The 55,494-nt window shown below is 71.5% G+C and carries 57 protein-coding genes and 4 pseudogenes (2 of these 61 only partly in view); 31 read left to right on the top strand and 30 right to left on the bottom strand.

What is annotated here, in order from left to right:
- Positions 1-1,040: the 5' portion of an erythromycin esterase family protein gene (locus tag EDC02_RS09035; RefSeq protein ID WP_123601552.1), read on the bottom strand. 127 nt of this gene lie to the left of the window's left edge; the window shows 1,040 of its 1,167 coding nt (coding positions 1-1,040); it begins with the start codon at positions 1,038-1,040; the stop codon falls past the left edge of the window.
- A 91-nt stretch (positions 1,041-1,131) separates the two neighbouring features.
- On the opposite strand from EDC02_RS09035, the gene EDC02_RS09040 reads away from it, so the two are divergent.
- The 4 genes from EDC02_RS09040 to EDC02_RS09055 all read left to right on the top strand — a co-directional run bounded on the left by EDC02_RS09040 (position 1,132) and on the right by EDC02_RS09055 (position 3,939).
- Positions 1,132-1,848, top strand: a complete 717-nt coding sequence (locus EDC02_RS09040) for a TioE family transcriptional regulator (protein ID WP_233605816.1) — start codon at positions 1,132-1,134, stop codon at positions 1,846-1,848.
- 49 nt (positions 1,849-1,897) lie between these two features.
- A complete protein-coding gene (locus EDC02_RS09045; RefSeq protein ID WP_123604642.1) occupies positions 1,898-2,641 on the top strand; it encodes a methyltransferase domain-containing protein in 744 nt (247 codons plus the stop codon).
- Between the two features lie 133 nt (positions 2,642-2,774).
- Complete coding sequence (locus EDC02_RS09050; protein WP_123601553.1) at positions 2,775-3,554, top strand: Clp protease N-terminal domain-containing protein; 780 nt, start codon at positions 2,775-2,777, stop codon at positions 3,552-3,554.
- Positions 3,555-3,705: 151 nt separating this feature from the next.
- Positions 3,706-3,939: a tautomerase family protein gene (locus tag EDC02_RS09055; RefSeq protein WP_123601554.1), complete on the top strand. Its 234-nt coding sequence runs from the start codon at positions 3,706-3,708 to the stop codon at positions 3,937-3,939.
- Here EDC02_RS09055 and EDC02_RS40120 read toward each other — a convergent pair.
- The 8 genes and pseudogenes from EDC02_RS40120 to EDC02_RS09100 all read right to left on the bottom strand — a co-directional run bounded on the left by EDC02_RS40120 (position 3,876) and on the right by EDC02_RS09100 (position 11,260).
- Positions 3,876-4,706: a tetratricopeptide repeat protein gene (locus EDC02_RS40120; protein WP_158632103.1), complete on the bottom strand. Its 831-nt coding sequence runs from the start codon at positions 4,704-4,706 to the stop codon at positions 3,876-3,878. The two genes, EDC02_RS09055 and EDC02_RS40120, sit on opposite strands and share 64 nt — an antisense overlap.
- Positions 4,707-4,900: 194 nt before the next feature.
- Positions 4,901-6,187, bottom strand: a pseudogene (locus EDC02_RS09070) (M20/M25/M40 family metallo-hydrolase); the annotation flags it as partial.
- On the bottom strand, positions 6,184-7,224 hold the full coding sequence (argC, locus tag EDC02_RS09075) for an N-acetyl-gamma-glutamyl-phosphate reductase (RefSeq protein WP_123601556.1): 1,041 nt from the start codon (positions 7,222-7,224) through the stop codon (positions 6,184-6,186). The gene argC and the pseudogene EDC02_RS09070, both read right to left, overlap by 4 nt.
- Positions 7,217-8,536: a DegT/DnrJ/EryC1/StrS family aminotransferase gene (locus tag EDC02_RS09080; RefSeq protein ID WP_123601557.1), complete on the bottom strand. Its 1,320-nt coding sequence runs from the start codon at positions 8,534-8,536 to the stop codon at positions 7,217-7,219. The genes argC and EDC02_RS09080 overlap by 8 nt, the downstream gene beginning before the upstream one ends.
- Positions 8,533-9,168, bottom strand: a complete 636-nt coding sequence (locus tag EDC02_RS09085; RefSeq protein ID WP_123601558.1) for a DegT/DnrJ/EryC1/StrS family aminotransferase — start codon at positions 9,166-9,168, stop codon at positions 8,533-8,535. The genes EDC02_RS09080 and EDC02_RS09085 overlap by 4 nt, the downstream gene beginning before the upstream one ends.
- A 69-nt stretch (positions 9,169-9,237) precedes the next feature.
- On the bottom strand, positions 9,238-10,119 hold the full coding sequence (locus EDC02_RS09090) for a RimK family alpha-L-glutamate ligase (RefSeq protein ID WP_123601559.1): 882 nt from the start codon (positions 10,117-10,119) through the stop codon (positions 9,238-9,240).
- Positions 10,116-10,307 (bottom strand): lysine biosynthesis protein LysW, encoded by a 192-nt coding sequence (locus tag EDC02_RS09095; RefSeq protein ID WP_123601560.1) that lies wholly within the window; start codon positions 10,305-10,307, stop codon positions 10,116-10,118. The genes EDC02_RS09090 and EDC02_RS09095 overlap by 4 nt, the downstream gene beginning before the upstream one ends.
- A gap of 167 nt (positions 10,308-10,474) precedes the next feature.
- Complete coding sequence (locus EDC02_RS09100; protein WP_199757557.1) at positions 10,475-11,260, bottom strand: aminoglycoside phosphotransferase family protein; 786 nt, start codon at positions 11,258-11,260, stop codon at positions 10,475-10,477.
- Positions 11,261-11,423: 163 nt separating this feature from the next.
- Here EDC02_RS09100 and EDC02_RS09105 point away from each other — a divergent pair, with 163 nt between their 5' ends.
- The 3 genes from EDC02_RS09105 to EDC02_RS09115 all read left to right on the top strand — a co-directional run bounded on the left by EDC02_RS09105 (position 11,424) and on the right by EDC02_RS09115 (position 13,923).
- Entirely contained in the window at positions 11,424-11,849 is a 426-nt protein-coding gene (locus EDC02_RS09105) for an Hsp20/alpha crystallin family protein (protein WP_123601561.1), read from the top strand.
- Between the two features lie 121 nt (positions 11,850-11,970).
- Positions 11,971-12,795 (top strand): SDR family NAD(P)-dependent oxidoreductase, encoded by an 825-nt coding sequence (locus EDC02_RS09110; protein WP_123601562.1) that lies wholly within the window; start codon positions 11,971-11,973, stop codon positions 12,793-12,795.
- 114 nt (positions 12,796-12,909) lie between these two features.
- The gene (locus EDC02_RS09115; protein WP_123601563.1) at positions 12,910-13,923 is read left to right on the top strand and encodes a tyrosine-type recombinase/integrase; all 1,014 of its coding nucleotides are present in this window, start codon (positions 12,910-12,912) and stop codon (positions 13,921-13,923) included.
- A 22-nt stretch (positions 13,924-13,945) separates the two neighbouring features.
- Here the strand turns inward: EDC02_RS09115 and EDC02_RS09120 are convergent, their stop codons facing one another.
- Both EDC02_RS09120 and EDC02_RS09125 read right to left on the bottom strand, forming a co-directional pair.
- Positions 13,946-14,950 (bottom strand): TerC/Alx family metal homeostasis membrane protein, encoded by a 1,005-nt coding sequence (locus EDC02_RS09120; protein WP_123601564.1) that lies wholly within the window; start codon positions 14,948-14,950, stop codon positions 13,946-13,948.
- A 156-nt stretch (positions 14,951-15,106) separates the two neighbouring features.
- Positions 15,107-16,903, bottom strand: a complete 1,797-nt coding sequence (locus EDC02_RS09125) for an acyl-CoA dehydrogenase family protein (protein ID WP_123601565.1) — start codon at positions 16,901-16,903, stop codon at positions 15,107-15,109.
- A 116-nt stretch (positions 16,904-17,019) separates the two neighbouring features.
- Here EDC02_RS09125 and EDC02_RS09130 point away from each other — a divergent pair, with 116 nt between their 5' ends.
- Positions 17,020-18,027, top strand: a complete 1,008-nt coding sequence (locus tag EDC02_RS09130; RefSeq protein ID WP_123601566.1) for an NAD-dependent epimerase/dehydratase family protein — start codon at positions 17,020-17,022, stop codon at positions 18,025-18,027.
- Positions 18,028-18,036: 9 nt separating this feature from the next.
- Here the strand turns inward: EDC02_RS09130 and EDC02_RS09135 are convergent, their stop codons facing one another.
- Entirely contained in the window at positions 18,037-18,714 is a 678-nt protein-coding gene (locus EDC02_RS09135; RefSeq protein ID WP_123601567.1) for a thymidine kinase, read from the bottom strand.
- A 153-nt stretch (positions 18,715-18,867) separates the two neighbouring features.
- Between EDC02_RS09135 and EDC02_RS09140 the strand changes: the two genes are divergently transcribed.
- Together EDC02_RS09140 and EDC02_RS09145 are read left to right on the top strand one after the other, a co-directional pair.
- On the top strand, positions 18,868-19,278 hold the full coding sequence (locus tag EDC02_RS09140; RefSeq protein WP_123601568.1) for a hypothetical protein: 411 nt from the start codon (positions 18,868-18,870) through the stop codon (positions 19,276-19,278).
- 60 nt (positions 19,279-19,338) lie between these two features.
- Positions 19,339-22,095 carry an Hsp70 family protein gene (locus EDC02_RS09145; RefSeq protein ID WP_123601569.1) on the top strand — a complete coding sequence of 919 codons (2,757 nt, stop codon included), beginning with the start codon at positions 19,339-19,341 and terminating at the stop codon, positions 22,093-22,095.
- A 36-nt stretch (positions 22,096-22,131) separates the two neighbouring features.
- Here the strand turns inward: EDC02_RS09145 and EDC02_RS09150 are convergent, their stop codons facing one another.
- Positions 22,132-23,169 (bottom strand): S1 family peptidase, encoded by a 1,038-nt coding sequence (locus EDC02_RS09150; RefSeq protein WP_123604644.1) that lies wholly within the window; start codon positions 23,167-23,169, stop codon positions 22,132-22,134.
- Positions 23,170-23,360: 191 nt separating this feature from the next.
- Between EDC02_RS09150 and EDC02_RS09155 the strand changes: the two genes are divergently transcribed.
- Entirely contained in the window at positions 23,361-24,146 is a 786-nt protein-coding gene (locus EDC02_RS09155) for a hypothetical protein (protein ID WP_148083378.1), read from the top strand.
- Positions 24,147-24,218: 72 nt separating this feature from the next.
- Positions 24,219-25,199, top strand: coding sequence for a threonine/serine dehydratase (locus EDC02_RS09160; protein ID WP_233605817.1), 981 nt, complete (start codon positions 24,219-24,221; stop codon positions 25,197-25,199).
- A 44-nt stretch (positions 25,200-25,243) separates the two neighbouring features.
- Here EDC02_RS09160 and EDC02_RS09165 read toward each other — a convergent pair whose 3' ends face one another.
- Positions 25,244-26,290, bottom strand: a complete 1,047-nt coding sequence (locus EDC02_RS09165) for a S1 family peptidase (RefSeq protein WP_123601571.1) — start codon at positions 26,288-26,290, stop codon at positions 25,244-25,246.
- Positions 26,291-26,375: 85 nt separating this feature from the next.
- The gene (locus EDC02_RS09170; protein ID WP_123601572.1) at positions 26,376-26,963 is read right to left on the bottom strand and encodes a TetR/AcrR family transcriptional regulator; all 588 of its coding nucleotides are present in this window, start codon (positions 26,961-26,963) and stop codon (positions 26,376-26,378) included.
- A gap of 78 nt (positions 26,964-27,041) precedes the next feature.
- On the opposite strand from EDC02_RS09170, the gene EDC02_RS09175 reads away from it, so the two are divergent.
- Positions 27,042-27,533 (top strand): FBP domain-containing protein, encoded by a 492-nt coding sequence (locus tag EDC02_RS09175; RefSeq protein ID WP_123601573.1) that lies wholly within the window; start codon positions 27,042-27,044, stop codon positions 27,531-27,533.
- A gap of 6 nt (positions 27,534-27,539) precedes the next feature.
- On the opposite strand, the gene EDC02_RS09180 is transcribed toward EDC02_RS09175, so the two are convergent.
- Positions 27,540-28,619 carry a cation diffusion facilitator family transporter gene (locus EDC02_RS09180; RefSeq protein WP_199757558.1) on the bottom strand — a complete coding sequence of 360 codons (1,080 nt, stop codon included), beginning with the start codon at positions 28,617-28,619 and terminating at the stop codon, positions 27,540-27,542.
- Between EDC02_RS09180 and EDC02_RS09185 the strand changes: the two genes are divergently transcribed.
- The 5 genes from EDC02_RS09185 to EDC02_RS09210 all read left to right on the top strand — a co-directional run bounded on the left by EDC02_RS09185 (position 28,618) and on the right by EDC02_RS09210 (position 32,987).
- Complete coding sequence (locus EDC02_RS09185) at positions 28,618-28,974, top strand: metalloregulator ArsR/SmtB family transcription factor (RefSeq protein WP_123604646.1); 357 nt, start codon at positions 28,618-28,620, stop codon at positions 28,972-28,974. The genes EDC02_RS09180 and EDC02_RS09185 overlap by 2 nt on opposite strands.
- Before the next feature lie 75 nt (positions 28,975-29,049).
- Positions 29,050-29,664, top strand: coding sequence for a hypothetical protein (locus EDC02_RS09190; protein WP_123601575.1), 615 nt, complete (start codon positions 29,050-29,052; stop codon positions 29,662-29,664).
- A gap of 171 nt (positions 29,665-29,835) precedes the next feature.
- Positions 29,836-31,170, top strand: coding sequence for a hypothetical protein (locus EDC02_RS09195; RefSeq protein WP_233605818.1), 1,335 nt, complete (start codon positions 29,836-29,838; stop codon positions 31,168-31,170).
- Between the two features lie 99 nt (positions 31,171-31,269).
- The gene (locus EDC02_RS09200) at positions 31,270-31,947 is read left to right on the top strand and encodes an adenylate cyclase (protein ID WP_123604647.1); all 678 of its coding nucleotides are present in this window, start codon (positions 31,270-31,272) and stop codon (positions 31,945-31,947) included.
- A gap of 224 nt (positions 31,948-32,171) precedes the next feature.
- Positions 32,172-32,987: an ATP-binding protein gene (locus EDC02_RS09210; RefSeq protein WP_199757559.1), complete on the top strand. Its 816-nt coding sequence runs from the start codon at positions 32,172-32,174 to the stop codon at positions 32,985-32,987.
- A 1-nt stretch (position 32,988) separates the two neighbouring features.
- Here EDC02_RS09210 and EDC02_RS09215 read toward each other — a convergent pair.
- Positions 32,989-34,696, bottom strand: a pseudogene (locus EDC02_RS09215) (IS1182 family transposase).
- A gap of 154 nt (positions 34,697-34,850) precedes the next feature.
- On the opposite strand from EDC02_RS09215, the gene EDC02_RS09220 reads away from it, so the two are divergent.
- From EDC02_RS09220 to EDC02_RS09245, 6 genes and pseudogenes are all read left to right on the top strand, one after another.
- Complete coding sequence (locus tag EDC02_RS09220) at positions 34,851-35,360, top strand: hypothetical protein (RefSeq protein WP_199757560.1); 510 nt, start codon at positions 34,851-34,853, stop codon at positions 35,358-35,360.
- Positions 35,361-35,415: 55 nt separating this feature from the next.
- A complete protein-coding gene (locus EDC02_RS09225) occupies positions 35,416-36,333 on the top strand; it encodes an aminoglycoside phosphotransferase family protein (protein WP_123601577.1) in 918 nt (305 codons plus the stop codon).
- 217 nt (positions 36,334-36,550) lie between these two features.
- A pseudogene (gene rox / locus EDC02_RS09230) lies at positions 36,551-38,031 on the top strand (rifampin monooxygenase).
- Positions 38,032-38,070: 39 nt separating this feature from the next.
- Complete coding sequence (locus EDC02_RS09235; protein ID WP_233605819.1) at positions 38,071-38,430, top strand: hypothetical protein; 360 nt, start codon at positions 38,071-38,073, stop codon at positions 38,428-38,430.
- Complete coding sequence (locus EDC02_RS09240; RefSeq protein ID WP_158632104.1) at positions 38,427-38,984, top strand: nucleotidyl transferase AbiEii/AbiGii toxin family protein; 558 nt, start codon at positions 38,427-38,429, stop codon at positions 38,982-38,984. Before EDC02_RS09235 ends, EDC02_RS09240 begins: the two co-directional genes overlap by 4 nt.
- Before the next feature lie 112 nt (positions 38,985-39,096).
- Positions 39,097-39,756, top strand: coding sequence for a flavodoxin family protein (locus EDC02_RS09245; RefSeq protein WP_158632105.1), 660 nt, complete (start codon positions 39,097-39,099; stop codon positions 39,754-39,756).
- Here EDC02_RS09245 and EDC02_RS09250 read toward each other — a convergent pair.
- The 3 genes from EDC02_RS09250 to EDC02_RS09260 are packed head-to-tail and all read right to left on the bottom strand — an operon-like array spanning position 39,696 to position 41,319.
- Positions 39,696-40,235 carry a hypothetical protein gene (locus EDC02_RS09250; RefSeq protein ID WP_123601580.1) on the bottom strand — a complete coding sequence of 180 codons (540 nt, stop codon included), beginning with the start codon at positions 40,233-40,235 and terminating at the stop codon, positions 39,696-39,698. The genes EDC02_RS09245 and EDC02_RS09250 overlap by 61 nt on opposite strands.
- Positions 40,225-40,617 (bottom strand): carboxymuconolactone decarboxylase family protein, encoded by a 393-nt coding sequence (locus EDC02_RS09255; protein ID WP_123601581.1) that lies wholly within the window; start codon positions 40,615-40,617, stop codon positions 40,225-40,227. The genes EDC02_RS09250 and EDC02_RS09255 overlap by 11 nt, the downstream gene beginning before the upstream one ends.
- Before the next feature lie 3 nt (positions 40,618-40,620).
- On the bottom strand, positions 40,621-41,319 hold the full coding sequence (locus EDC02_RS09260; protein ID WP_123601582.1) for an MFS transporter: 699 nt from the start codon (positions 41,317-41,319) through the stop codon (positions 40,621-40,623).
- A 147-nt stretch (positions 41,320-41,466) separates the two neighbouring features.
- Here EDC02_RS09260 and lepB point away from each other — a divergent pair, with 147 nt between their 5' ends.
- Positions 41,467-41,751, top strand: a complete 285-nt coding sequence (gene lepB, locus EDC02_RS40125) for a signal peptidase I (RefSeq protein WP_158632106.1) — start codon at positions 41,467-41,469, stop codon at positions 41,749-41,751.
- Here lepB and pip read toward each other — a convergent pair.
- Positions 41,717-42,709: a prolyl aminopeptidase gene (gene pip, locus EDC02_RS40780; protein WP_233605820.1), complete on the bottom strand. Its 993-nt coding sequence runs from the start codon at positions 42,707-42,709 to the stop codon at positions 41,717-41,719. The genes lepB and pip overlap by 35 nt on opposite strands.
- Positions 42,710-42,757: 48 nt before the next feature.
- On the opposite strand from pip, the gene EDC02_RS40785 reads away from it, so the two are divergent.
- Positions 42,758-43,426 carry a helix-turn-helix domain-containing protein gene (locus EDC02_RS40785; protein ID WP_233605821.1) on the top strand — a complete coding sequence of 223 codons (669 nt, stop codon included), beginning with the start codon at positions 42,758-42,760 and terminating at the stop codon, positions 43,424-43,426.
- 83 nt (positions 43,427-43,509) lie between these two features.
- Positions 43,510-44,071 (top strand): annotated as a pseudogene (locus EDC02_RS09275) (dihydrofolate reductase family protein).
- Positions 44,072-44,084: 13 nt separating this feature from the next.
- Here the strand turns inward: EDC02_RS09275 and EDC02_RS09280 are convergent.
- The 3 genes from EDC02_RS09280 to EDC02_RS09290 form a co-directional block, all read right to left on the bottom strand.
- Positions 44,085-44,783, bottom strand: a complete 699-nt coding sequence (locus EDC02_RS09280; RefSeq protein ID WP_123601583.1) for a histidine phosphatase family protein — start codon at positions 44,781-44,783, stop codon at positions 44,085-44,087.
- A gap of 146 nt (positions 44,784-44,929) precedes the next feature.
- On the bottom strand, positions 44,930-45,673 hold the full coding sequence (locus EDC02_RS09285) for a D-Ala-D-Ala carboxypeptidase family metallohydrolase (RefSeq protein ID WP_123601584.1): 744 nt from the start codon (positions 45,671-45,673) through the stop codon (positions 44,930-44,932).
- Positions 45,674-45,900: 227 nt separating this feature from the next.
- The gene (locus EDC02_RS09290; protein ID WP_123601585.1) at positions 45,901-46,083 is read right to left on the bottom strand and encodes a DUF397 domain-containing protein; all 183 of its coding nucleotides are present in this window, start codon (positions 46,081-46,083) and stop codon (positions 45,901-45,903) included.
- Positions 46,084-46,238: 155 nt separating this feature from the next.
- On the opposite strand from EDC02_RS09290, the gene EDC02_RS09295 reads away from it, so the two are divergent.
- On the top strand, positions 46,239-47,426 hold the full coding sequence (locus EDC02_RS09295; RefSeq protein WP_199757561.1) for an RNA-guided endonuclease TnpB family protein: 1,188 nt from the start codon (positions 46,239-46,241) through the stop codon (positions 47,424-47,426).
- 19 nt (positions 47,427-47,445) lie between these two features.
- On the opposite strand, the gene EDC02_RS09300 is transcribed toward EDC02_RS09295, so the two are convergent.
- Complete coding sequence (locus EDC02_RS09300) at positions 47,446-48,342, bottom strand: helix-turn-helix transcriptional regulator (protein ID WP_123601586.1); 897 nt, start codon at positions 48,340-48,342, stop codon at positions 47,446-47,448.
- A 456-nt stretch (positions 48,343-48,798) separates the two neighbouring features.
- Between EDC02_RS09300 and EDC02_RS09305 the strand changes: the two genes are divergently transcribed.
- The gene (locus EDC02_RS09305) at positions 48,799-49,080 is read left to right on the top strand and encodes a flavin reductase (RefSeq protein ID WP_123601587.1); all 282 of its coding nucleotides are present in this window, start codon (positions 48,799-48,801) and stop codon (positions 49,078-49,080) included.
- A gap of 337 nt (positions 49,081-49,417) precedes the next feature.
- Here the strand turns inward: EDC02_RS09305 and EDC02_RS09310 are convergent, their stop codons facing one another.
- The 5 genes from EDC02_RS09310 to EDC02_RS09330 form a co-directional block, all read right to left on the bottom strand.
- Entirely contained in the window at positions 49,418-50,941 is a 1,524-nt protein-coding gene (locus EDC02_RS09310; RefSeq protein WP_123601588.1) for a tetratricopeptide repeat protein, read from the bottom strand.
- An 84-nt stretch (positions 50,942-51,025) separates the two neighbouring features.
- Positions 51,026-51,385 carry a hypothetical protein gene (locus EDC02_RS09315; RefSeq protein WP_123601589.1) on the bottom strand — a complete coding sequence of 120 codons (360 nt, stop codon included), beginning with the start codon at positions 51,383-51,385 and terminating at the stop codon, positions 51,026-51,028.
- Positions 51,382-51,807 (bottom strand): hypothetical protein, encoded by a 426-nt coding sequence (locus EDC02_RS09320; protein WP_123604652.1) that lies wholly within the window; start codon positions 51,805-51,807, stop codon positions 51,382-51,384. The genes EDC02_RS09315 and EDC02_RS09320 overlap by 4 nt, the downstream gene beginning before the upstream one ends.
- Before the next feature lie 128 nt (positions 51,808-51,935).
- Complete coding sequence (locus EDC02_RS09325) at positions 51,936-53,657, bottom strand: pentapeptide repeat-containing protein (protein WP_233605823.1); 1,722 nt, start codon at positions 53,655-53,657, stop codon at positions 51,936-51,938.
- A 105-nt stretch (positions 53,658-53,762) separates the two neighbouring features.
- A complete protein-coding gene (locus EDC02_RS09330) occupies positions 53,763-54,977 on the bottom strand; it encodes a PP2C family protein-serine/threonine phosphatase (protein WP_148083380.1) in 1,215 nt (404 codons plus the stop codon).
- On the opposite strand from EDC02_RS09330, the gene EDC02_RS09335 reads away from it, so the two are divergent.
- Positions 54,976-55,233, top strand: coding sequence for a DUF1304 domain-containing protein (locus tag EDC02_RS09335; RefSeq protein WP_123601591.1), 258 nt, complete (start codon positions 54,976-54,978; stop codon positions 55,231-55,233). The genes EDC02_RS09330 and EDC02_RS09335 overlap by 2 nt on opposite strands.
- 254 nt (positions 55,234-55,487) lie before the next feature.
- Positions 55,488-55,494 carry the 5' end (the start) of a poly-gamma-glutamate hydrolase family protein gene (locus EDC02_RS09340; RefSeq protein WP_199757562.1) on the top strand. The gene runs 818 nt beyond the window's last position, so only the first 7 of its 825 coding nucleotides appear in the window; its start codon is at positions 55,488-55,490; the stop codon falls past the right edge of the window.

Here is a 55,494-nt window from a genome sequence, read left to right on the forward strand (position 1 = left end):
GTCCGGGTCAGTCGGCGGGTCTCGACGAGGCAGGTGTCCCACGGCAGGGCGGCCAGGACACCTTCGACGGTGTCCGGCGGTGGGGTGTCGTCGCCGAGGGTGCCGAGGGCGGAGGCCAGGTAGGCGTACCGGTCGCCGAGGCGGGCCGCGGTGATCGCGCCCGCACTCCACATTCGCAGCTGCTGGTCGCCGAACGACATGACGCTGCGGTTGCGCTGCAGGTGCAGGTTGTGGGCGAAGACTAGGGCGGGGCCGTGGTCGGCGACGGCCCGTAGGTTGGCGGCCATCATCGCGTCCCGCAGCGCCGACAGCCGGGCGATCCGGGTCGGGGACGGGTCGGCCATCGCGTGGTGGTAGCGGAGCAGACCGACGGCGGTACGCCCGTACAGTTCCGCCCGTTCGCGGTCGGTGGCGTCCAGCTGCGGTGCCTGGGTGTCGAGCAGCGCCAGCAGGTCGTCGGTGATCAGCCGGAGCTGTTGGGCGTCGGTGGACCGGCCGATCGACCGGGACGGGTCGGTGACGGTGGCCGGGTCGGACCAGCGGTCGTCCGGGCCGAGCAGTGTGTCGAGAGTGTCCCGGGTGCCCGGTGGCGGGCCGTCGAGCAGGTCGTGCAGGCCGGTGAGTGCCTGGCGTGGGCTGGCCGCCCAGTACTCCAGGGGGCCGTCGAAGCCGTGGAACCGTAGTTTGTCGTCGTGGTCGTCGTTGTAGGCCCGCATCCAGCTGACGAGGTCGCGGTTGGCCGGTGAGGTGCCGAACTGGTGGCTGAAGCCGTGACGCATGACGTCGTCGAGGGTGCCGGTGCCCGTCGTGACGTACTCGTCGACGACGAGGCCCATCAGGCAGTCGCTTTCGACGGCGATCGACCGGTAGCCCTCGTGGGTGACGAGGTGCCGGAAGATCTCGTTGCGCAGCTGGCCGAGTTCCGCCACGAAGTGCCGGGCCTCGCCGAGGCCGAGCAGCAGGGGTCGGGCGGGCAGCGACCGCAGGAATGCCGAGATGCCCGCGCCGTCGGCGGGTCGGGCGGTGTCCGTGATATCCATTCCTTCAACGGTATCGTTGAAACAACGGTGTAAGGTTTGTATGCGTTCGGTGCTGTGGACGCCTCGTCAACTTTCAAACCGTGGGGTAGCTGTGCGGCCGGTGGACCTGGCGCGGGAACATGGCCTGTCCCCTCAGGCGGTGCGCAACTACGAGCAGGCCGGTGTCCTGCCGGCGGCCACGCGGACCGCCGCGGGTTACCGGGTCTACACGCCGGTGCATGCGCAGGCGCTGCGGGCGTTCGTCGCGCTGGTGGCCGGGCACGGTCACGCCACGGCGACGTCGATCATGCGGGCGGTGAACCGGGGTGCGGTCGACGACGCGCTGCGGCTCGTCGACGACAGTCACTGCCAGTTGGTCGAGGACCGGCGTACCGTGCAGGCGGTCGAGGTCGCGCTGCGTGATCTGGCGCCGGTCGCGCCCGAGCGTGGCGGGATGTTCATCGGCCCGTTGGCGGCGCGGCTCGGTCTGCGCCCGGCCACCCTGCGCGCGTGGGAGGCCGCCGGTCTGGTCCGGCCAGGCCGGGACCGACGGACCGGCTACCGGGTCTACGACGCGGCCGACGTGCGGGACGTGATGCTGGTCCACCAGTTGCGCCGGGGTGGCCATCTGCTGGCGCAGATCGCGCCGTTGATCACGCAGGTCCGTTCGGCCGGTGGCGTCGCCCCGCTGGAGTCGACGCTGCGTGTCTGGCGGGACCGGCTGTCCGCGCGGGGCCGGGCGATGCTCGCCGGTGCCGCCGAACTGGACGCCTATCTGCGTGTCCGGGCGGCGGCGTCAGCCGGGTCGGCGGCGGGTGGGCCGGACTGATTCTCGGTGGCCGGGGTCGCCCGGTGCGGGTCAGACTCGTCGCGTGTCGATGTTCGACGATCTGATCGCCGAGGCTTCGGCGGTGCCGGTGGCGGGCTGGGATTTCTCCTGGTTCGCTGGCCGGGCCACCGAGCAGCGGCCGTCCTGGGGGTACGCGCGGCTGCTGGGCCGTCAGATGGCCGGTGCCCGGCGGGCGGTGGATTTGCAGACCGGTGGCGGCGAGGTGCTGGCTGGCGTCGCGTCGGTGCCGCCGCTGCTGGTGGCGACGGAGGGCTGGCCGCCGAACGTGGCCGTTGCGCGGCGGCGGCTGGCGCCGCTGGGTGTGCATGTCGTGCGCGCCGCGCAGGACGGCGGGCTGCCGTTGCGGTCCGCCTGTTTCGACCTGGTGGTGAGCCGGCATCCGACGGTGGTGGGCTGGTCCGAGGTGGCGCGGGTGCTGGCGTCGGGCGGTTCGTACCTGTCTCAGCAGATCGGCCCGGACTCGGTCGGTGAGCTGCGGGCGGCGTTGGGGGTGTCGGTGCCGCCGCGTGCCGATCAGCGTCCGGACCGGGTGCGGGAGGCGGCGACGGCGGCCGGTCTGGACGTGGTGGACCTGCGGATGGAGTCGCTGCGGGTGGAGTTCTTCGACATCGCCGCGGTGGTCGTGTTCCTGCGGAAGGTGGTGTGGACGGTGCCGGGTTTCACCGTGGACCGCTACCGGGACCGGTTGGCGGCGCTGCACCGCAGGATCCGCGCCGAGGGGGTGTTCGTGGCGTACTCGCGTCGGGTGCTGGTGCGGGCGTACCGGCGGTGACGCTGGTACGCCCGGGAGCGGGCATTCCGCATCTCGCCAGCCAGACCGACCTCACCTAACCCCTATATACCCCCATGGGGGTTAGGTGAGGTACGCTCGTCGGGTCCGACCCTGCACCGAGGAGGCGAAAGCCGTGCCGAAGATCAACGTTTATCTGCCGGACGACCTCGCGGATGCGGTCCGCGACACCGGCATCGCGGTGTCGGCGGTGTGTCAGCGGGCACTGGAACAGGCCGTCCGACGGGTCACCGCGATCCGGGCGACGAACCTGGCCGATCTGGACGCCGACCAGTTGGCGGCGCAGCTGCCCCACCTGACCGCCCGTACCCGTGACGTACTGCTTCGGGCCCGGACACAGGCGCGCTCCGCCCACGCCGCCGAGGTCGGCACCCGGCACCTGCTGGCCGCGCTGCTCGACGAGGGTGACAACCTCGGTGTCCGGGTGCTGCAGACGATCGAGGTGCTGTCGGCCCAGGTCACGGCCCGGTTGGCCGCCGTGGTCACGATGAGCGAGTCGGCCCCGACGAGTGCCCCGGTGCCGACCCTGCGGTTCACCGGCACCGGGGCGAGCGCGCTCGAGTTGGCCGTCACCGAGGCCACTGCGCTCGGGCACAACTACGTCGGCTGTGAGCATCTGCTGCTCGGGCTGGTCGCCGAGCCGGACGGCACCGCCGGGCGGGTGCTGCGTGAATCCGGTGTCGAGCTGCGGGCGACCCGGCGCGCGGTGGTGGCGGCCCTCGCCGGGTACGCGCACCTGCGTGCCCAGGCGGCGACCACGTCCGACGGCGGCGTGACCGCGCCGGCCGGGACGGATCCGCTCGCTGCGGTCGCGGCCCTGGTCCGCCGTGAGCTGGCGCCGGTCACCCGGCGACTGGAGCAGTTGGAGCGCCGGGTCGGGGCCTCGGCCGAGTAGGACCGGGTCCATCGACGTTCGCGGGCCTGGATGTGCGCGTCGTCGGTGCTAGAACACGGTGACCGGCGTCGGTGCGGGAACGCAACGGAACCGGTTCGGGAAGGCGGTCCGGGACGATGACTGTCCCCGAACAGGTCAAAGGAGGTCTTCCATGCCTGTGCTCACCCTCGACTGCCGGCAGGGCAACGACCGCCGGATCCGGGCGACCCTTCGGGCCGAGCTGACCGCTGTGGTCGCCCGGATCATCGGCTGCCCGCCGGAGGCGGTGACGGTGGTGATCCGCGACTGTGAACCCGGGTACCGCCGCGTGCCGGCCGCGAGTCACACGCCGTTGCCCGACGGGATGCCCAGTTGGTCGAACTCTGCGGCGGCCCGGCCCCGGTAGTCGTCGGCGGCTTCGGTGTCTCCGCCTGCCCGCAGCGTCGCCGACAGGCCTGCGAGAGCCCGGGCCGCCTCGATCCGGTAGCCGACCCCGGTGGCTATGTCGTGGGCCGCGGTGTGCAGATCGGTTGCCGCCGCGTACTTTCCCTGGCCGCGGTACACCCTGCCGAGGATGTTGCGCACCGTGGCCTGCCGCAGGGGGGCGCGGCTGCTGCCGTCGAGTTCCAGGGCCCGTTGCGCGTGCCGCATCGCTGCGGCGTTCTCGCCCAGTCGGTGCCGGACCTGGGCGTACAGGGCGTGCACGCGTGACATCTCCGCGGCCGGCGCGGACTCCGCGTTGAGTTCGAGCACCCGGTCGAGGCAGCTGCCGGCCTGTTCGTCCTGGTCCATCGCGAGGTGGGCGACGGCCAGATCGGTCAGTGCGAGGGCTTCCATGTCCCAGGCACCGATCCGGTGGTTCAGCTCGATGGCGTGGCGGGCCGCCTCGGCCGCCTCCTGGTAGCGGCCGCAGTGTTCGTGCAGGCTGCTGAGGTCGGTCAGCGACTGGGCTTCCGCTCGGTACGCGCCCAGTTCGTGCTTGAGTCCGATGGAACGCCGCAGGTGTGCCCGCGCCTCGTCGTAACGGCCCAGTGTGGCGAGTAGCAGGCCGAGCATTCCGGTGCTCTGCGCTTGCCCTGTTCTGTCGTGGAGGGCCACGGCGAGGTCCAGGCTTTCCTCGGTCGCCGTGAGGCCGTCGTGGAGCCGACCCAGCCGCCAGGCTGCGGCCGCCACATCGGACAGACCGCGCGCCAGCAGTGACTGGTCGTGCAGGGCGCGGGCACACTCGACGCCCAGGGTCGCGATGCGGTGGAACTCCTCGAACCGGCCGCGGTACGGATCCGGTCCAGCGCCCCGGTGAGCCGGTCGGGGGCGGACACCGCCTGGAATCCCGCCGAGTGGCCACTGGGCACGGCCGCGGTCACCCGCAGTTTGAACAGGCCGAAGTAGCCCAGCGTCAGGGCGCCGGAGCCGCTCGGCTCGCCCACCACGACCGCGTCCGCCGGGTAGTGGTCGCGGACGTGGAACGCGCCCCGCGACGAGGACACCTCCTCCTCGACGGCGCCGACGACGCGCAGGCGCCAGCCGTCGGGGACGTCGGTGCTCGCCAGCACGTCCAGGAACGCGGTCAGCGAGGCCTTCGCGTCCACCGTGCCGCGTCCGTGCAGGACCGCCGGGTCGTCGCCGGTCCAGCGCACCGGCCAGGTGAACGGCACGGTGTCGAGATGGCCGAGCAGCAGCAGCGTCCGGGGTCCGTCGCCGCGCTCGGCGACCAGGTTGCCCACCTCGTCGACCCGGGCGGTCAGGCCCCGGTCGCGGCACCAGCCGGCGAGGTAGGCGGCCAGTTCGTGCTCGTCGTGGGAGACCGACGGGATCTGCGCGGCGCGGCTGAGCAGGCGCAGGTCCGCGGCGGGTTCCTCGGTGGCCCAGAAACGGGTCCAGCCGCGGTCGTCGGCCATCGTGTGCGGTCCGGTGATGGCCACGTGGGCGGTTCCGCGCAGCGCCAGTTCCGCGGCGCGCACCTTCTGCCGCATCCGGCCGGTGGCGTACCGGCCGCAGTCGCCGGCGACCGCGTCCCGGACGGTCGAGGTCGGCTCGGCCGGGTCGCTCAACACCCCCGGCGTGCCGGTGACCAGCCGCAGGTGGTCGGCGTCGAGCGCGTTGGCGAGGGTCGCGGCCAGCACGTCGGCGTCGACGTTGAGTTCGGCGCCACCGGCCGCGTCACGGACCGGAGGGCTCAGGCAGACCACGTCGTACGCGTCGAGCAGGGCGGTGAGCCGCGCCGCGTCGACTCCGGACACGGTGCCCGCCCGGTGGTCGTGGACGATCTTGGGTCGGCCGTCGCGAACCACCCGCAGCGGCCGGTTGGCGGTGCCGGTCACCAGCGCGGCGTCGGCGGCTACGCAGGCGTGCGCCGCGAGGCCGTGCGCCGCCAGCCCCGCCTCCACCGCCGGCAGGGTGATCTGCCGGTAGGCGGCGACGATGTGCGGCATCTCCGTCGGCGGGCAGTACCGGACGGTGTCGCCGTTGCCGAGGGTGAGCTGCGGCATGTCCCGGCCCGCCGAACGGTAGTACCGCTCGATGCCTTCGGCCCCGCCGGCCACCATGAGTACCCGGGCGCCGCGCGCCCGGATCGCCGCGATCTCGGCGAAGACGCCGGGGTGCAGCAGGGTGCTGCTGCCGATCTTGATGACGTACAGCGACCGGCGGCTCATGGCGTCACCGCCGTGAACGGCAGGGCCAGGGACTGTTCGAATCCGTACAGCAGGTTCAGCGTCTGCACCGCCTGGCCGGACGCGCCCTTGAGCAGGTTGTCCAGCGCGGCGACCGCGACGTACTCGTCGTCACGGACGCTCACCGCGACCTCCGCGACGTTGCTACCCACCACACTCTTGAGCATCGGGAAGTCTCCCGGGCTCTTCGGCGCGGTGCGTGCCCGCACGAACGGTGTCCGGGCGTACGCCGTGCCGTAGGCCCGTTTGACCTGCAGCGCGGACACGCCGGGACGCAGCCGCCCGTACGCGGTGACCACGATGCCCCGGGCCACGTCGAGGCTGTAGGTGGAGAACCGCAGCCGCGGTGGCTCGCCGGTGACCGCGCCGAGTGCCTGGGCGATCTCCGGTGCGTGCCGATGGCCGTACGGCTTGTGGACCCGGAAGTTGCCGATCCGGTCGGCGGGGTGCTCGCTGGACCGGCTGCCGCTGCCGCTGGCGCCGGTCTTCGCGTCGACGACGACGTCGCCTGCGGTCAGCCCTGCGGCGACCAGCGGCCGCAGTGCGTACAAGGTGGTGACGGCCATGCAGCCGGGCAGGTTGATGAACCGGTCCTCGACCGGCGGTTCGTCGAACTCCGGGACGACGTACCGGAACGGTTCGGTCCACGCCTGCGACTCGGGGTAGTGCGCGGCGGCCTGCCCGGGGTCGGTGAGGCGGAAGTCCCCGGCCAGGTTGATCACCCGCTGGGCCCGTTCGGCGAGCTTGGGCATCTGGGCGGGCAGGGCGCCGCCCGGCAGGCAGCCGAACGCCACGTCGACCTCGTCGACCGCGTCGACGGGCTGGAACCGCAGCCCGGCCGCGCGGGGATGGTTGCGCACCCCGGCCAGCACCGATGTGATCGGTCGGCCGGTGTGCCGTTCGCTGGACAGGTAGGTCAGTTCCACGTGCGGGTGGTCCAGCAGCAGCCGGACCAGTTCGGCGCCGGTGTAACCGCTGGCGCCCAGGACCGCGACCCGCACCGCGCTGCGCTCAGCCAAGACGGGCCGCCTTCTCGTAGGGCCGCCGGTACTCACGCTCGGCGACGAGCTTGCGGATGGCGTCGGGGCGGGCCGCGACCTTGCGGAACGCGTCGGCGTACCGGATCACCCGCTCGTACTCCACCGGCGAGCGCAGCTCCCGGCAGAGCACGACGGTGCTCTCCAGCATCGACACGACGTTCGGGAAGTCGGTCGGTTGGTGGTCGCGGACCGCGTCCGGGTTCAGCGTGAACGGATACCCGTTGCCGAACCCGTCGCGGTGGCGGAACGGCAGGTGGCACGGGATCGGCGTGTTCTGCCACTCGCGGGCCGGGACACCCTCGGCGGTGAGCAGCTCGTGCACCGCCTCCTTGACCGCCCACACGGGCAGGTCGTCGAGGCCGACCACGGCCGGGGCGAGCCCGACGCGGTACATGTTGTAGGCGTGGGTGTGCCCGTCGGGCACGTAGGGGGCGGTGAACAGGCCGGTCTCGCCGAGCGCACCGGCCAGCAGCGCGGCGTTGCGGGCCCGGACCGCGTCGTAGTACGGCAGCCGCTTGAGCTGGCTCGCCCCGAACGCCGCCGCCACCCAGGACATCCGGTAGTCGATGCCGGTGCGCTCCAGGAACTCCGTCGCCCGGGCGTACGCGGCGTCGGAGCCGAAGAACGCGATGCCGCCCTCGCCGCCCAGCGGGAAGTTCTTGTCCGCCATCAGGCTCTGTCCGGCGGCGTCACCGAGCGAACCGCACATCCGCTCGCCGATCCGCGCGGAGTGCGCGTGTGACGCGTCCTCCACCAGGGCCAGGCCGTGCCGCTGGCACACCTGGCGCAGCGCCGCCACGTCGGCGGGCAGCCCGTGCACGTGCACGGGCATGATCGCCCTGGTCCGCCCGGTGACCGCCGCCTCGGCGGCCTGCGGCGACATGCAGTACGTGCGCGGGTCGATGTCGACGAACACGGGTACGGCCTTCGCGGCGACGACGGCCTGCGCGGTGGCGATGAACGTGAACGCCGGCACGATGACCTCGTCGCCGGGCTGCACCCCGGCACCGATCAGCGCCAGGTGCAGGCTGGAGGTACCGCTCGCGGTCGGCAGCGCGTGCCGGGCACCGACGTAGTCGCGGTAGTCGCCGGCGAAGTCCGCGACGACCTTGTCCGGGTCGTTGCGCTGCGCCAGCAGCATGGTGAACACGTCCTCCTTGGTGATCACCGGGAAGACGGTGCGGCGCTGCCCGGACGCGATCATCGCCGGGCCGCCGAACTGGGCGAGTTCAACGTCGACGTCCCGCTCGTCGGGCAGCGGCAGCGGGGCCGACGGGAAGTCAGTGATCATCGCTGGGTACCTCCGGTCACTGCGGGCGTACGGGTGCCGGCCTGCATCAGCGCCATCCGGACACAGGCGGCGACCAGCGGGCTCAGCCGGTAGTTGAACTGGACACCCGGCGCCAGGCCGGGTTCGGCCTCCTGCTGCGTCCACATGGTGCGCAGGTCGAAGGCACCGAAGATCTTCAGCCGCTCGGCGCGGGCCCAGATCCGTTCGTCGTCGGTGAGCATCGCCGCCGCCGGGCCGAAGCCGAGGCCGGTCAGGTCCACGGCCAGCGCCGGCGCGGTGCGGTTGCGCGCGACCGCGGCGAACTCGTCGACGTTGTCCGGGGTCAGGCTGATCAGGTCGAACGCCGGGATCGGACCGTCGCTGGCCCGTACCCCGAGCCAGTCGACGAACGAGGCGGCGGCCGGGTCGAGCCCGGGCAGTACGGCCGCGTCGCCGTGTCCGATGCCCTGCCCGCACAGCGCCGCGTGGACCGCGGCGGTGCGGCTGTTGACCAGGACCGCCCGGGACCGGCCGCTGCGTCTGGTCAGCAGCCGTTCCAGTGCCGGTAGTTCCTTGTCGTTCTTCTCGATGCTCATCACCACGCCGGAGGTCAGCACCCGGGTGAGGACGAGCGCGGTGTCGAACCGTTCCATCGGGTCTTCCTTTCTGCGGCCGCCCGCGTCGGCCCGGCGCGGGCGGCCGCCGCAGTAACGAGATTGAGATCAGGCGGCGAGGGTGAGCCCGGAGCGCGCCACCTGGGTCGCGTACGCCACGCAGTGGCCGGCCACGTCCACGCCGTGGGTGTCGGAGGATCGGGCGAACTCGGGGTTCGCGTTGACCTCCAGCACCACCATCGCGCCGGTGGCACGGTCCTCGATCAGGTCCACGCCGTAGAAGCCGGGGCCCAGCGCGGCGACGACGTCGGCACAGAGCCGGCCGATCTCCGCGCAGATCTCCACGCGTTCCACCTGGGCTCCCAGGTGGGTGTTGGTACGCCAGTGTTCGCTGCGCCGCCGGAACGCGACGACCGGACGCTCACCCACGACGATGACGCGCAGGTCGTGGCCGGGCTTGTCGACGTACCGCTGTACCAGCACGGGGAACAGCTTGCCGGCCGCGTCGGCGGACTCCCGGCCGCCGGTCCACGCCTCCAGCTCGCCCTGGTCGCACAGCCGGACGACGCCCCGGCCCCAGGACCCGGACGGTGGTTTCACCACCACCGGCCAGCCGAGTTCCGCCACGGCCTGGCGCACCTGGTCGTGGGTGAACGCGTGCCGGGTCGTCGGATGCCCGATGCCGTGCCGATCGAACAGCAGCGCCTGCAGGCCCTTGTCGCCGCAGACCTCGATCGCCGAGGCGCTGTTGACGGTGGTGATCCCGGCCCGCTCCAGACGCCGGGCGATGCTCAGCGCCTCGCGGTGCGACAGGTTCCTGATCAGCGCGACCCGGGGCGGCTCCTCGCAGCCGGAAAGCACCTCGCCGATGTCGGGTGGCAGTGCCGGGCGGGCGGACAGGCCCTGCGCGCGCAGGGCGCCCAGGAGCCGCCGTTCCTCCGGGCGCAGCACCGTCACCGACAGCAGGACGTCGGTAGGCGCGCCGCTCATTCGCCCCAGTCCTCCTCCACCTCCGGTGCGATGCAGACCTCGTACACGCCGTCGGCCGCCGCCGTCAGTTCGTGCTCCTGGCCGCATGCCGAGCACTCGATGATTTCGCCCTTCTCGGCGTCGCCGTCGATGGTGAGCGGGCTGTCGCAGACGAGGCAGACCACAGCTTTGTCGGCGATAACCGGCATGACCTTCTTCCTTTCTGTCCTCGGTCGATGGCTGCTTCCGGGGCGGGCCGTTTCCCGGCTCCCGGGCATCTCCAAGGTAAGAAGGCCGGGTCCGACGGCGCACTACGGAACCACGAAGCGACTCAATTGACGGGTGGGTTCCGCCGGCTCCCGCCCGGGGGCGCCGGTCAGTCCAGCAGCGCGGCCGTCCAGTCCGCTGCCCGGTCGCCGATGTGCTCGGCGTCGCGGCGCCAGGTCTCGCCGTGGCCGTCGTCCCACAGCCGGGTCCATGGCAGCACGCCGGCGGCCGACTGCTCGGCGAGGAAGTCGTGCATCGACCGGGCCCGGCGGGCCAGCAGCGGGACGAGGTCACGGCGCTGGCGTTCGTCGAGGCGGTACGCGTCGACGAGGGTCCGTAGCCGGCGGGCGGCGTCGGGGCGCTGCCAGGCGGGGTCGGCGGTCAGCGGCACGAACGCCTTGGCCGCGTAGGCGAGGTCCCACAGCCGGGTGCCCGGCGCGGCGGTGTCCCAGTCGATGAAGGCCCAGCGGTCACCGACGACCAGGTTCCAGGGCGCGAGGTCGTGGTGGACGACCAGATCGGTGCCGTCGGGTGGGATGAGCCGCCGCCAGACGGCACCCGGTGGTGGGGTGAAGCTGGCGGCCGCGTCGTGCAGGTCGCGTACGAGCCGGCCGACCCGGCGCAGGGCCGCGTCCGGGCCGAGCAGGTCGAACCGGTCCGGCCAGGGGACCGTTCCGGGCAGGTAGGTCAGCACCTCGCGGCCGGCGGCGTCGACGCCGAGCGGTCGGGGTGCGCCGCCGAACCCGACGTCGTGCAGGTGGGCGAGGAAGGCGTACACAGCGGGGGTCCACGCGCCGGCGGGTCGGCGGACCGTGTCGCCGACCCGGACGACGGCGTCGGCGACGTTGCCGCCGGTTAGCGGCTGTTCCGGTGGGCTGTCGGCGGGGGTGGGCACGGCGGTGATCCTGCCGGACGCCAGCGGGTCCGGACGACCGGTTTGTCCCGCGTACGGGACGACTTGACGCCCTCAAGGTTGCGCGCTATAGCTATAAGTAAGTTGAGTCTGCGGGGCTCAACTTGAGGTAGCGAGAAGCCCGCACCCGTGAGGAGGTCCGACAATGTTGATGCGCACCGACCCGTTCCGGGAGATCGACCGGATCGCCGAGCAGTTCTTCGGCACCACCACCCGTCCGGCCGTCATGCACCTGGACGCCTACCGCGACGGCGACTGGTTCTACGCCGCGTTCGACCTGCCCGGCGTCGACCCGGACAGCATCGAGTGCACCGTGGAACGCAACGTCCTGACGGTGCGCGCCCAGCGCCACCGCCCCACCGGCGACAAGGTCGAACTCGTCGCCGCCGAGCGGCCGATGGGCACGTTCACCCGGCAGCTGTTCCTCGGTGACACCCTCGACACCGACAAGCTGGAGGCCGGCTACGAGGCCGGCGTGCTGACCCTGCGGATCCCGGTGGCGGAGCGCGCCAAGCCGCGCCGGGTCTCGATCAGCGTCGGCGACGACGGCCGCCGGCAGCTCAGCAGCTGAAACCCACACCGCCTGTCCCCGTCCGGAGCCGGAGCGCACCGGGCGGGGACTCGTCGTGTCCGGCGGGGGACAAGCCGGCAAACGCCTCGCGCGGGTGTCGCCGGCCGGGCATCCTGGGCAGATGATCGACCCCCGGTTGACCGGGCACGTCGCGATCGTGACCGGCGCGAACCAGGGCATCGGCGCGGCGATCGCGCTCGCCCTGGCCACCCAGGGCGCCGCGGTGCTCGCCGCGTACCTGCGGATGGACCCGTCCCCCTACGCCGACGATCCGTCGTTCCCCGCCCAGTACGGGCGGGTCCGCGCCCAGGACGCCCGCAGCGTCGTCGACCGGATCGTCGCTGCCGGCGGCAAGGCGGTGGCCGTGGAGGCGGACCTGGCGGACCCGGCTACCCCGGCCCGGCTGTTCGACGAGGCGGCGGCCTCGTTCGGTCCGGTCGACATCCTGGTCAACAACGCCAGCGGCTGGCTCAGCGACACGTTCCGGCCGGACAGCCGGGACCGGTTCGGCCGGCCGTTGACCCACGTCGACGCCGGCACCTTCGACCGCCAGTTCGCCGTCGACGCCCGCGCCCCGGCGCTGCTGATCGCCGAGTTCGCCCGCCGGCACCTGGCCCGCAAGGCCAGCTGGGGGCGGATCGTCGGGTTGACCTCCGGCGGCCCGCACGGCTTCCCCGAGGAGGTGTCGTACGGGGCGGCCAAGGCCGCGCAGGAGAACTACACCATGTCGGCCGCCGCCGAGCTCGCCCCGTACGGGGTCACCGCCAACGTGGTGCAGCCGCCGGTCACCGACACCGGCTGGGTGACGCCGGAGGTGGAGAAGCAGCTCACCGGTTCGAGTCCGCTGAGTCGCATCGCCCGCCCGGAGGACGTCGCCGAGGTCGTCACCCTGCTCGCCTCGCACCAGGCCCGTTACGTGACCGGCCAGATCGTCCGGATGTCCTGACCGGGTGGTACCCGCGCGGCGCGGCCGCCGCCGTCCGGGGTCACGTACAGCGCGGAAAGATCACGTACGGCGTTTCGGCGTCGTCGGCGGCACCGGCTTTGGCATCCTGCTGCGATGCGTCACCCCACCACCCCCGGTCTCGTCCCCCGGCCGGTCGACCGCGGCCTGACCGCCGCCACCGCCCCGGTCGACTTCACCGAGGCGTGGCTGCGTAACCGGCGGCTCTCCGAGCACACCCGGGCCGCCTACCGTCGGGACGTGACCGGCTGGCTGTCGTGGTGCGCCGCCACCGGGCTCGACCCGCTGCAGGCGTCGTTCCTGGACGTCAACGCGTACGCCCGGGCGTTGGAGGCCACCGTCGACCAGCGCAGCGGACGGCTGCTGACCCCGGCGACGGTGGCCCGGAAACTGTCCGCCATGTCCAGCTGGTACGCGTTCCTGGTGCGGCTGCGGGCGGTGCCGGCCAACCCGGTGACCGACGCGGACCGGCCGCGGATCGACCGGGACCATTCGGCGACTGTCGGGTTGAGCCCCGACCAGGTCGACGCGTTGTTCGCGGCCGCCCGCGCCGACACCGGGGCGAGCGGTGCGCGCAACCTCGCCGTGCTGGCGCTGCTGGCCGATCTGGGGCTGCGCGTCGGTGAACTGGTCAGCCTCGACGTCGCCGACGTCGGCGACGAGCGGGGGCACCGCAGTGTCCGGTTCGTCGGCAAGGGCGGCCGGTCCCGCCGCCGGGCGCTCGCGCCGGACACGGCTGCGGCGCTCGACGCGTACCTGGCTGTCCGGGCCCGGGCCGCCGGTGTCGCGGCCGACGCGCTCGACGGCCCGCTGCTGGCCACCGCCAGCGGCGCCCGGCTGGACCGGCACGCGGTGTTCCGGCTGGTCCGGCGGCTGGCCCGGGCCGCCGGTCTGCCGGCGTGGGACCGGCTGTCGCCGCACTCGCTGCGGCACGCGTTCGCCACCACCGCCCGCGCCGAAGGGGTGCCGCTGGAGGACGTGCAGGACGCGATGGGGCACGCCGATCCGCGGACCACCCGCCGGTACGACCGGGACCGGTACAACCTGGACCGGGATCCGGCGTACCGGATCGCGGCCGCGCGGGCCGCCCGCGCCGCCGCGTCCAGTTGAGCGTCTCACCGGATCCGGCAGGTCACCGTTGTCGCTGCTGGTCGTCGTGGCCGCGCAGCGAACCGGCGTGGGCGCGGGCGGTCGGGTCGCGGTGGACCTTGACCAGGCTGGCGACGACGGTGACGGTGAGGATCACCAGGATCAGCCCCAGCGACACCGGGGTCTGCACCTCGGGGACCCGGTCGTCGAGGGTGTGGCCCCAGTGCAGCACCAGTTTGACGCCGATCAGCGCCAGCACCAGCGCCAGCCCGGTGGACAGGTAGACCAGCCGGTCCAGCAGGCCTTTCACCAGGAAAAACAGTGCCCGCAGCCCGATCAGGGCGAAGGCGTTGGCGACGAAGACGATGTACGGCTGCTGGGTGACACCGAACACGGCGGGGATCGAGTCGAGGGCGAACAGCAGGTCGGTGCTGCCGATCGCGATCAGCACGATGAACAGTGGGGTGACGACACGGCGACCGTCGAGGCGGGTGACGAGCCGCCCGTCGACGTAGTCCGGTGTCACCGGCAGCACCCGCCGGGTGGCGCGGACCAGCACGTTGTCGTCGACCTGCGGGTCCTCGTTGCGGTGCCGGAACAGCTGCACGGCGGTGAAGATCAGCAGCAGGCCGAAGACCAGGAACATGAAGGAGAACAGGTTCAGCAGGGTGGCGCCGGCGGCGATGAAGATCGCCCGCAGGACCAGCGCGGCGATGATGCCGAAGGTGAGCACCTTGTGCTGATGTTCCTCGGGAACGGCGAAGGTGCTGATGATGATGACGAAGACGAACAGGTTGTCGACGGACAGGCTCTTCTCCACCAGGTAGCCGGCGAAGTACTCGGTGCCGTAGTCGCCGCCGGCCCAGGCCATGAACACCAGGCCGAACACGACGGCGACCGCGACGTAGAACACCGACCAGGCGACCGCCTCATTGAACCCGACGGCGTGCGGTCGGATCGCCGCGACCGCCAGGTCGAGGGCGAGCAGCGCGATGATGACGACGAGCGTGACGGCCCACACGCCCGGGCCGATCTCCAGCGAACCCATGTCAGAGATCGTGCACCTGTCGGCGGCGTCGCGCGCGCCGACACACGGCATTGGTGGACGATCCGGGACGTTGCGCTACGATGCCCGGCCGCCGGGTGATGCCCGGCCGCGCAGGCTCGGTTGCTCATGGCCGCCGGCCCGCCCGGGCGACGGGACTCAGGTCCGGCTGAGCAGTTCCAGGTGCCGGTGGGCGTCGGCGGCGATGTCGGCGCCGACCAGCCAGCGTCGGGTCCACAGCCGGGCCGCCACCTGGGCGGCGTCGGTGTCGTCGGAACCCGCCGCGTCGCCGTCGCGGCCGGATCCCCCGACACCGGGCCCGTCGGCCAGGTCGACGAGCAGCGCGGCGGCCAACGTGTACGCCGTCCGCAGCGCCAGCGGGCGCGCGCCGGCCGCCGTGTCGGCCCCACCCGGGTCGGCCGCGACCCGGGCCAGGTCCGTACGCAGCCGCCCGGCGGCGTCGGTGAGCGCCGCGGCCACCTCGGGGTCGGCGGCGGTGGCGGCCGCCCGGTCGACCCGGGCCAGCAGCGGCCCGGCGGCCTTTTCGCGGGTCACCGCCCGCAGCGCGTCCAACGCCAACACCGTGGTGGTGCCCTCCCAGATCGGCAGCACCTGGGCGTCACGCAGCAGCCGGGGCACGCCGGTGTCCTCGACGTAACCAGCGCCGCCGAAACATTCGACGTACTCGCTGGCGGCGGCGACCGCGAGCCGGCCGGTGGCGAGCTTCGCCAGCGGTGCGGCCAGCCGCAGTTCGGCCGCCGGGTCCACCTCGGCGGTGGCGTCCGCTCCGCCGGGTGTCGACCGGCCGGCGACGCCGGCCTCGACCTGTCCGAGCAGGTCGAACACGTGGCCGGCGAGGACGAACGCGCCGGCGGCGTCGACGGCGAGGGTGCCGAGCAGGCCACGGTGCGCCGGGGAGTCGACCAGCCGGCCGCCGGCCACCCGCCGGGCCGTGGCGTAGGCGTGCGCGTACGCCAGACCGCGGCGCATCCCGCTGGCCGCGGCGGAGGCGTTGTGCAGCCGGGTCACCACCACCAGAGTCATCGCCCGGGCCAGGCCGGGCCGGGCGGGGTCGCCCAGCGGCAGCGCGTACGCGTCGCGCAGGCCGACCTCGGCGGTGGGCAACGCCCGGGTGCCGAGCTTGTCCTTGAGCCGGTGCACCCACACGCCGGGGGCGGGCGCGTACGGGTCGGTGCCGGTGCCGGCAAGCGGCGAGTCGGCGGCGTAGCGGGGCACCAGGAACGGCACGAGCGTGCGGCTGCCGTCGGCGGCGCCGACCGGGCGGGCCAGGGCGACCGCGACCGCCGAGTCGACCGCGGAGCAGAACCACTTCTCGCCGGTGAGCCGCCAACCGTCGCCGTCGACGGCGGGGTGCGCCACGGTGGTCGACCCGGACAGGTCGGAGCCGCCCTGGGCTTCGGTCATCCACTGCCCGCTGGTGATCGCGGCGGCGGGGTCGGTGGCGGTGAGCCGGGGCAGCCAGGTGTCGCGGACCGCCGAATCGACGTCGGGGTGTCGCAGCAGCGCGGCGGCCCCGTCGGCCATCGCCACCGGGCAGGAGAACGTCGCCGACTCCGGCGCGTACAGGTGCAGCAGGGCGTGCTGCACCACCCGGGCGTCCGGGCCGAAGGCGGCGCGGGTGTCGGCGCGGTACGGCAGCGCGACCAGGGCGTGCCGGGCGGCGGCGGCCCGCAGCCGCTGCCAGCCGGCGCAGGTGTCGACCCGGTCGACGCGCCGACCCCACGGGTCGTAGCGGACCAGCCGGGGCGGCCGCTGTTCGGCGTCGGTGTGCGCGGCCCGCAGCGGGCCGGCGACGTCGGCGGCGAGGGCGGCCAGCCGGTGCCGGGCGGCGGTGTGCGTGGCCGGGCCGAGTCGGTGGCGCAGCCACCGGTCGAGCAGCCAGTCGGTGCGGTACGGGTCGCCGGGGGCGGGCACAGGTTGGACGTACCGGTTCACGATGATCGATCCTCCTCGCCACGCACAGCTGTTACTACCCGACAGTAACCTGCGGTGGGTTTCGCTGGCAGCGTGACGGTCTTCCGGACGGTCGCGCCGGGCGGCACAGTAGCGTTATGCGACTGCTGATGCTGGGCGGCACCGGGTTCGTCGGCCGGTGCGTCGTCGAGGAGGCGTTGGCGCGCGGCTGGTCGGTCACCCTGCTGCACCGCGGCCACCGGCCGGCGCCGGCCGGCGCGCAGGTGGTCGTCGGCGACCGGACGGCCGCCGACGGGCTCGCCGGGCTACGCACCGGCGGCTGGGACCTGGCCGTCGACACCTGGGCCGGCGCGCCGTCGGTGGTCCGCGACGCGACCCGGCTGCTACGCGACCGGGTCGGGCACTACACGTACGTGTCGAGCCGCTCGGTGTACGCGTACCCGCCGCCGGCCGGGCTCGACGAGACCGGGCCGGTGGTCGACGGGTCCGACGACGACGGCGACGTCCCCTACGCCCGCGCCAAACGCGGCGGTGAACTCGCCGCGCTCGCCGCCTTCGGTGACCGGGCGCTGCTGGCCCGCGCCGGGCTGATCCTCGGTCCGTACGAGGACGTCGGTCGGTTGCCGTGGTGGCTGCACCGCGTCGCCCGGGGCGGCGACGTGCCCGCACCCGGGCCGCCCGACCTGCCGCTGCAGTACGTCGACGCCCGGGATCTGGCGGCCTGGCTGCTCGACGCCGCCGCCGCCGGTGTCGGCGGACCGGTCAACGTGGTCAGCCCGCGCGGCCACACCACGATGGGTGATCTGCTGACCCACTGCGTCGATGTGACCGGGGCGGCCGCCCGGCTGCGCTGGGTCGACCCGGCGGCGGTGGCCGCCGCCGGTGTCGCGCCCTGGACCGAGCTGCCGATCTGGCTGCCTCCGGGTAAGCTGCACGACGCGCTGCACCACGGCGACGTGTCCCGGGCACTGGCCACCGGGCTGCGCTGCCGGCCGGCGGCCGAGACCGTCGCCGACACCTGGACCTGGCTGACCAGCGTGGACCACCGTCCGGCGCTGCGTACCGACCTGCCGCCGCTGGGGCTCGACGCGGGTCAGGAGGCCACGCTGCTCGCCGCCGCCGAAGCGGATCCGTCCGCCGGCTGACGTGGTCGGCTAGCCGGGTCCGAGGTCGCCGGTGCGGTGGTGCCGCCGGCACAGCACCTGGTACCGCACGTCGCAGTGGTCGACGGTGTCACCGATCACCACCTGTTCGCCGTGCCGGGCCACCACACCGTCGACGACGCGGGCGTTGAGCAGGCCCTGCCGGCCGCACCAGCAGAGCACCTCGACCTGGATGCGGCACACCTCGTCGGCGATCTCGAACAGCCGCTGCGCCGCCGGGAACAGCACCGACCGGAAGTCACTGGCCAGTCCGAACGCGAACACGTCGACGTCGTAGCCGTCGACCAGGTCGGCCATCTGCCCGACCTGGTCGACGGTGTAGAAACACGCCTCGTCGCAGATCAGGTAGTCGACCCGGGTGCCGTCCGCCCAACGGCCGCGCACCAGCGCCACCAGGTCCAGGTCGTCGGTGACCTCGATCGCCGAGTGGGCCAGCCCGATCCGGGTGGTCACCTGCGGCCCCATCGACCGGTCGTTGCGGGTCAGCACCAGACCCCGGCGGCCCTGCCGGGCGTGGTTGTGGTCCATCTGCAGGGCCAGCGTCGACTTGCCGCAGTCCATCGGACCCCAGAAGAACTTCAACGCCGCCCCGTGCCGCAGCCGCCCGTCACCGGCGGCCAGGCAGGCGGTCGCCAACGCGGACTGGTCGCCGCCGCCCGGCCCGGCCATCCTCGGCTGACTGTCGTCGGTCACGACCGGGCAGCTTACTAGCCGTTACCGCCGGCACCGGCGGCCCGGGTCGCGATGCCGGGTCAGGCGGCGATGCCGGATCGGGTCCGGGCCGGGCGGCGATGTCGGACCACTGTGGCAGGATCTGCCGCCATGTTCCCCCGCACCTGGACTCTCACCCACATCGAACGTGTCATCCGTACCGCCTGGTCCGCCGACACCTGCGATCCGGCCGACCTGGCCGACTGGCACACCGGCAACCCGGCCCGCGGCCAGTGCGGCGTCACCGCGCTGGTGCTGCACGACCTGCTCGGCGGCGAGCTGCTGGTCGGGGAGGTGAGCGCCGGTGGGCGGCGGACCGGCCAGCACTGGTGGAACCGGCTCGGTGTGGTCGAGATCGACCTGACCCGTGACCAGTTCGGCCCGCACGAGCGGATCAGCGGCGCTACGGTCGTCGACCGCCCGGACGGTCCGCCGCGCCGCTGCCGCGAACAGTACGAGACGCTGCGTACCCGGGTGTTGAAGCAGCTCGGTGCCGACACCACGGTGGCGGCCGGCCGATAGCATCCCCGCCGGGCGACGGGAGCGTACGCCGGCACCAACCCGGGAGAGGACAGACAGATTGTGAACGGACCGGTACGGCTCGCCGTCGACCTGGGCACCACGCACACCGTCGCGGTGGTCCGCCGCGGCGACGAGCCACCTCGGCCGCTGCTGTTCGACGGCACTCCGCTGCTGGCCTCCGGGGTCTGCGTCGACGCCGCCGGGGGCGTCCACAGCGGACGTGACGCGCAGCGGTTGGCCGCCGGGGAGCCGCACCGGTTCGAGCCGCACCCGAAACGCCGCGTCGACGACGGTACGGTGCTGCTGGGCGACCGGGAGCTGCCGGTCGTCCAACTGCTGGCGGTGACCCTGCGCCGGGTCGCCGCCGAGGCCGCGACCGCCGGCGTGCATCCGGCCGGCGGCACCGTGCTGACCTGCCCCGCCGACTGGGGCACCCCGCGTCGGGACCTGCTGCGCGCGGCCGCCACGGCGGCCGGACTGGGCCCGGTGCGGCTGCTCGACGAGCCGATCGCGGCCGCCACCTACTGTGTCCGGGTGCTGGGCCGGCAGGTGCCGCCGGGCGGCACGCTGGCCGTGTTCGACTTCGGCGGCGGCACCCTCGACGTGGCGGTGGTCCGCAACGAGCCTGCGGTGGGCGGCGTCGGTGGGCTGCGGGTGCTGGCCACGGGCGGGCTCGACGACCTCGGCGGGCTCGACGTCGACGAGGCGTTGGTCGCCCACCTCGGTCACCTGGTCGCGGTCCGGGACCCGCAGCTGTGGCAGCGGCTCAGCCGGCCGGTGACCGCCGCCGACCGCCGCGACCGGCTCGCTTTCCGGTCCGAGGTGCGGGCCGCGAAGGAGATGCTGTCGCGGGCCTCGGCGGCGCCGGTGACGGTGCCCGGGCGGGACGATCCGATGCATCTGACCCGCGAGGAACTGGACCGGATCGCCGGGCCACTGGTCGACCGGGCGGTCGACGAGACCCGCCGGGTGCTGCAGCTGGCCGGGGTCGACCCGGCGCGGCTGGTCGGACTGCTGCTGGTCGGCGGGGCGAGCCGGATGCCGCTGGTCGCCAGCCGGTTGCACGCCCGGCTCGGGGTCGCCCCGTCGGTGCCGGAGCAGCCCGAGCTGCCGGTGGCGTTCGGCGCGCTGCACCACACGCCGTCGACGGATGGCGCGGCGCCGTCGACCGCCGCGCCAGCCGCGCCGCACCCCGTACAGGCAGGCCCACCGACGGCCGGTCCGGTCACGTCGGGGCCGGCCGGATCCTGGCCGGGGACACCACAGGCTGGTGGACGGCCGACACCGCCGCCGGGCGGCCACCGGCCGCCGCGCCGCCGTTGGCGCGGCCGGGCGGTCGCGGCGGTCGCCGCCGCCGTGGCGGTGACGCTGGCCGCCGGGATCGGCCTGACCAACGGCTGGCTGCTCGACCAGTTCACCGGTGTCGGTGACGGCGGCGGGCCGGGCGACACCGATCTGTTCGGTGGACTGCTCGGCGACGGCGACAACGGCGGGACCGGTGACACCGCCGGCGGCCTGACCGAGGTGCACCAGGTGACGTTGCCCGCCGGCACCGGCGGCTCGTCGGTCACCGTCGCCGGTGACCTCGCCGTGTACGCGGCGGTCGCCGTCGGCGGCACCACCGTCACCGCGGTACCGGCCGACGGCGGCGACCCGGCCTGGACCGCCACGGTGGACGTCGAACCGACGGAGGTGCGGCTCACCGCCGTCGGTGGGCTGCTCGTCGTCGACGCCGTCGACTCGGCGACCGACGGCGGCGACGACATGCGGGTCGTGCTCGACGCCGCCGACGGCACGGTGCGGTGGAAACGCAGCTGGCAGGACCGTACCGACGTGGTTCGGCTGGGCACCGACGTGATCGTCGAGATCAAGGACGGCATCTTCGACAACGCGGTCGCCCGGATCGACCTGACCACCGGGAAGCAGCGGTGGCGACGCGACGCCCCCGACGACGACCTGCTGGTCCTCGACGCGTCCCGGATCCGGGCGGCGACCCGGTGGACCGGCACGGAAGGTGACGAGGACGCCGGGGTGCTGCCCGCCGCAGGGTACGGGCTGCGGGACAACCGGCACGCCGCGCCGGACCGGGTCGTCGAGCTGAGTGAGGGCAGCGGCCGGGGGTTCGTGCTGGACACCGGCGACGGTGACCCGATCGCCAGCGGTGACCTGCCGCTGGACCACGACGCGTGGACCGTCTACGAAGGGCTCGCGATCGGCAAGCTGTCCGACGAGGCGTCACCGGGGCGGGCCGTGCTGGCCGCGTACGACCTCGACGGGTTCACCCTCACCTGGGAGGTCCCGCTGCCGGCCGGCGACACCATCGAACTGGTAAAACCGTGCGGGGCGCGACTGGTGTGCGCGGCGGTCGACGGCGGCACGTACCGCACGATCGCCGTCGACATCGGCACCGGCGATGAGAAGTGGAACCGTCCGACCGCGTTCGGATTCGAGGACAACTGGTACGCGGTGCCGGGTGGGCTCGTCTTCGGTGATCAGACGTTCGGCACGGTCGACGACTTCTACCTGCTCGACGACGCCGGTGCTGAGATCACCGCCGCCGACGACACCCGGTCGGCGGCGGCGGTGACCGACGGCCGGGTGGTGGTGCTGGGCCACCGGATCGACACGGCGTCGAGGACCGCTGTGCCGCAGGTCTCGGTGTGGGACGCGGCGACCGGGCGACGGACCGCACCGGTAGACGTCGGCGTCGACCTGGCGACCAGCCGGGTGACGCACGCGGTGGTCGGCGGCGACACCGTCGCGGTGGTCACCGCCGACCATCAGGTGCGGGTGCTGTCCGTGACCGGGCCCGGCTGATTGGGCGGCCCGTCGGGCCGCCCAATCAGGCCACGGTCAGTAGACGTTGACCCCGTACGCCGCCAGCGCGTCGGCGACCGGCTGGTGGTAGGCCCGGCACTCGGCCCGGTTGCTGCCCGAGTGCAGACCCAACGCGGTGGTGCCGGCGAACACCGCGCCGCCGCTGTCGCCCTTGTCCACGCACAGGCTGGTCTGGAACAGCCCGGTCACCGGGCCGGCCGAGTAGTTGACGGTGACGTTGACCGCGACGACCGGGCCGGTGGTGACCCCGGTGGTGCTGCCGCTCTTGCTGACCGTCTGCCCGACGTACGGGTTGCCGGCGCCGGTGATGTCCCGCAGCGTCCCGTCGTACAGGTTGACCGCCCCGGGCCGGTAGACGGTGGTGTCGACCCAGCGGACCAGGCCGAAGTCGTCGCCGGGGAAGTTGCTGGCCACTGTGGTGCCGGCGTCGGCGACCCCGTCGACCATCCACTGCGTCCGCGACTCGGTGCAGTGCCCGGCGGTGAGGAAACCCGGCCGGCCGGCGGTGTCGTACACGTTGAACCCGAGCGAGCAGCGGCCGTTGGAGTAGATCGGGTCGCCGCCGGCCGCGGTGGTCTCCACCGTGCCGGCGACGCGTTCGACGCGGACGGCGTCGCCGAAGCGGGCCGCGACCGCCTCGACCAGCGCCAGCCGGGCACCGGTGACGGTCTCGTCGACCGAGACCACCACCTGGTTGCTGACCGGGTCGGCGTACCAACTGGTCCCCGGCACGGCCGCCGACCGCGACAACGCACCAGTGACCCGGGCCAGGTCGTCAGCGCCGCGTTCAACGGTGCGGGCCACCCCACCGGCGGCCCGCACCGCACGGGCGGCCGTCTCATCGGTCACGGTCACCACCAGATCACCGGTTACCTCGTCCCGGTACGCCCCGGCGGACCGGTCACCGAGCCGGTCGGCCAGGACCAGGGCCGCCTCACCGCCGAGTTCGGGGGCGGGCCCGGGGGCAGCGGCCGCCGGACTCGCCAGCAGACCACCGACCAGTACGGCGGTGGCGGCCAGCGCGGTGCCGATCTGTCTGATCGGCGTTGACATGTCCCTCACACAGTCCTCCTGCGATCTGGTGAACGTGAGATGTCCGGGCAGGACGGCGATCATCATCGCCGCTGGCGGCAGCGCTGCACACCGTGCCATTGCCCATTTGTGGGCGACCATCGGGCCAGTGCCCGACGCTGACCGGTGCCGTACACCCGGCCGTGGCGAGTGGACCTGCCACAATGGGCGGCATGATGTCCCGCCGCCCCGGCCCCGTCCCGGTCGCCGTGGGCGGTGTCCTGGCTGCTGCTCTGGTCGGCCTCGTGGCGTTCCTGGCCGCGCAGGGCCTCGACCGGGCCGACCAGTGGGCCGGCGTGCTGGCCCTGTTCCTCGGGGTGGCGGCGCTGACCGTGCAGGCCTGGGGGCTGTGGTCGTCGACGCGGTGGCCGACCGGTGACGCCGTCGCCGCCGATCCGCCGACCGACGCACCGGCGCCGGTGGCCGAGCCGGCTGCCCGTAGGTCCGTCCGGCTGCCGGTGATCCTGTCGGCGCTGCTGGTCGCCGCCGCCGTAGGGGTGAGCGTGGCGGCGTTGCGCGACGCCGACTCGACGGTGGACGGCGCACCGGGGTGGGTCGAGGTCGGCAGCGGCAGCGGCGTCGTGCTCGGCGACCATCAGAGTATCGACCTGGACACCGGGCAGGTCGGCGGTGAGCACCTGCCGGGTGGGGATCTGTTCCTGTCCCAGCGGTCGGACCGGGTGACCGCGCTCGACGGTGGGGAGCTGGCGGTGCTCGACGTGACCGGGGAGCACACCGTGCGTCGTTGCCTGGACGCCGCGCCGCAGGCCTGGGACGGCATGATCAACGGCTTGTACGGGCTGCCGGCCGGTACGGACATCTGCCTGACCGACGGTCAGACGAACGCCGCGATGCTCACCGTCGAGCACCCGCCGGACGTACTGGCCCGCACGTTGACCTTCAGCTACACGCGCTGGCAGCTGCGGGATCCGACCACCGGGGCGGCGCCGGCACGCTGACCGCGCCGGTTCCCGCCCGGCGGGGCCGGGCATACTGGGGCGTTGTCGACGGACGCTGCGGGGGAGGACCGGATGATCATCGACGTTGCGGAGATCGAGGCGGCGGCGCGGCGGATCGCCGGTCATGTGGTGCGGACGCCGACGGTGCCCAGCCCCGGCCTGTCCGGGCTGCTCGGCGTGCCGGTGACGGCGAAGCTGGAGCTGCTGCAGCGTACCGGGTCGTTCAAGGCGCGGGGCGCGGCGGCGAAGCTGCTGACCCTCGACGACGGGCAGCGGGCGGCCGGTGTGGTGGCGGTCAGCGGCGGCAACCACGGCATCGCGGTGGCGGTGATGGCGCAGGCCCTGGACGTGAAGGCGACGGTGGTGATGCCGCGTTCCGCGCCGGAGCGGGCGGTGGAGGTTGCCGCCGCCGCCGGGGCGACGGTGCGGGTGGTCGACACCATGGCGGAGGCGTTCGACCTGACGGCGCGGTTGCAGTCCGACGGGCTGGCCCTGGTGCATCCGTTCGACGACCCGGTGGTGGTCGCCGGGCAGGGCACCGTCGGCCTGGAGTTCGCCGACGACGCGTTCGCCGACGACCGGACGGCACCGACGGACGTGCTGGTCAGCGTCGGCGGCGGCGCGTTGATCTCCGGGGTGGCGGCTGCGCTGCGGGCCCGCCGGCCCGGCGTACGGGTCTGGGGGGTGGAGACCGACGGCGCGTCGGCGATGGCGCAGGCCTGCGGGCACGGCGGCCCGCTGCCGGTGAAGCTGTCGTCGATCGTGTCGACGTTGAGCGCGCCGACGGTGTCGCAGCTGACCTACGACCACGTCACCGAGCTGGTCACCGACGTGCTGGTGGTGTCGGACGCGGAGGCGGTGCGCGGCAGCCTGGACCTGGCCGAGCAGGCCAAGGTGTGGGCGGAGCCGGCAGCCGGGTGTCTGCTGCCGGCCGCCCGCCGGGTGGTCGAGCGGGTCGGCCCGGACGTCCGGCTCGGCCTGGTGGTCTGCGGCGGCAACGTCACCGTCGCCGACCTGGCCGGTTGGGCCCGTCGGTTCAACCTGACCGGCTGATCCGACGGGCCGGGCACGGCACCGGCGTACCGGCGCCGGCGCGGTCAGTACACCCGGGCGTTGTACGCCGCGAGCACCTCGGTCACCGGCTGGTGGTAGGAGATGCACGCACCGACAATCCCGCCCGAGGTCAGGCCCAGGGCCGTGTTGTGGGCGAACACCGCGCCGCCGCTGTCGCCACCGGCGGTGCACAGATTGGTCCGAAACAGCCCGGACACCGGGCCGGCCGAGTAGTTCGCCGTAACGTTCACGGCGGTCACCGACCCCCGGGTCAGCCCGGTGGTGCTGCCGCTGGCGCCCAGCGCCTGCCCGACGTACGGGTTGCCGGCCCGACTGATGTCACGGGTGCTCCCGTTGTACATGTTGACCGCACCGGGCCGGTTGGCGTTGGGGTTGTCCCAGCGGACCAGGCCGAAGTCGTTGCCGGGGAAGCTGCTGGCGACTGTGGTGCCGGCGTTGGCGACCCCGTCGACGGTCCAGAACACCCGGTTGTTGGTGCAGTGCCCGGCGGTGAGGAACATCGGCCGGTTCGCGGCATCAGCCACGTTGAACCCGAGCGAGCAGCGGACGCCGGAGTGGATCGGGTCGCCGCCGGCGGCGGTCGTCCGCAGGACGCCGGGCATCCGTTCGACGCGGACGGCGTCGTCGAAGCGGGCCGCGACCGCCTCGACCAGCGCCAGCCGGGTACCGGTGACGGTCGCGTCGACCGAGACCACGACCTGGTTGCTGACCGGGTCGGCGTACCAACTGGTCCCCGGCACGGCCGCCGACCGCGACAACGCACCAGTGACCCGGGCCAGGTCGTCAGCGCCGCGTTCAACGGTGCGGGCCACCCCACCGGCGGCCCGCACCGCACGGGCGGCCGTCTCATCGGTCACGGTCACCACCAGATCACCGGTTACCTCGTCCCGGTACGCCCCGGCGGACCGGTCACCGAGCCGGTCGGCCAGGACCAGGGCCGCCTCACCGCCGAGTTCGGGGGCGGGCCCGGGGGCAGCGGCCGCCGGACTCGCCAGCAGACCACCGACCAGTACGGTGCCGGTCGCGAACGCCGCGCCGATCCGGCGGATCGACAGGGGTGGCACGATCATTCGTCCTCCTGCGGGAATCGATTCGTCCGATTCTGGATGAATCGATCCTCGCGGCGGCCGGGTTGCTAATACACCAGGCGGTTCCCTACACATCGACATCCGCCGGCGCACCGGGCCAGTGGCGCAGCGATGCGTCGATGGCGTCCAGGATGCGGGGCCAGCTGTCCTGCGGGTCGGGGTCGCTGTGGCTGAATCCGCCGGCGGCCGCCAGGTCGAGGTAGCCGTGGATGGTGGCGCCGATCAGCCGTACCGCGTGGGTCTGTTCCTGTTCGGGCAGCCGGTAGCCGTGCAGCACCGCGCGCAGCAGCCGGGTGTGCCGGCCGCCGGCGCTGGCGGCGGCGGTGGCCGGGTCGAGCCGCAGCCGGGCGGCGGCGTAGCGGCCGGGGTGCTCGCGGGCGTAGTCGCGGTAGGCGTCGGCGAGCCCGGCCAGCGCGTCCCTGCCGGCCCGGCCGGCGACGGCGTCGGCGGCCCGGTCGGCTAGCTCGGCCAGCGCGAGCAGGGCGATCCGGGTCCTCAGGTCGTCGGAGCCGCGTACGTGTGCGTACAGGCTGGCGACGGCGACGCCGACGTGGCGGGCCAGCGCGGAGACGGTCACCCGGTCGAAGCCGATCTCGTCGGCGAGTTCCGCGCCGGCCGTGGTCAGCCGCTGCGCGTTCAGTCCGGCCCGCGCCACCCGTACCCGCCTCCTCCGTCGAACCGACATCGATTATGCGTTTGCCTAACACCTTTAGGCAAAACTAGCCTGCCCGGTATGACACCACTGACCGAGCAGGAGATCCGCGCCGCGTTCGTCAACTGCACCAAGGGGGAGACGAAACGCCTGTACGTGCCGCGTGACCTCGCCGGCCGGCCGTGGGACGACCTGGACTACCTCGGCTGGCGCGACCCGCAGTCGCCGGCCCGCGCCTACCTGGTCACCGAGCTGGCGGGCCGGCCCGCGGCGGTCGCGCTGCGCTGCCCCGACCCGGCCGCCCGCCACCTGCGGCGCAACATGTGCTCGATCTGCCTGACCGCGCCGCAGGCCGGGGTGTCGTTGATGGTCGCCCCGAAGGCGGGCCGGGCCGGCCAGCAGGGCAACTCGGTCGGCACCTACCTGTGCAGCGACCTCGCCTGCTCGCTGTACGTGCGTGGCAAGAAGGACCCGGGGCCGGGGGCCAGACTGCAGGAGTCACTGACCCTGCAGGAGAAGGCCGCCCGAACCCTGGCCGCCGTCGCCGCGTTCGTCGCCAAGGTGACCGGCTGACAGCTTCTACCGCAGCGTCGCGGCCCGGCGGCGGTGCGACAGCGTGACGTGGTGGTGCGCTCCGGCGTGTCCGGCCGGGTCGGTGTGCACGGTCGCCGACACCAGCCGGGGTACGGCGTGGGTAAGCTGGTGTTCGGCGTCGGCGGCGACCTCGTGCGCGGCGAGCAGGCTCAGGTCGGCGTCGACGACGAGGTCGGCTTCGGCGTGCAGCCGGTGGCCGATCCAGCGCAGCCGTACCGCGGTCACGTCGCGGACACCGGGCACCGCGCGCAGGGTCGTTTCGGCGGTGTCGACCAAAGCCGGGTCGACGGCGTCCATCAGCCGCCGGTACACCTCGCGGGCGGCGTCGCGCAGCACGTACAGGATCGCGACGGTGATGGCGAGGCCGACCAGCGGGTCGGCCCACTGCCAGCCGACCGCCGCGCCCCCGGCGGCGGCGACGACCGCCAGCGAGGTGAACCCGTCGGTACGGGCGTGCAGCCCGTCGGCGACCAGCGCGGCCGAACCGATGCGCCGGCCGACCCGGATCCGGTAGCGGGCGACGATCTCGTTGCCGGCGAACCCGACGACCCCGGCGGCGGCCACCCACGGCACGTGGCTCATCGGCGCCGGGTGGATAAGCCGGTCGACGGCGGTCGCGCCGGCGGCGATCGCCGAGCCGGCGATGACGACCACGATGACGATGCCGGCGAGGTCCTCGGCGCGGCCGAACCCGTACGTGTAGGCGCGGGTGGCGGCGCGCCGGCCGATCAGGAACGCGATGGCCAGCGGTACGGCGGTGAGCGCGTCGGTGACGTTGTGCAGGGTGTCGCCGAGCAGCGCCACCGAGCCGGAGGCGGCGACGATGACGGCCTGGGCGGCGGCGGTGGCGGCGAGGACCGCCAGGGAGATCCACAGGGCGCGGAGTCCGTCGCGGGACGCTTCGAGGGAGTCGTCGACCTTGGCGGCGGTGTCGTGGGTGTGGGGGGTGAGCCGGTGCAGCGCCCGTCGCCACCAGGCCCGCCGCACCGGATGCCGGTGACCGTGCGGGTGGTGGTCGTGACGGTGGTGGTCGTGGTCCATGGCGATGGCAGAATACGTGCTCATGTACGCACGCGACAACGCTGCAGGTGCCACCGATGGGCAGCAGCCACCGACCGGCGCGCAGGTCGACACGGCGGTGACCGCGTTGAAGATGCTGGCCGACCCGACCCGGCTACGCCTGCTGTGGCAGCTGCGCGACGGTGAACACGACGTCGGCACCCTCGCGGCGGCGGTCGGCGCCGCCCGCCCCGCCGTGTCGCAGCACCTGGCGAAACTGCTGCTCGCCGGCCTGGTCGCCAGCCGCCGCGACGGCCGCCGGGTGCTCTACCGGGCGCGCGGCGGCCACGTCCGCCGCCTGGTCACCGAGGCCCTGTGCGCCGCAGACCACCACCTGACCGGCGCCCCCGACCACGACTGATCCCACATTGCCGGCTGGCCCGGCCGGCTAGAACGAGTGTCGGCCGACGTCGACGGCTGACTAGCATCACCGGCCGTGGACGACAGACGGTGGCGGGATCCGCAGTGGTTGGCCTGGGTGCGGGACTGGATCGACGGCCGGCTCGCCGCGGTGCAGCTCGACCTGGCCGACGACGTCGACGACCTGCTCGCCCTCGGCGTGCCCGACCGGCGGCTGGCCACCCTGCCGCAGGCGTACGCACGGATCGTCGACGCCGTCGGCGCCGATCGACGGTTCCGCGACGCGGCACCGATGGTGGCCGACCTGTGCGCCGAGCTCGCGCAGTACGGGCTGCCGGAGCTGCTGCAGCACGACGACCTGCACGACGCGCAGGTCTTCGTCCGCGACGGCCGCCACCTCATCATGGACTGGGGCGACGCCTGCGTGTCGCATCCGTTCCTCACCCTGTCGGTCACCCTCGACGGTGGGCTGGCGTGGGGGCTCGACGACGTACGGGACTCGGTCGACACCACACCGTTCCGGGACGCCTACCTGGCGCCGTACGCCGAACGGTTCACCGGCGACCTGGTGGCCGCCACCCGGGTGGCATCGCGCCTGGGCTGGGTGTGCCGTGCGGTCAACGGGCACGTGCCCGGCGACGACAAGCAGACCGTCACCCGGCTGCGGATGTTCCTCGACGGCCGACCGTAGCCGCGCCAGGGACACCACAGGTCGGGGTCACGAAACATTGATCTATACCCGGAGTCAAGATTCATATTGACAAACATGACTTACCGTTCAAAAATGTGGTAACGGGAAGGTCTTGTCGATGCGCCAGGCAACGCGGTGCGCACGGTCGGTTCACCAGCCACACACGCAGTCATGTCTGGCGGTGACATGACTGATCACCCCCTTTCCGGCTGGTCGCGAATCCAGCCCGCGCCAGGCGGAGTCGAAGCTTCGGGCGATCACCCCAACCTCTCGCAGAAGGAAGGAATCAGTGTGGGATCGAGCAATGTTGTCCGCACGCGACGCCGTCGCCGCGCCTTCGCGGCGGCGACCGTGACACTGTTGACAATTGGCAGCCTCCTGGCTGTCAGGCCTGCTCACGCTCAAGAGCCTGACCCTGTCGATGTAAACCGGCGGGAGCAGGCAAAAGTAGTCACGTTGCCATCAAGAGTGGGTGTCGAGGATGCGCTCAGTATCCTGGAGAAGATCGACATCCAGGTTCTGGAGCTGCGGTTCTCCGGCAATGGCGTGGTGGGCGGCATCATCCCGATGGATGGCGTGACCGCCAAGGACCAGGCAAACTGGGCCGAGCTCGCGTTTCAGCGACGGTTCAATCGTCGCCCGGTGGTATCCGCACTGGTCGTCCGGGCGTCGACATCCTCGACCGAGATCGAGAGGTTGCAGGGCGTGATGACTGCGGCGTCACCTGCGGTCACCACCACCGCGCCGGCAGTGGTGTCGAGAAGGTTTTCGGTTGAGCGTGCACGCGACACCGTGCAACCTCTCGACGGTTCCATCGATGAGCACTACCCATCAATATGGGAAGGCGACACCTACCGTACCGTCTACCCACCGGTACAGGCAGAACTTCGAGCTTATGACTACTGGTTCGTCTACGAAAGCGCCTACAGCGCGCAACCTTCGACTTTTCCGAGTGATTGGGGAATGGAACTCGGCATAACAACGTGGAACGATGATCTTCCTGGCTGGGTCGTCCGCCCGTTTTGTCCGCCCGGCTTTGGTGACTCCGATTGGGACTTCTGGTCCGGCACCTACGAGATGGGTGGCATTTGGGGGGCGAACGTCCCGGAATCCTCTGCTCCCTACGCCGACTACAACATCGCAAGTGATGGTTGCGACGAGAACGGAGTCGAGATCGGAATCGGTTTCCCGCACCAACTGGCCCAGGACACACTGTACCTGGCGTTCGCCGAGCTGTATCCTGGCAACGAAAGCTCTTCGCGGATGGCCGCGTCCGTAAGCATGAAGAGTAACGACTGCAACAATCTTGGACTATCCCCGCAGACCGATTGTATGGGACTGAACACCGATCGAGATCCTCCAGCTGGGTTCGACGGCAGCGCCCTGCTGGTCAACTCAAGCCGCAACTGGACAGTGCCGGCCTGCTTCCTGATGGGAGAGGGATTCACCAATCCGATTCGCTACGCTCCGGGAGTAAGCGGCTGTCCAACCGTGGTCTACTACTGACGCCTACGCTGATAGTGCCGGCCCAGGTAGTCTGACCGTCACCGGTTCCATGGCTGCCTGGGCGCACTGGCCATTGTCGGTCTCAGGGAGATGATCAGGATGTCGCAGCAGAGTCCTCGGCGCCGATTCGGCGGGGAACAGCTGTTCATCTGGTACCTCGCGACCGCAGCCGCCGCTGCGGTGGTCGGCGTGGTCGCCGGCGGAGTCGGCCTGCTGGTGCTGTCCGCGTTGCGAATCGGGTGTCGTCCCACCGGTGGGGACGTACTGCCCGGCGGCGAGCTGCAGTGCCCCGACGGCACCGGCAAGGTCCTCCCGGCGTTGGTGTTCGCGGGTCTCGGCTGCGTCGTCGTCCTGGCGGTGGCGGCGGAGCTGCTCAGCCGGCGGGGCGACGCCTCCACGGTTGCCCGCGTGGCCCGGCACGGCTTGTGGCTGGCCGCCTGGGTGGTGGCGCTGCCCGGCCTGGCGTGGGTCAGCGTGGTGTCCACCTCGGCGGCGACACGACAGGCCTTCTGGGGTGTCGTGGTGGGCGTCTGCGCGGCGATCGCCTTCGTCGCGATTCCGCTGGTCACGTCCTACGTCCGTCCGGCGTACGCGACAGTGGTGCTGGCGGCGTGTCTGGCGGTGCCGGCCACCGCCGTGCTGGTCGGCTTGTGGTTGCCGCTGCTCGTACCGCTCGCCCTGCCGGTGACCGCCATCTGGCTGGTGGCGTTGTGGCTGTCACGGGCGGCCCATCGGATCAGCGTGACAGCTGCGGCGAGCCAGGTGAGCGGCCCGTAGGCCGGTCACGGGCCGGATTGCCCGCTACCCCGAGAGGGTGAGACGCAGCGAGACCGACGGGCGCAGCCAGGCATGGTGCCAGGCCAGGCCAGGCCGCCGCGCGGTCGTCGCCGCTGATCTCTCCGAGCTGCGCGGACCGGTCAGCGGGGTCGTCGAGCTGCCGCACCGGCTGCACTGGCAGCCGGACCGCCGGGTCGACCTCTCGGCAATCCCGCGCTGCTGCGGTGGATGTACGAGACCGGCACCAACACCAGGTGGTACGGCTGCAGCCGGTGCGGTTCGACCGGCACCGCCAGCCGGTGATGACGCGGATCGGTCCAGCCAGGGGACCAGATCGATGTCGAGCGGGGTGTCGGGTCGCCACGACGTTGCCGCCGTGGCGACCCGGCCGATTCGACAGCTGGGACGAGGCTGTCACCCACCTGTGCGCCCTGTCCGACCGGCCCGGTCCGGTCGTCCTGGATGAGTTTCCCTATTTGAGCAAGGTTGAGCCGGCCCTGCCGTCGATCCTGCAGCGGGAAATCGACCGGGCCGTGTCGGATGAGCGGCCGTTGTCGCTGCTGCTCTGCGGATCCGCGATGTCGGTCACGGGTGGGCTGCTGGCCGGGTCCGCCCCGCTGCGCAGCCGGGCCAGCCTGGAACTCGTCGTCCAGCCCTTCGACCACGTCCTCACCGCCCGGTTCTGGGGGCTGAGCGACCCGAGACTCGCCGTGCTGCACCACGCCGTGGTCGGCGGCACCCCGGCGTACCGGCGCTTCGTCGGCGACGACGCGCCACGCGACCTCGACGACTTCGACGGCTGGCTGACCCGCACCGTGCTCAACCCGGCCACCCCGTTGTTCCGCGAGGCACGGTATCTACTGGAGGAGGAAGCCGACGTCCGGGACACCGCGCTGTACCACTCAGTGCTGGCCGCCGTCGCCGCCGGCAACAACACCAGAGGCGGGATCGCCGGCTACATCGGCCGCAAGGCGGCGGACATCGGCCACCACCTCAACGTTTTGGAGGACAGCCAGACCCTGATGGCTTATTCGGTGTAGGTCAGGCGGCGAGGGTGAAGTCGAGGCGTTGGAGGTGTGTTGTCCGGGTGCGGTCGAGGGGGTGTCCGGTCCAGTAGCTGTCGAGGCGGATGATGTTGATCGCGGTGGCCGTGAGGGTGTGTTCGAGTCTGGTCTTGGGCAGGCCTCGGTAACGGGCGGTACGGATCCCGGTGACATGGGTGCTTTGGCGCATGGTGCCCTCGACTCCGGCGCGGACGGCGTAGCGGGCCTTCCACTCGGAGGTGTTCTGCTGGATGCGGGCAGCGGTGAGGGCTTCGTGTAGGTCACGGGGGTGGATGGTGATCTGGCGGCGGGTGCCTCGGGTGCATTCCTGGCGGGTGGGGCAGGGCTGGCAGACGCTCTTCGGCCAGGACACCACGATGGTGTCGGTGTCGCGTTGTCGGCAGGGTGACCAGCTTGTGCTGGTGTTGCCCTGGGGACAGACGCCGTGGCGGGTGTCGAAGTCGAAGGTGAACGCCGCTTTGTCGTAGCCTCGCCCGGCGCGGGCCTGCGCGGACGGGTCGATCAGCATCGGGGAGGTCAGGGTGATCCCGTGCCGGCGGGCGGCGGGCGGCGGTGATCTCGGCGGACGGGTATCCGGAGTCGACGAGGTGCTCGGCGGGAGTCAGTGCCTTGTCGGCCAGTCGCTGGTGGATGATGGCGGTCATGGCCGAGTCCGGGACGGTCGCGGTGGTGGTGGCCACGTTCGTGATCAGGTTCGGGTGTTCTCCGCGTCCGGTTTCCCGGCCGGTGGTGCCGGTCGGTGGGTCGCAGGTCTCGGTGAAGTGGACCTTGTAGCCGCCCCAGCCGGTGTCGCGTTTGACGCTGTATCGGGCGTCCGGGTCGTATGGGGAGATGAGGCGGTCTCTGCCGGGCGGGACACCGTCCCCGTCCGGGGCGTGTTCCCGCCGTCGCGCCTCCTGTCCGGCGCCGTCGGTGTCGCGGTAGAACTGCTGGATCCAGATCAGGCGTAACGTCTGTGTCGCTGGGATCTGTGCCAGCCATTCCGGTGCGTCCGGGTGGTGCGCCGCGTCGAGCAGGTGGTAGCCGTCGATGCCGTAGCGGACCGTCAACTCGTCACGTCTGGTCTGGCTCTCGGGCAGGCGTAGGTTGTCGACGCGGGTGCCGTAGACGCCGGTCCAGGAATCGTCGATGACCGAGGTGAGCCAGTGCGGTGCCGCCGCGGCGAGGGCTTCCAACGCCGCCCGTAGTGTCTCTCCGGCCAGTTCGAGGCGGTTGAGGTCGCGGATCGCGCCGAGTACGTGGGTGGAATCGGTGCGTTGGCGGCCCCGGGCCTTGACCAGTCCGAGCCCGGCCAGGCGTCGCAGCAGGGCGTCCAGGGCCAGGCTGGTCAGGTCACCGGCGACCAGCCGGTCCCGGAACTCCGACAGGACGGTGGGGTCGAAACCCGGATCGTCGAGTTCCAGACCGAGGGCGTATTTCCAGGTGATTCGGTCCCGGACCGCGTCGGCGGCCTGACGGTCGGTCAGGTTCTCCGAGAACTGCAACACGCTGGCGGTCATCAACTGTGCCGGGGAGATCCCCGGCCGTCCCCGGAGCCCGAACGCCGCCGAGAACCGGGCGTCCTCGTACACCTGGCCGAGTTCGTCACGGATCCGCGTCGCCAGGTTCCCTTTCCGGAACGCCGCCCGCGCCATCCGCGCGGTCTGCTCCGGAACGTCTGGCCACGGCCTCGGTTGCATCGACATGACCACAACAACCCTACTGACCCACCGAAGGAGACGGGTACACGGCCGAATAAGCCATCAGGGTCCAGCCACCTGCTCGTGCGGGAACCGGACGTGTTCCGGTCCGGCCGGGCCGTCTACCGGAATCGCGGAGCCGTTGATCACCTTCTACCAGGTGATCATGCGACCGCAGTGGGGCCTGCTGGAGAGCGGGCGGGCCGAGCTGGTGTGGCGCGACGCCCGTTCCAGGTTCGCCGCGCAGGTGATCGGTCCGCACTTCGAACGGCTGTGCCGGGCGTACGCCCTGACCGCCCCGCCGGAGCGGTTCGGCGCGCTGCCCGGTGAGGTCGGCGCGGGAGTCGTCACCGATCCGCAGCGACGACGCCGGATCGAAGTGGACGTCGCCGTGTTCGCTCCGGCGGTCCCGGGAGAGCGGCGCCGTCTGCTCTCCCTGGGCGAGGTGAAGTGGGGCGAGGTGAAGTGGGGCGAGGTGAAGTGGGCACGCCACGTCGACCGGCTGCGCCGGGCCCGCGACCTGCTCGCCGGCCGTGGCTACGACACCCGCGACACGGTGTTGACCTGCTACAGCGGGGTCGGATTCGAACCGGGCCTGATCGACGACGGTGAACCGGTCCGCACGGTCGGGCTCGCCGACCTCTACCCGTCCCCTTCGGCCACTCAGTGACGTCCTGGCCGGCTAAAACGAGTGTCGGGTCGACGGCTGACTAGCATCACCGGCTGTGGACGACAGACGGTGGCGGGATCCGCAGTGGTTGGCCTGGGTGCGGGACTGGATCGACGGTCGGCTCGACGAGCTCGGGACGACCCGGACCGGCCCGGTCGTGCAGCCGCACATCTACCCGTGGTCGACGGTGCTGCGCGTCCCGACCGCCGCCGGTGACGTCTGGTTCAAGGCCAACGCCGAGTCGCTGCGCCACGAAGCGGCCGTCGTGACACGGATCGCCGACCGCCGCCCCGACGCGGTGCCGCCGCTGCTGGCCGCCGACCTCGACACCGGGTGGATGCTGATGGCCGACGCCGGGGAAACGCTGCGGGTGGTGAGCCAGCGCGAGCAGAGCCTGGACCGGTGGTACGCCGTGCTGCCGCTGTACGCCGCGGTGCAGCTCGACCTGGCCGACGACGTCGACGACCTGCTCGCCCTCGGCGTGCCCGACCGGCGGCTGGCCACCCTGCCGCAGGCGTACGCACGGATCGTCGACGCCGTCGGCGCCGATCGACGGTTCCGCGACGCGGCACCGATGGTGGCCGACCTGTGCGCCGAGCTCGCGCAGTACGGGCTGCCGGAGCTGCTGCAGCACGACGACCTGCACGACGCGCAGGTCTTCGTCCGCGACGGCCGCCACCTCATCATGGACTGGGGCGACGCCTGCGTGTCGCATCCGTTCCTCACCCTGTCGGTCACCCTCGACGGTGGGCTGGCGTGGGGGCTCGACGACGTACGGGACTCGGTCGACACCACACCGTTCCGGGACGCCTACCTGGCGCCGTACGCCGAACGGTTCACCGGCGACCTGGTGGCCGCCACCCGGGTGGCATCGCGCCTGGGCTGGGTGTGCCGTGCGGTCAACGGGCACGTGCCCGGCGACGACAAGCAGACCGTCACCCGGCTGCGGATGTTCCTCGACGGCCGACCGTAGCCCGTCGTACGGCACGCGAGGCATAACAAAATACGACAAGGAAGCAGCCGCTCCTTGCCGTATTCAACGTATATCGCATAGGGGGCCTTGCGGCAAGACCCGGGTCGCGGCGCAGAATGTGCGACCGAAGCCATCAGCTGCGAAAACGCGCGGATTCACGTACGTGTGTCCGCTGATCGACGCTGCCCAGGTGGCTGATCGCAGAAATGGGGGAACGATGTTCGACGTCATCATTGCCGGCGGCGGGCCGACCGGTGTGATGCTGGCCAGCGAGTTACGGCTGCACGGCGTGTCCGTACTCGTCATGGAGAAGGACGCGGAGCCGACCAGCCACGTCCGGGCGGGCGGCCTGCATGTGCGCAGCATCGAGATCATGGACCAGCGGGGCCTGCTGGACCGGTTCCTCGCGTACGGCCAGCGGTATCCGTTCGGCGGTTTCGCCGGCATCGACAAACCCGCGCCGGACCGGCTGGACACCGCGCACGGGTACGTGCTCGCCATCCCGCAACCCGTCACCGACCGCCTGCTGACCGAACGCGCCGCCGAACTCGGTGCCGAGATCCGACGCGGCTGCGAACTGGTCGGCCTGCGCCAGGACGACGGTCAGGTGACCGCGGAACTGGCCGACGGGACCCGGCTGCGTTCGCGCTACCTGGTCGGCTGCGACGGCGGCCGTAGCACGGTACGAAAACTGCTCGGCGTCGCCTTTCCCGGCGAACCGACCCGGGTCGACACCCTGCTGGGCGAGATGACGGTGGCCGTAGCGCCGGAGACCGTCGCCGCCGTGGTCGCCGAGGTCCGCGCCACCGAGAGGCGGTTCGGGGCCGCGCCGCTGGGCGACGGCGTGTACCGGCTGGTGGTGCCCGCCGCAGGGGTGGCCGCCGACCGTAGCGTCGCACCGAACATCGAGGAGTTCGCCCGGCAACTGCGGGTGACCGCCGGCACCGACTTCGGCGTACACTCACCGCGCTGGCTGTCCCGGTTCGGCGACGCCACCCGGCTGGCGCAGCGCTACCGGGTCGGCCGGGTCCTGCTGGCCGGCGACGCCGCGCACATCCATCCGCCACTCGGCGGCCAGGGCCTCAACCTCGGCATCCAGGACGCGGTCAACCTCGGCTGGAAACTCGCGGCCAAAGTCACCGGCTGGGCACCCGGCGGGCTGCTCGACAGCTACCACACCGAACGGCACCCGGTGGCGGCCGCCGTGCTGGACAACACCCGGGCGCAGATGGAGCTGCTGTCCACCGAGCCGGGCCCGCAGGCGGTGCGCCGGCTGCTCGCGGAGCTGATGGACATCGAGGAGGTCAGCCGTCGCCTGATCGAGAAGGTCACCGCCATCGGGATCCGCTACGACGTCGGCGGCGAGGACGGGGACGGCGGTGGCGGCTCAGCCCATGACCTGCTCGGCCGGCGGCTGCGCGACGTAGCGCTGACCGGTGGCCGCCGCCTCTACGAGCTGACGCGCGGCGGCCGAGGGCTGCTGCTCGACCAGACCGGCCGGCTGTCGGCGGCCGGCTGGGCGGACCGGGTCGACCACGTCGTCGACGCCAGCGACGAACTGGACGTACCCGCCGTCCTGCTGCGCCCGACGGCCACGTGGCGTGGGTCGGCGACGACCAGCAGGATCTGCTCCATCATCTGCCGCGCTGGTTCGGCACCGCTGACAACCGGCCCAGGTCCGCCGCGTCGACACCGTAAGGCCGGCTCGCGGCGGGATCGCCCGCTACCCTGGATGACGTGAGACGCAGCGAAGCCGAGGGTGGCATCGTGCCGTACCTGGCTCGGCCGGGTCGTCGCGCGGCAGTCGTTGCTGACCTCGCGCAGCTGCGCGGACCAGTCAGTGGTGTCGTCGAGCTGCCGCATCGGCTGCACTGGCAGCCCGACCGCCGGGTCAATCTCGACAACCCCGCACTGCTGCGGTGGATGTACGAAACCGTCCTGGTCGAGGCGGTCACCCCGGTCGAGCTGGTCACCTGGCTGCACGGCCCGACGCTGGTCCGGCTCTGGCTGGACCTGTGGGTTCCACGTGGCGTCAGACAGGCATGGGAGCAACGGCACCCGCAGCTGCGCACCACCCACCAGCCCGCCGCCGCGTGACATCAGAGGAGTTCCAGGCCGAGGTGGCACGGCTGGCGCTCGCCGTGGCCCAGCGACATGGCTTCGCGTTAGCAGGCGGACACGCGCTGATCGCATACGGCGTGGTGGACCGGCCAACCGAAGACGTCGACCTGTTCACGGACCAGTCCGGTGGGGTCACCGCAGCTGCCGACCTGGTGATGTCGACCCTGAGTCGTGCTGGACTGCACGTCGAGGCGGTCACGGATTCAGCCGACCTCGGCGACGTCTTCGACGGTTTCGAGCATGATCTCGTCGAGTGCGAGGTGCGTCGCGGGGACCAGACGGTGCGGCTGCAGATGGTGCGGTTCGACCGGCACCACCAGCCGGTCATGATGCAGATCGGGCCGGTGCTGCACCTTGATGACGTGGTTGCCACAAAGGTGGTGGCACTCGGTACCCGGGCTGCCCCTCGCGATTACATCGATACTGCCGCCGCCCTCGCCCGCTACTCCAGAAATCGGCTGATCGAGCTCGCCCGGCAGGCGGATTCTGGTCGCCACTGCTTCTCTACCTGGCCGAGGTTTGCGCCCTGACCCGCGCGGGCAGCCGGCCCGGTAGGTTGGGGCTGTCTCGGTGAGCGGCCACGTACGCATGGTCAGGTGGCCGGTCCACCGTGGCGCTGAGCGGACAGGGGAGGCCCCTCGGGTGAAGATCATCGCGTTGTCCTGCACACAGAAGCGTCTGCCGTCGCTGACCGACGCGTTGCTCGAGGCGGCGATCACCGGTGTCGTCCGAGAGGTGGGCGACGCGCAGATCGAGCGGATCCGGTTGATCGACCATCGCATCGCGATGTGCGAGGGCGAGGACACCTGCCTGGACCCCGAGGTGGGACGGTGCACACTCGACGACGACTTCGCGCAGGTCGTCGACCTGGCTGAGGGCGCGCAGGCGATGCTGCTCGCCATGCCCGTGTACGCGGGCAACGTACCGGCGGTGTTGAAGATCTTCCAGGAGCGGTTGAAGAGTTTCATGAACGCCGGGCAGCGCCCGTTCGGGAACCTGCTGGTGGGGACGATCGTGCATTCGCGCACGATGCTGACCGAGCCCGCGCTGGGTTCGTTGTTCCCGTGGTACCTGCGGCTACGGAACAGGAACGTGGCGTCGGCGTGCGTCACCCAGGGCGAGCATCAGGACCTGACCCGTACGGCCGCGGTCGACCTGTGTGTGGCGGTGGGCCGGCAGCTCGGCATGACGCTTGACGTCAGCCGGCCGCCGGCGCACGCGCGGACGGCGTTGCCGGTGGTTCAGTCGTCGGTCCGGCCCCGCTGCGGTGACCCGGCGGCGGCGTCGCCTTCCGGCGGGTGAGCGGACTCCGCGCGCCAGGTGCACCCGTCGCCGGCCTGGTCGCACGACACCGTGACGTCCGGTTCCACGTAGCGGGCGGCGATCGCCGTGTTGAGTTCCTGGCAGTACGGGCACGGTGACGAGAAGGTCAGCACGACGCCGGCGCGGGCGGCCCGTCTGCGGTAGCGGAGGATTCCGCAGTCGGCGTTGCGCAGCACAGTGCCGGACGGTTGGGGATCGCTGGTAACCGCCGAGTCGTACAGCAGCAGCTGGCTTTGCAGCCGGGTCATGAAGTGGTCGGTGGCGGACACCCCGGCCGGCCGTTGCGCCCGCAGCAGGTCGGCGGTGATCCGCGAGTTGGCCTGGATCCACGCGGCCAGGCCTTCCTCGCCGTGTTCTCCGAGGATGAACTCCTCGGCGGCGGCCTGAGCTTCGAAGAACCGCTGCCGCCACAGGTCGACCTTCTCGGCCGGGTCGAGGGGCGACGGTTCACCGGTCATCGTCGGTGTCCCTGCCGGCGGCGGCGTCAAGTTCGGCGAAGACCTCCTGGGCGACCCGCAGCCCGTTGTTGGCGACCGGCCAGCCGCCGTAGTAGGCCAGCTGGATGATGACTTCGATGATCTTCTCCCGCGACATTCCGAGGTGCAGGGCGGCGCCGATGTGCCCGCGCAGCTCCCAGTCGGTGCGCGCCAGGGTGACCGCGCTCAGCGCGACCAGTTCGCGTTCCTCGACGCTCAGGTGCGGGCGGGTCCAGATCTCACCGAACAGGTGGTCGACGGTGATCTGCAGGAACTCCGGGTAGGAACCGGGGCGCGGTTCGCGGCCGAAGACCTGCTGGAACATGGCCTCGCCCCGGTCACGGCGGGCAGCCGGCTGATCCATCGGTCAACTCCTTCGGGTCGGTGGGACAGTGGTCGTCGGTCGAACCGTGGTCAACGTCCACGCCGCCGCGAAGGCGACGGCCAGCAGCGCGGCGCCGCTGCCGAAGGCGGCCGCGACGCCCGCCTGCTCGGCGACGAGCCCGACGACGACCGAGCCGACGACGGCGCCGACGTCGGTGCACATCGAGAAGACGGCGACGCCGCTGCCGGCCCGGCCGGCGACGACGTCCCCGATCAGCGCGGCCGGTGCGGCGTTGAGCAGCGCCGACCCGGCCGCGTACGCGCAGAGTCCGACGACGAGCCAGGCGTAGATGTCCACGAACACCAGGGCGGTGATCGCCGTCGCGGCCAGCCCGGTGCCGGCGATCATGGCGGGTCGCCGGCCGGCCCGGTCGACGACCCGACCGGCCGGCATGATCAGCAGCGTCTGCACGACGGCGGAGCTGGTGAACGCCCACCCGACCCAGGTCACGTCATGTCCCCACGCGACGACGACTGTGGGGATCAGCGCGCCGCGCAGTCCGAACAGGACCCAGCCCTGCGCCAGCGCCGCCGTACAGGCCACCAGGTAGCGCCGGTCCCGCAGCAGGACCGGCAGTCGGACCACGTCACGGCCCGGTTGGGCGCCGGCGCCTGCTCGGGTACGCAGCACCGCCAGGGTCAGCACCGTGGCGGCCCGCTGACGCCGACGGCCGCCGGCCACAACCCCGTCCGGCGAGCCGCGCGGGCGGTTCTGCGCTGGGCGGTACGCCGCGGCGGCGACCGGGGCGGACCGTGGGGCGAAGCCGTCCTCGCTGAGTTCGACGAGGTCACCTCGGACGCGGAAGCGGTACGCTGGGCGGCCGGCGGCGTGTGGGTGTCACTGCGGGTCGGCCGGGGTCGGACGATGCGGGTGATCGGCCTACCCGGCGACGAGCTGACCTGCCGCGACGGCCTGGTGTACCGCAACGGTGCCGCGCTGGACGAGCCGTACCTGCCGGCCGGCACCTACACCGAATGCACGCCGGTGACCGTGCCCGCCGGCCAGGTGTTCCTGCTCGGCGACCACCGAGACGGCGCGGCGGATTCGCGGCACGACGGACCGTGGCGCCTCGACGACATCACCGGCCGGATGGTGGCCCGGCTACCGGGTTGAGCATCGTGTCGGCGGCGTCGGCCAGGACACGACGCGTCGTGGCGGTGCCGGTGTGGCCGGCGTCGCCGATGACGTGCAGCCGCGCGTCGGGCCAGGCCTGCGCGATCTCCCACGGGGTGATCGCCGGCCCGCTGACGTCGGCACGTCCGTGGATCAGCACCCCCGGGATTCCGGCCAGTTTCGGCACGTTGCGCAGGATCTCGCCGTCGGCGAGGAACGCGCCGTGGCCGAAGTAGTGCGCGCAGATCCGGGTCATCGTGAGCCGCTGGCGCAGCTCCCGGTCGGAGTACGCGCCCGGGTTGCCGTTGTGCTCCTCGGAGATCAGCGCGTCCTCCCAGGCGCACCACTCGTCGGCGGCCCGCTGACGTACCGCCGGATCGGGGTCGGCGAGCAGCTGGCCGTAGCACAGCAGCACCGGTTCGATCGGCGGCGCGCTGTCGGTCGGCGATGCGTAGCCGGGCAGGCCGGCGTGGGCGATGAACCGCTGCCACGCCTCGGGGAAGAACCGGCCGGCACCCCGGTACAGCCAGTCGACCTCGGACCGGCGGGTCATGGTGACCGCGACGAGGATCATGCCGCGTACCCGGTCGGGGTGGTTCGTCGCGTACGCCAGGGCCAGCGTCGCGCCCCAGGAGCCGCCGTACACGACCCAGCTCTCGACGCCGAGATGCGTACGTAGCCGTTCGATGTCGGCGACGAGGTGGGCGGTGGTGTTGGCGCTCAGGTCGGTGGCCGGGTCGGCCGCCGACGGAATACTGCGTCCGCAGTTGCGCTGGTCGAACAGGACGACACGGAAGCGCTCGGGGTCGAGCGTACGGCGGTGCCGGGGCGTGCACCCGCTGCCCGGCCCGCCGTGCAACACGACGACGGGTACGCCGTCGGGGTTGCCGCAGACCTCCCAGTAGATCCGGTGGCCGTCCCCGACGTCGAGCATCCCGGTGTCGTACGGCTCGGTCACGGCGTACTCCTCGTAGGTGCCGGCGGGTCGTCGGCGATGCTGTTGGGCATGGAGTACACGTCCAGAGTGCCGCGACCGCCGCTGGATGGGCTGATCGACGACCTCTACCACCCGGAGGGTACGCCGCCGTACGCCCGGTTGACGCTGCCGCCCACGCCGGCGGCGTTGCTCATCGTCAACCTCGGGGCGCCGTTTCGCATCCGCGCCGGCACCGACATCGAGACGGCCGAGTACGCCGACGGCTGCGTGGTCACCACGCCCACCCGCGCATACGACTTCAGCTACCCGGCCCGGACCCGGCCGGTCGGCGTGCACGTCAAGCCGTGGGGGCTGGCGCCGTTCCTGCCGATGCCGGCCGCCGAGCTGCGGGACCGGCCGGTGACGCTGGAACAGGTGTGGGGCCGACCCGCCGTCGCTGAGCTGCGAGACAGGCTGGCCACGGCGGACGGACCGGCCGAGATGCTGACGCTGCTGGAGCAGGAGCTGACCCGACGGCTGCGCGCGACCGCCGGCCTGGGGCTGGTCCGCCACACGAGCACCGTCATCACGGCGACCTGCGGGGCGGTGGCGATCGGCGGCCTGAGCACGGCGGCCGGTGTCAGCAGCACCCATCTGGTGCGGCGGTTCAAGGAGATCGTCGGCGTCACGCCGACCCGGTGCGTCGAGGTCCGGCGGCGGTTCCTGCGCGAGCATCCCGGCCATGTGCTGGACAGCTGACCGCTGCCGGCGGATTGATTTTCTACAAGAACGCCAGCTCACGACACGCTAACTTGAGGTATCCGGACGCAGAGGAGAGCCCCGTGGGCACGGTGGTCATGTACAGCTCGGTCTCGGTGGACGGCTTTAGCTCGGATGAGAAAGGCCAGCCCGGACCGCTGTTCGACTGGCTGTCCAGCGGTGACGTCCCGTTGGACGACAGCGGTGAGCTGAGGGTGTCGCAGGGCGTCCTACGACTACATCCGGCCGTACTGGGATCAGATCGGGGTGACGATCGTCGGCCGCCACGTCTTCGACATGACGGACGGCTGGGACGGCACGCCGCCAGCGGGGGTCGACCACGTGGTCGTCGTGACGCACCGGCCGGTGCCGGAGGGCTGGGACCCGGAGGCGCCGTTTCACTTCGTCGACGGCGTCGAGGCGGCCGTGGCTAGGGCGCAGGAGCTCGCTGGCGGCCGCTCGGTCGAGGTCGCCGCCGGCCTGGTCGACGAGGTACGCATGGACGTCGTGCCTGTCGTCTTCGGGTCCGGCAAACGCTTCTTCGGGTCGGTCGACGCGCAGCACCTGTTGGCCGATCCCGACGTGATCATTCAGGGCAACCGGGTCCTTCACCTGCGCTATCGGGTGCGCCGTCCGTCGGCCTGAGCGGCAGTAGAAGTCACGGCGGCAGGTGGGCGGTGGTGGCGAACTCGGCCAGTTTGAGGCCGTCACCGGTGTCGACGTAGCGGGTGATCGACGCGTTGGCGACCGGCGTGGTCGCGATGATCGCGTCGAGTTCGGTGAACGGCAGGCCGTCGAGGAGGTGGCGGGCCGCGATGACCACCGCGTCGTGGGCGACGACCAGGACGCGCCGGCCGGCGTGGTCGCGGTCCAGCTCGGCCAGGACGGCCTTGACACGCGCGACGACGTCGTCGAACGTCTCACCGCCGGGCGGGCGGTAGGCGTACGGCCCGTCGGCGGCGAGCCGGGCGGCTTCGGCCGGGAACCGCTGGGTGATCATCAGCGGGGTGAGCAGTTCGAGGTCGCCCATCAGCCGGTCGCACAGCCGTGCGTCGATGACCGCCTCCGGGCACGGCGAGCCGAGCGCGGCGGCGGTGCCGGCCACCCGGGTCCAGGTCTGACGGGCCCGCAGGTACGGGGAGCAGACGACCACGTCGGGCCGCTGGTCGGCGGGTCGGGTGGCAAGCCAGCGGCCGAGGTGGGTGGCCTGCTGCCAGCCGAGCGCGGTCAGCTCGATGTCGGCGTCGCGGCCGGTGAGACCGTGGTCGGCCACACCTCGGGCGTGGGCGTCGGCGAAGGCCGCGTTCGCGGTGCTCTGCCCGTGGCGGACGATGGTCAGCTGCGCGACGGTGTCCATCTGTTCATTGTGTCCGGTAGGCGCGTGATCCGGGGTCCCGGCACCGGGCAGCCGGCCCTGACCGCCGGTGATCGGGTCACCGGCGGTCAGGCAAGAACAGGTTCCCCGTCGCGCGGAGAGTTCTCGGTCCGTGCGGGTAGCGACCCTCAGATGCCGCAGCTCGACGCGGACCAGGACCGGCTCGGCGTGGCGCCCAGGTGGGTGTGGTCGCTGTGGCCGGGGTAGCCGGGGCCGAGGATGTTGCTGAAGCCGTGGTAGCGGGCCTGCTGGGCGATCCGACAGAACGAGGGCGAGCCGACCAGGTCGACGCCGTCGCCGTACAGGTGTCGGCTGTTGGAGGCGCCGCCGACCGCGCTGTTGCAGGAGTAGCTGCGGAAGCCGCTGCTGACATAGAGCGGTACGTTGCCGAGCGCGCGTCGCATGGCCTGGAGCTTCCACATCGACACGAGGGCGTTGAACTTGGCGGTGCTGGCGGACACCGCGCCACCGGACCAGCTGCTGTTGCAGTTGTTCAGCTCGGCGTAGCTGAAGTTGGCCGGAGTGCAGTCGTTGTCCTGGAGCGCGTAGATCTTGTTGAAGGTCTGCGGGCCGGCGACGCCGTCGGCGGCGAGGCCATATGCCTGCTGGAAGCGGATCACCGCTGACCGGGTGGCGGGGCCGTACGCCCCGTCGAGGGCGAGCACCGCGCCGTAGCCCGGGTAGCCCGATACGCGGATCTGTAGCTGTTTGACGTCGTTGCCGGACATTCCCTGGGACAGGGTGCGTCCCCAGGTGTAGCAGCCGTCGGCCTGGGCGGCACTACCGGTGGCGACGACGCCCGCGAGGGCGGTGGCGGCGACGACGGCGCAGGCGACGAGCATTCGGCCAGCCCGGTGGAGAGCAGTCCTCATCAGTCATTCCTATCGACAGTTGACGATCAACTCGACAGATCATGACCGGTCGATCACTCAGCGGTCAAGAGTCACTGCTTTCTGTTGTTTGTCCTGTGTGGTATCCGTATTTAGTGAGGAGCGTAGTGACCTGCTGACGTAACGTCCGGGACACGAAAGCGCCACGGGAATCCCCAATGTGGCGAGGATTCCCATGGCGCATGGAATGGGCAGTGAACCCGGGCAGATCAGGGGCGGGTCGTCACCGTGTCGACGAACCGCTGCCAGGCGGCGGTGCCGAAGGTGAGGATCGGGCCGGTGTGGTCCTTGCTGTCGCGTACGGCGACAGTGCGCGGGTGGCCGGCCACCTCGACGCAGTCGCCGTCGGCACCGGATCGGGTCGACTTTCGCCAGACGCCGTCAGCCTTCATCGGAGTCCTTCCATGGATACTCTGGCCTTCAGGCCGGGGAGGAAATGGAACTCCTGCGGAGCAGGGCAAAGATAGCCGATCCGCCGCCGGGGCGGATCGGCGTCCATCCACACGCCACCGCAGGGCTCACCGGTCGGATTGTTAGACTGTGGACTGTGTCCAGGACCGTGAAGCGGGCGTTCAAGTACCGCTTTTACCCGACCCCCGGGCAGGCGGCCGAGCTTGCCCGGACGTTCGGTTGTGTCCGGCTGGTCTACAACATGGCGTTGGCCGCCCGCACCGAGGCCTGGACATTGCGTCGGGAACGGGTCACCTACCACGCGACGTCGGCGTTGCTGACCGGGTGGAAGAAGAGCGACGAACTCGCGTTCCTCAACGAGGTGTCGTCGGTGCCGTTGCAGCAGGCGCTGCGGCACCTGCAGACCGCGTTCACCAACTTCTGGGCGAAACGCGCCGGGTATCCGACGTTCAAGTCGAGGAAGCGGTCGCGGCGGTCGGCGGAGTACACCGCGAGCGCGTTCCGCTGGCGCGACGGCCGGCTCACCCTCGCGAAGATGTCTGATCCGTTGGACATCGTCTGGTCGCGTCCGCTCCCGCAGGGGGTGGCGCCGTCCACGGTGACGGTGTCGCAGGACGCGGCGGGCCGCTGGTTCGTGTCCCTGCTCTGCGACGACTGGATCGAGCCAGCCCCGGCCTCCACCGCTGTGGTGGGGGTCGACGCCGGGCTCGACAGCCTGTTCACCCTGTCCAGCGGGGAGAAGATCCCCAACCCTCGGCATGAACGCCGTGACCGGGCCGCCCTCGTTCGCGCCCAGCGGAACCTCGCCCGTAAGGCCAGAGGTTCGGCGAACCGGGCCAGAGCCCGACTCGCGGTGGCCCGGATTCATGCCCGGATCGCCGACCGCCGCCGCGACCACCTGCACAAACTCACCACTCGGCTCGTTCGTGAAACCCAAACGATCGTGATCGAGGATTTGACCGTCCGCAACATGATGGCCAACCACAGTCTGGCCCGCGCCATCTCCGATGCGGGCTGGCGGCAGTTCCGGACGATGCTGGGGTACAAGGCGGACTGGTACGGCCGGGACCTGGTGGTCGTGGACCGCTGGTTCCCGTCGACCCGGCTGTGCTCGGCCTGTGGTGCTTTGGCTGAACACATGCCGTTGGCGGTCCGGTCGTGGACCTGCCGGTGCGGGCAGGCCCACAACCGGGACGTGAACGCGGCCCGCAACCTTCTCGCGGAGGGGCTCTCCGTGATCGCCTGTGGAGGCGGTGTAAGACCTCACCGGGAGTCCTCCTCTCGGACGGGGCGGTCGTCGGTGAAACAGGAACCCCGAGGGTGACCAAGGGAATCCCCGTCCTTTAGGCGGGGAGGAAGTCAACGTCGTACTCCTTGGCGATCCGGGTGATGAACTCGGTCGATTCTAGCGGTGTCAGGCAGAGCTGCCTGAGCGACGACCAGATGCCGTCGTACACCTCGATCTCGGTGGGTTTGTCGAGGTAGACGGCACCGCACGGGCCGTCGGAGTAGACGGTGGTCGGCTCGGGTGGGCGGACGCTGACCTTGGGGAAGGTCAGAATGGAGAACGACCCGACCTCTGGCCTGCTGGGAAGTCCGGCTGCGAAGGGGAGGACCCGGACGGTCACGTTGTGGCGTTGGGTGGCGACGGCGGCGAGGTGCCGCAGTTGACGCGCCATCGCGGCCCGATCCTTCGTCGGACAGCGAAGGGCTGCCTCGCCGATCACCACGTCGAGGTCGGGTGCCTGCGGGACGACGCGGGCGAGCAGCTTCTGCCGCTTGGAGCGGACTTCGATGCGTGCCTGCTGCTGGGCCTGGCTCAGGTCGGGGTTTCCGGTGGTGATGATTTCCGTCATGTACTCCAGGGATTGCAGCAGACCGGGGATGACATTCGGCTCGTACTTGCGGATCGTCGAGGCGGCGGCTTCGAGTCCGACGTACAGCTTGAACCATTCCGTGATGGCGTGGTCGTAGGCGTGGTACCAGCCGCGTGACTTGGTCTCGCGGGCCAAGTTGCGCATCGTCGTGATCGTTTCCGGGGGCGCGCCGTAGAGCCTGCACATCGCCTCGGCGTCGTTCGGGTGGATCGGCACTTGGCCGCCCTCGTACCGCCAGATGCGCGGCGGCGACCATTCGAGTGCCTTGGCCGCAGCGGCGACCGTGACATGTGCGTCTTCACGAAGCTCTCTCAGGTATCGGCCCAGTTGCCTGCGCGGGACAGTGCTGCCGGCGTCGTCCACGAAACCCCGTCCTCTCGTGTCGCGTAATGGTGGGTGGATGTTGGGTCCGAACCTACCGGTGCGAGATTGCGCTGAGCCAGATGGCGAATAAGCATGATGTGAAGGAAGAGTTCAGTGATCATGGGAAATGTGTTGTAAGAAGGGTTGACAAATGGGGTTGAGGTCCACACGCGACGGCGCGGTACGGTTCGCGCCGCGACACGCCCGGAACTGGCGTCGACTCGGCCGGTACTGCCGCTGCGGAATACGCTGGCCATGCCCCGACAGGTACCTGTCGTCGGCCATCGCGCCGTACCTGCACAACACGCCGGCTCCGCGTCCGAAGCCGACGGATCGGCCGTCGAACCAGTCGCCGCAGTGGGATCGCGGCCCCCGATGGAACCAACCCACCGAGTACGTGTGGGTCGCCGGACTGTTGACGCGCGGACAGCGCGCCCGAGTGAACGGGGCGCACTGATGCACATCGCGTCCCGCCCCAACTGGAATTGCCGCGAGTGCGGTACCGAATGGCCGTGCGAAAGCGCCAAGATCGAGATCATCGCCGACTGGGCCAACGACCGGATCGGGATGTGCGTCTACCTCGCCACCCTGATGTACGAGGCAATCGACGACCTGCTGGAATGCGACGCCGAGCAGCTCAGCCCGCCGGACCTGTACCGCCGGTTCCTCCGCTGGCCCGACCAGATCGCCGAATCCGAAGCGATTGCTCTCCTATCAGCGCGTCCCGGCGAGCCCTGACCGCTGTTGCCTCGTCCCCGCGACCGAGCCCGTCGAGTACGTCCGCCAACGTCTCCAGCGCTCTGACCAGGTCCCAGACGTACGCCATCGGAATCTGCTGGAACAGCTTCTCGTAGCGCTCGACTGACTCGGCCGCTGCGGTCAACGCCTCAGGTAGTTCGTACTGGTGAGCTGCCCGTACCCATGCTTCGGTCCAGAGTGATTTGGCGAGGTTGGGTTCGTAGGCGGCGGGGTTGACCTTGGCGAGCCGGCGGTAGATGTCTGTCGGCGGCTTCGGTGGTGGCGTCCAGGGCTTCGTCGCGGCGGCCCAGGTTCGACAGGTCGACGGAGAGGTTGGTCAGTGACGTGGCGAGGTTGGGTTCGTAGGCGGCGGGGTTGACCTTGGCGAGCCGGCGGTAGATGTCTGTCGGCGGCTTCGGTGGTGGCGTCCAGGGCTTCGTCGCGGCGGCCCAGGTTCGACAGGTCGACGGAGAGGTTGGTCAGTGACGTGGCGAGGTTGGGTTCGTAGGCGGCGGGGTTGACCTTGGCGAGCCGGCGGTAGATGTCTGTCGGCGGCTTCGGTGGTGGCGTCCAGGGCTTCGTCGCGGCGGCCCAGGTTCGACAGGTCGACGGAGAGGTTGGTCAGTGACGTGGCGAGGTTGGGTTCGTAGGCGGCGGGGTTGGCCTGGGCGAGCCGGCGGTAGATGTCGACGGCTTCGACGGCGGCGGTCAACGCTTCGTCGCGCCGACCCGCCTCCGACAACTGGTTCCCGAGGGTGCCAAGCAACAACGCACGCGTTGGCTCATCTGCGGTGGTCAGCCGATACGACGCAAGTCGCTTCGTGATGGCTGCCTTGGCGATGGCCAGGCGGAAATGCAGTCCTTGCGGCAGATGCGGCTCGATTGCTTCCAACACTGCGATATCGAGCGTGTCGATGTCGGCTATCCGCGCCAGGACGGTGCCGCCAGCGGCGACCGCTAACTCGGGGCGCTCACGCAACAGCGGAGAGAGCAGCCGGGACGCGACGTGCGGCCAGCGGATCGCTGCCTCGACCAGCATCCCCAACGCCGCTGCCGACCAGGGTGGCTGACCAACGCCATCCGGGTCGGCGCCGGTGATGAGCCTGGCGATCGCCCCACTGGACCATGGATCGGTAGGGGAGCCGGCCACCCCGTGACCGGGAAGCCGTAGCGCGATGAAGTCCTCGCCGAGCCGGTCCGGATACAGCGGCTCCAGCACCTTGTCCGGCTCGGCCGGCGGGTAGCAGACGGCATGGTCGGTCAGGACCTGGTCGGCGGCGTCCGGCGTGCACACTCCGGCCGTCGTCAACGCGGCCACGCCGTCGTCGTAGTCGAGCGGCCGGGTCAACGTCGCCGTGCACACCGTACGGTTCAGCACCTGCGGGGTCGTGACGAAGCTGGTCCGCTGTTCGTACAGCTTGTGCCAGTGGTCGACCTCCCGGCTCAGCAGGTAGGCCGACAGGTCCCGATCACCGGTCGGTGCGGTCCGCTGGCGCGCGACCGCGTCGACCGCGACCAGCGCCGCCATATGGACGACCAGGATCTGCCGGTACGCCTCCCCGCTTGCCAGGTCAGCCGGTGGGTGGACCGGGCCGTCGTCGATGCCGTACGCGTAGGCGAACCGGTCGGCGGCCTCGGTGAAGATCTGCTGCCGGTTCGAGGGTCTGTCGGCGGCCGGGGTCAGCGCGGTGACGTCGGCCGCGTACCCGAGTGTCGTCAGGTCATGCTGATACGGCCACAGTGTCGACTCCGGTCGGGCGAGCAGCAGCAGCCGGGTCGGCACACCCTGGCGCAGCAGCCGGTCTTTGAACAGGTCTCGCAGGTCTTCGGCGGGCCAGCGTTCGGCGTAGTCGACGATCACCAGCAGACCACGCCCGGTTGCCTCGGTGGTCTCGGGTGGGTCGTCGGCGGCGAGTTGGCTGCGGTGGCGGGCGACCGTGACGGCCTAGCCGGCGACGATGCTGTCCGCGCCGAACTGAGCCGCGAGCCGGGTCTTGCCCTGCCCACCCGGACCGTGGAGCAGCCGCACCGCCACACCGCGCGCCGGGTCGTCGCGCCAGGCGGCCAACTCGGCGCGGTCGCGGTCGCGCAGGGCGGTGAACGGCACCACCTGGTTGTTGGCGGCGAGCAACATGCTCGGCTGGTCGACCAACGTACGCGGGTCCGGCGGCTGCGGCGGCTGCCACTGCTCCACCCGGTACGCCAGCCGTTGCTCGTAGATACTGATGTGCTGGTCACCGGCGGCCTGGAACACCTGCCCGTGGCCGCTGGCCTCGCCGTGCAGATGGGTGTCGGGTCGCGTCACCGCTCGGTGATGTGCTGGTCGCGGCCGGCCTGAGAGACACGGGCGTTGTCCCGCGCGGTGGCGGTCATCGTGATACTGCCGACCTGCTGCTGGTCGGCCGGCGGAAGCAGGGGAGTGAGAGTGTCGTCGAGGAGGCGACGCAGCTCGGTGGCGAGCGCCGGATCCTGGCGGATCAGCCGCTGCAACTTGCGCTGCCAGTCGTCGACCAGGCCCCGCTCGGCGTCGGTGTCACCGTCACGGCGGGCGGTCAGGACCTCCTCGCGTACCTCGGCCAGCTCGGCGGCGACGGCGTCGGCCTGCTGCGGGCGTACCCGCCGCCACAGCGCGACCGCCCCGTCACGAGCCTTCTCCCACGCGTCCGTCGCGATCGCCTGGATCAACGCGGCACCGGCCGCCGCCGCGACCGGGTCGATGTCCACCATGTCCGCCACTCCGTCCGTCCGAGGTGGCAACCACAGTAGACCCGTACCGCCAGCGGGTCAGACCGCCGCGCTGTCGGATCCGCTACAGCGGCGTGCCGGACCGCCCAAGGAGTGATGGAAGCGGGCCGTCACTCCGGTTCCGGTGTCGCGTCCACCGGGACGCGCACCACTCGCCGTGTCCCGAGGTCAACCTTCCAGCCAGATGGCCATTCGCCGTCGTCATGATTGCCGTCACCGGCGACCGCACCGTCGAACGAGAGTCGCTTCTCGAAGGTCGATCTGAAGAAGAGCGCCCCACCGATGAACTTTACTCCCCCGAAGAGTGCGTTTCCGCTGAATTTTGTTCCCAAGAAGCTAGCCATGCCGTGAAATGTTGCTCCGCCAACGCGGTTGTAGCCGCCAGAGCCGATTACGGTTCCGGCGAACCTGGCAGTGGCGCCAAATCGAGCCCCATCGAAGGATGCATCGCTAGTAAATGTTGCACGGTTGAACCGAGCGGAGTCGGTGAATTTTGCCCCATCGAAGGAGACTTTGCCAGCGAAAGTAGTGCCGTCGAACCGCGCAAGCCTGGCAAATTGCACAGCTGTAAACCAGGCGGTACTGCTGAACGTCGCGCCGTCGAACCGAGTAAGTCCAGCGACCGTTGCCCCATCGAACTGGGCGTCACCCGTGAACGTCGCCCTGTCAAACACGGCGACGTCGCTGAATGCTACCTCGCCGAAAGTGGCAATGCTGTTAAAAGTTGCCGTGTCGAACCTGGCCTCACCGGTAAACGTCGCCCGACCGAACCAGGCCGCGCTGTTGAACATCGCCCCGTTGAATCCGGCGAGGCCAGCGAACGTCGCCCGGCCGAACCAGGCAGTGCCGTTAAACGTCGCACTATTGAACAGCGTGTCGCCGATGAACCTCGCCTCACCGAACCTGGCGTCGTTTAGGACGCAGTTGGCGAAGTCGGCGTCAACGAGGGTGGCCTCGGTGAGGTCGACGGTCATTCCGGTCCAGTATGCCGAGCTCGGGGTGTCATCCGGCGTCGTCGGCCGCAGGTGGCGGGCGAGGATACGCTGGGCGGCCAGCCGTACCTGGCGTTCCTCCCGGGGGTCAGGTTGCGTCAGCTGATCCGGTCCCGCCGTGTTCGAGGCGTCTTCAGCGCTGCGCTTCCCAGCCGGTGGGATGTACGGCATGCGCAGGTAGGCGCAGACGACTTCGACGATGCTCTGCCGGTGCACCGGGTTGTCCTGTGCGAGGCGTTCCAGCGCGTACAGGCCGGCCAGGCGTACGGGTGCCTTGTCGGAGCCGAGCTGCTCGGCGGCCTTGACATACAGTTCGGTGACCCGTTTCTCGCCCGCGTCGTACTCGGTGGCCTGCTGGGTCCGTTCGGTGACCTGCTGGCGGCGCAACGCCAGCAGCAGCGCGGCAGCGGCACCGGCACCCGCGCCGACAGACAGTCCGGTACGGATCGTCTCCACCCGCAGCTGCGCCGCCTCCAGCGGCGTACCGACACCGGCCGGGACGGTGGCCTGCAGCGCCCACACCGCCGCCCAGGTGATGCCGGCGACGACCAGCGCGCCGGCCACGATCATCCAGGTCGGCAGCGGACGCAGTGGACGCTGCGGCGGTACGGGCGCCGCCGACGATTCGCCCGCCAGCCGCGACCGCCGCCACAACACCCAACCGACTGCCAGGCCGGTCGCGCCGGCCACGGCGAGCAGCAGCACCAGCCAGTGGCCGACGACCATCCGGCCCAGCGCCGACCACAGTCGCCCCGGGAGCAGCAGTGCGGCGGCGGCGAGCAGGGCCAATGCTCCTACGGCTGCCGGCGTCGCCGCCTGCCAATGCTTGATCACCCGCATGTCCCGCCGTCCGCTGGAAGCCGTCCGCTGTCGGGCCACCACAGTAGAGCCGTACTGCCAGAAGGGTCGGACCGGCGCGGTGTCGGATGCCTTACGGCGGAGGTGTCACAGCGGGGTGGGCAGGACGCGGACGGCGGCGGTGCGGGACCATTCCGCCAGCAGCAGGGTGGCGTCGTCGTCGGGTGCGCCGCCCCGGTGGTCGGCGACGGCGCGGGCGAGTCGCCGTACCGCCTCGGGGGCCGGCAGCCCGGTCGCGGCCTGCCGTTCGGCGAGGTCAGCCAGGCGAGGCAGGCCGAACGGGTCGCCGGTGCGCACTCCGGCCTCGGGCACGCCGTCGGTGAACAGCAGCAGCTGGTCGCCGGGTTCGAGGATCTCCTCGCCGACACGTTCGGCGGTGTCGGGGATGCCCAGCGGCAGCCGGCGGCCGGCGCGCAGCTCCCGGACCATTTTCCCGCCGCGCAGCAGCAGCGGCCTCGGATGCCCGGCGTTGACGTAGCGCAGCAGGCCGGTCTCCAGATCCAGGTCGGCGAGGAACGCGGTGACGAACCGGGCGTCGCTGAACTGGTCGGTCAGCGCCGCGTCGGCGGTGCGGCCCTGGGTGACCAGGTCATGGCCGCAGCGGCGGGCCGACCGGACGGCGGCGATCACCGTCGTGCAGGCCAGACCGGCTTTCAGGCTGTGCCCGACCGCGTCGAAGATCGCCACGAAGGCGTGGTCGCCGTCGATGGCGTAGTCGAAGCCGTCGCCGCCGACGTCGTAGCAGGGTTCCAGTACGGCGCTGACGGTGATCCGCCCCGTGGCGGCGGTCAGCGGCGGCAGCACCTGCGACAGCAGTTCCCCGGCGACGGTCGCCGGCCGGGACCGGCCGACCAGCCGCAGATGGTCGCCTTTCGGCCGGGTAGCGGTGATCAGATGCCCGATCAGCCCGGCGACGGTTTCGCAGCGGCGGCGGGTGTGCCGGCCGTCGGCGACGGCCGCATCGTCGAAGACGTACTCGATGACGCCGAGCCGGTCGGTGCCGTCGACCATCGGAATCCACCAGGCCGGGGCGTTCAACGCCGGGATCGATTCGACCAGGGTGAACGAGCGCCCGGCGACGGATCCTTCGACCGGTTGCGGCTGCGGGTCGGCCCGCCCCGGCACCGGTACGGGCCGCAGCGTGTGCTGCTCCTCGTCGGCCAGGTAGATGGTGGCGTGCACGCCGAGGGAGGCCATCACGTCGGCGAACGCGCCGCCCAGTTCGTCGGGCTGGAACAAGTGGGAGCGCAGCAGCACGTCGCTGAGCGCGTCGAGCCACTGTCGTTCCGGCGTGCGTTCCATGGCCGCCACCCTACGGCCTGCCCGATCCGGATCCACGGCTACATCTTTCTATCTGGAGTCGGTCGTGTGGACCGCGCCGCGTACCCGCGCGGTGTTCGGAGTGCGCAGCGAACAGGACGCCCTGACCACCCGGGCCCTGGCGTTCAACCAGGGCTTCTACAACCTGTTCCGCGCTCATCCAGGGGCTGCCGCCGCTGCTGGGTGTGGTCGCCCTGGCGGTCGGGTTCGCCGGCTGACCGGGCCGGCTCACGGCTGAACCACTCCGTACGGCAGGCCAGTCGGAAACCGGTGGCCTGCCGTCGATGTCGGGTCACGAACACCGAATGTGTCACTGATCCGACGATTCGTCGGCGCAAATGGCGCCGTACCGCTGCATTTTTCAGCCGGACAGGGCCTGTGCGGACGGAAACCTGGTCGGCAAATGGTTCGCGGCGCTGCCGGCGGCCGTGACACGGTGTGCCTCGCCCGACACCGGAGGGCGAACCGCAACCACGCCTGAGGAGACACCTCGTGAACA

The sequence above is a fragment of the Micromonospora sp. Llam0 genome (assembly GCF_003751085.1).
Classification (GTDB): Bacteria; Actinomycetota; Actinomycetes; order Mycobacteriales; family Micromonosporaceae; genus Micromonospora_E.

Excerpts from the sequence above, each read along its gene's own strand:
- EDC02_RS09120 (WP_123601564.1), bottom strand. The coding sequence starts at position 14,950 with ATGGGTTCGCTGGAGATCGGCCCGGGCGTGTGGGCCGTCACGCTCGTC.
- EDC02_RS09115 (WP_123601563.1), top strand. The coding sequence starts at position 12,910 with ATGCGTCACCCCACCACCCCCGGTCTCGTCCCCCGGCCGGTCGACCGC.
- EDC02_RS40785 (WP_233605821.1), top strand. The coding sequence starts at position 42,758 with ATGGAGTACACGTCCAGAGTGCCGCGACCGCCGCTGGATGGGCTGATC.
- EDC02_RS09330 (WP_148083380.1), bottom strand. The coding sequence starts at position 54,977 with ATGGAACGCACGCCGGAACGACAGTGGCTCGACGCGCTCAGCGACGTG.
- EDC02_RS09130 (WP_123601566.1), top strand. The coding sequence starts at position 17,020 with ATGCGACTGCTGATGCTGGGCGGCACCGGGTTCGTCGGCCGGTGCGTC.
- EDC02_RS09085 (WP_123601558.1), bottom strand. The coding sequence starts at position 9,168 with ATGGAACGGTTCGACACCGCGCTCGTCCTCACCCGGGTGCTGACCTCC.
- EDC02_RS09285 (WP_123601584.1), bottom strand. The coding sequence starts at position 45,673 with ATGAGGACTGCTCTCCACCGGGCTGGCCGAATGCTCGTCGCCTGCGCC.
- EDC02_RS09200 (WP_123604647.1), top strand. The coding sequence starts at position 31,270 with ATGTCGCAGCAGAGTCCTCGGCGCCGATTCGGCGGGGAACAGCTGTTC.
- EDC02_RS09165 (WP_123601571.1), bottom strand. The coding sequence starts at position 26,290 with ATGATCGTGCCACCCCTGTCGATCCGCCGGATCGGCGCGGCGTTCGCG.
- EDC02_RS09105 (WP_123601561.1), top strand. The coding sequence starts at position 11,424 with ATGTTGATGCGCACCGACCCGTTCCGGGAGATCGACCGGATCGCCGAG.
- EDC02_RS09045 (WP_123604642.1), top strand. The coding sequence starts at position 1,898 with ATGTTCGACGATCTGATCGCCGAGGCTTCGGCGGTGCCGGTGGCGGGC.
- EDC02_RS09325 (WP_233605823.1), bottom strand. The coding sequence starts at position 53,657 with ATGCGGGTGATCAAGCATTGGCAGGCGGCGACGCCGGCAGCCGTAGGA.
- EDC02_RS09255 (WP_123601581.1), bottom strand. The coding sequence starts at position 40,617 with ATGGATCAGCCGGCTGCCCGCCGTGACCGGGGCGAGGCCATGTTCCAG.
- EDC02_RS09180 (WP_199757558.1), bottom strand. The coding sequence starts at position 28,619 with ATGAGCACGTATTCTGCCATCGCCATGGACCACGACCACCACCGTCAC.
- EDC02_RS09305 (WP_123601587.1), top strand. The coding sequence starts at position 48,799 with ATGCACATCGCGTCCCGCCCCAACTGGAATTGCCGCGAGTGCGGTACC.
- EDC02_RS09140 (WP_123601568.1), top strand. The coding sequence starts at position 18,868 with ATGTTCCCCCGCACCTGGACTCTCACCCACATCGAACGTGTCATCCGT.
- EDC02_RS09155 (WP_148083378.1), top strand. The coding sequence starts at position 23,361 with ATGATGTCCCGCCGCCCCGGCCCCGTCCCGGTCGCCGTGGGCGGTGTC.
- EDC02_RS09090 (WP_123601559.1), bottom strand. The coding sequence starts at position 10,119 with ATGAGCGGCGCGCCTACCGACGTCCTGCTGTCGGTGACGGTGCTGCGC.
- EDC02_RS09080 (WP_123601557.1), bottom strand. The coding sequence starts at position 8,536 with ATGATCACTGACTTCCCGTCGGCCCCGCTGCCGCTGCCCGACGAGCGG.
- EDC02_RS09195 (WP_233605818.1), top strand. The coding sequence starts at position 29,836 with ATGTCTGGCGGTGACATGACTGATCACCCCCTTTCCGGCTGGTCGCGA.
- EDC02_RS09175 (WP_123601573.1), top strand. The coding sequence starts at position 27,042 with ATGACACCACTGACCGAGCAGGAGATCCGCGCCGCGTTCGTCAACTGC.
- EDC02_RS09110 (WP_123601562.1), top strand. The coding sequence starts at position 11,971 with ATGATCGACCCCCGGTTGACCGGGCACGTCGCGATCGTGACCGGCGCG.
- EDC02_RS09250 (WP_123601580.1), bottom strand. The coding sequence starts at position 40,235 with ATGACCGGTGAACCGTCGCCCCTCGACCCGGCCGAGAAGGTCGACCTG.
- EDC02_RS09095 (WP_123601560.1), bottom strand. The coding sequence starts at position 10,307 with ATGCCGGTTATCGCCGACAAAGCTGTGGTCTGCCTCGTCTGCGACAGC.
- EDC02_RS09055 (WP_123601554.1), top strand. The coding sequence starts at position 3,706 with ATGCCTGTGCTCACCCTCGACTGCCGGCAGGGCAACGACCGCCGGATC.
- EDC02_RS09135 (WP_123601567.1), bottom strand. The coding sequence starts at position 18,714 with ATGGCCGGGCCGGGCGGCGGCGACCAGTCCGCGTTGGCGACCGCCTGC.
- EDC02_RS09335 (WP_123601591.1), top strand. The coding sequence starts at position 54,976 with ATGGCCGCCACCCTACGGCCTGCCCGATCCGGATCCACGGCTACATCT.
- EDC02_RS09320 (WP_123604652.1), bottom strand. The coding sequence starts at position 51,807 with ATGGTGGACATCGACCCGGTCGCGGCGGCGGCCGGTGCCGCGTTGATC.
- EDC02_RS09185 (WP_123604646.1), top strand. The coding sequence starts at position 28,618 with ATGTACGCACGCGACAACGCTGCAGGTGCCACCGATGGGCAGCAGCCA.
- EDC02_RS09150 (WP_123604644.1), bottom strand. The coding sequence starts at position 23,169 with ATGTCAACGCCGATCAGACAGATCGGCACCGCGCTGGCCGCCACCGCC.
- EDC02_RS09160 (WP_233605817.1), top strand. The coding sequence starts at position 24,219 with ATGATCATCGACGTTGCGGAGATCGAGGCGGCGGCGCGGCGGATCGCC.
- EDC02_RS09280 (WP_123601583.1), bottom strand. The coding sequence starts at position 44,783 with ATGGACACCGTCGCGCAGCTGACCATCGTCCGCCACGGGCAGAGCACC.
- EDC02_RS09290 (WP_123601585.1), bottom strand. The coding sequence starts at position 46,083 with ATGAAGGCTGACGGCGTCTGGCGAAAGTCGACCCGATCCGGTGCCGAC.